Source organism: Bradyrhizobium ferriligni (genome assembly GCF_056837965.1).
Genome location: NZ_JBXEJO010000050.1, coordinates 1 through 55,179 on the forward strand (window position 1 = coordinate 1; position 55,179 = coordinate 55,179).

57 protein-coding genes and 3 tRNA genes (1 of these 60 only partly in view) are annotated in these 55,179 nt (G+C 64.6%); 39 read left to right on the plus strand and 21 right to left on the minus strand.

The genetic code is table 11. The features are described 5' to 3' along the window. Window positions 1-284: type 1 glutamine amidotransferase family protein (locus tag AC1VNY_RS27070; protein WP_482407494.1), on the minus strand; the 284-nt coding region annotated here is incomplete at its 3' end. 152 nt (window positions 285-436) lie between these two features. Between AC1VNY_RS27070 and AC1VNY_RS27075 the strand changes: the two genes are divergently transcribed. Next, complete coding sequence (locus tag AC1VNY_RS27075) at window positions 437-700, plus strand: tautomerase family protein (RefSeq protein ID WP_482407495.1); 264 nt, start codon at window positions 437-439, stop codon at window positions 698-700. Between the two features lie 177 nt (window positions 701-877). Here AC1VNY_RS27075 and glnA read toward each other — a convergent pair whose 3' ends face one another. Continuing rightward, complete coding sequence (gene glnA, locus AC1VNY_RS27080) at window positions 878-2,287, minus strand: type I glutamate--ammonia ligase (protein WP_028333940.1); 1,410 nt, start codon at window positions 2,285-2,287, stop codon at window positions 878-880. Window positions 2,288-2,438: 151 nt separating this feature from the next. Continuing rightward, on the minus strand, window positions 2,439-2,777 hold the full coding sequence (locus tag AC1VNY_RS27085) for a P-II family nitrogen regulator (RefSeq protein ID WP_011441447.1): 339 nt from the start codon (window positions 2,775-2,777) through the stop codon (window positions 2,439-2,441). Window positions 2,778-3,131: 354 nt separating this feature from the next. Between AC1VNY_RS27085 and AC1VNY_RS27090 the strand changes: the two genes are divergently transcribed. The 4 genes from AC1VNY_RS27090 (at window position 3,132) to AC1VNY_RS27105 (ending at window position 7,519) form a co-directional block, all read left to right on the plus strand. After that, window positions 3,132-4,631 carry an NAD(P)H-hydrate dehydratase gene (locus AC1VNY_RS27090; protein WP_482407496.1) on the plus strand — a complete coding sequence of 500 codons (1,500 nt, stop codon included), beginning with the start codon at window positions 3,132-3,134 and terminating at the stop codon, window positions 4,629-4,631. After that, on the plus strand, window positions 4,609-5,073 hold the full coding sequence (locus AC1VNY_RS27095) for a GNAT family N-acetyltransferase (protein ID WP_482407497.1): 465 nt from the start codon (window positions 4,609-4,611) through the stop codon (window positions 5,071-5,073). Before AC1VNY_RS27090 ends, AC1VNY_RS27095 begins: the two co-directional genes overlap by 23 nt. A 165-nt stretch (window positions 5,074-5,238) precedes the next feature. Beyond that, complete coding sequence (locus AC1VNY_RS27100; protein WP_482407498.1) at window positions 5,239-6,834, plus strand: B12-binding domain-containing radical SAM protein; 1,596 nt, start codon at window positions 5,239-5,241, stop codon at window positions 6,832-6,834. A 130-nt stretch (window positions 6,835-6,964) separates the two neighbouring features. Next, a complete protein-coding gene (locus AC1VNY_RS27105; RefSeq protein WP_482407499.1) occupies window positions 6,965-7,519 on the plus strand; it encodes a flavin reductase family protein in 555 nt (184 codons plus the stop codon). Here the strand turns inward: AC1VNY_RS27105 and AC1VNY_RS27110 are convergent. Next, window positions 7,516-8,415: a LysR family transcriptional regulator gene (locus AC1VNY_RS27110; protein WP_482407500.1), complete on the minus strand. Its 900-nt coding sequence runs from the start codon at window positions 8,413-8,415 to the stop codon at window positions 7,516-7,518. The two genes, AC1VNY_RS27105 and AC1VNY_RS27110, sit on opposite strands and share 4 nt — an antisense overlap. Window positions 8,416-8,555: 140 nt before the next feature. Here AC1VNY_RS27110 and AC1VNY_RS27115 point away from each other — a divergent pair, with 140 nt between their 5' ends. The 5 genes from AC1VNY_RS27115 (at window position 8,556) to AC1VNY_RS27135 (ending at window position 14,609) form a co-directional block, all read left to right on the plus strand. Beyond that, window positions 8,556-9,557: an HpcH/HpaI aldolase/citrate lyase family protein gene (locus AC1VNY_RS27115; RefSeq protein ID WP_482407501.1), complete on the plus strand. Its 1,002-nt coding sequence runs from the start codon at window positions 8,556-8,558 to the stop codon at window positions 9,555-9,557. Then, the gene (locus AC1VNY_RS27120; RefSeq protein WP_482407502.1) at window positions 9,547-10,746 is read left to right on the plus strand and encodes a CaiB/BaiF CoA transferase family protein; all 1,200 of its coding nucleotides are present in this window, start codon (window positions 9,547-9,549) and stop codon (window positions 10,744-10,746) included. Before AC1VNY_RS27115 ends, AC1VNY_RS27120 begins: the two co-directional genes overlap by 11 nt. 39 nt (window positions 10,747-10,785) lie before the next feature. Beyond that, entirely contained in the window at window positions 10,786-12,159 is a 1,374-nt protein-coding gene (locus tag AC1VNY_RS27125; protein ID WP_482407503.1) for an LLM class flavin-dependent oxidoreductase, read from the plus strand. Between the two features lie 63 nt (window positions 12,160-12,222). Beyond that, on the plus strand, window positions 12,223-13,641 hold the full coding sequence (locus tag AC1VNY_RS27130) for an MFS transporter (protein ID WP_482407504.1): 1,419 nt from the start codon (window positions 12,223-12,225) through the stop codon (window positions 13,639-13,641). Between the two features lie 191 nt (window positions 13,642-13,832). Beyond that, entirely contained in the window at window positions 13,833-14,609 is a 777-nt protein-coding gene (locus AC1VNY_RS27135; RefSeq protein WP_482407505.1) for a tetratricopeptide repeat protein, read from the plus strand. Window positions 14,610-14,642: 33 nt separating this feature from the next. Here the strand turns inward: AC1VNY_RS27135 and AC1VNY_RS27140 are convergent, their stop codons facing one another. The 3 genes from AC1VNY_RS27140 to AC1VNY_RS27150 all read right to left on the minus strand — a co-directional run bounded on the left by AC1VNY_RS27140 (window position 14,643) and on the right by AC1VNY_RS27150 (window position 17,901). Beyond that, entirely contained in the window at window positions 14,643-15,353 is a 711-nt protein-coding gene (locus tag AC1VNY_RS27140) for a hypothetical protein (protein WP_016847725.1), read from the minus strand. 76 nt (window positions 15,354-15,429) lie between these two features. After that, complete coding sequence (locus tag AC1VNY_RS27145) at window positions 15,430-16,515, minus strand: enolase C-terminal domain-like protein (protein ID WP_482407506.1); 1,086 nt, start codon at window positions 16,513-16,515, stop codon at window positions 15,430-15,432. 18 nt (window positions 16,516-16,533) lie between these two features. Further along, the gene (locus AC1VNY_RS27150; protein WP_482407539.1) at window positions 16,534-17,901 is read right to left on the minus strand and encodes a multicopper oxidase family protein; all 1,368 of its coding nucleotides are present in this window, start codon (window positions 17,899-17,901) and stop codon (window positions 16,534-16,536) included. Between the two features lie 136 nt (window positions 17,902-18,037). Between AC1VNY_RS27150 and AC1VNY_RS27155 the strand changes: the two genes are divergently transcribed. The 5 genes from AC1VNY_RS27155 (at window position 18,038) to lon (ending at window position 24,989) form a co-directional block, all read left to right on the plus strand. Beyond that, window positions 18,038-18,122, plus strand: a tRNA-Leu gene (locus AC1VNY_RS27155). 164 nt (window positions 18,123-18,286) lie between these two features. Next, the gene (tig, locus tag AC1VNY_RS27160) at window positions 18,287-19,645 is read left to right on the plus strand and encodes a trigger factor (RefSeq protein ID WP_482407507.1); all 1,359 of its coding nucleotides are present in this window, start codon (window positions 18,287-18,289) and stop codon (window positions 19,643-19,645) included. Window positions 19,646-19,885: 240 nt separating this feature from the next. Continuing rightward, window positions 19,886-20,521, plus strand: a complete 636-nt coding sequence (locus AC1VNY_RS27165; protein ID WP_016847729.1) for an ATP-dependent Clp protease proteolytic subunit — start codon at window positions 19,886-19,888, stop codon at window positions 20,519-20,521. A gap of 441 nt (window positions 20,522-20,962) precedes the next feature. Further along, entirely contained in the window at window positions 20,963-22,237 is a 1,275-nt protein-coding gene (clpX, locus tag AC1VNY_RS27170; RefSeq protein ID WP_024583449.1) for an ATP-dependent Clp protease ATP-binding subunit ClpX, read from the plus strand. 322 nt (window positions 22,238-22,559) lie between these two features. Further along, a complete protein-coding gene (gene lon, locus AC1VNY_RS27175; protein ID WP_038385055.1) occupies window positions 22,560-24,989 on the plus strand; it encodes an endopeptidase La in 2,430 nt (809 codons plus the stop codon). 66 nt (window positions 24,990-25,055) lie between these two features. Here the strand turns inward: lon and AC1VNY_RS27180 are convergent, their stop codons facing one another. The 3 genes from AC1VNY_RS27180 to AC1VNY_RS27190 form a co-directional block, all read right to left on the minus strand. After that, on the minus strand, window positions 25,056-25,715 hold the full coding sequence (locus AC1VNY_RS27180; RefSeq protein ID WP_482407508.1) for a glutathione S-transferase family protein: 660 nt from the start codon (window positions 25,713-25,715) through the stop codon (window positions 25,056-25,058). A 133-nt stretch (window positions 25,716-25,848) separates the two neighbouring features. Next, entirely contained in the window at window positions 25,849-27,060 is a 1,212-nt protein-coding gene (locus AC1VNY_RS27185) for an MFS transporter (RefSeq protein WP_482407509.1), read from the minus strand. Window position 27,061: 1 nt separating this feature from the next. After that, the gene (locus tag AC1VNY_RS27190; protein ID WP_028340149.1) at window positions 27,062-27,730 is read right to left on the minus strand and encodes a GntR family transcriptional regulator; all 669 of its coding nucleotides are present in this window, start codon (window positions 27,728-27,730) and stop codon (window positions 27,062-27,064) included. 204 nt (window positions 27,731-27,934) lie between these two features. Between AC1VNY_RS27190 and AC1VNY_RS27195 the strand changes: the two genes are divergently transcribed. Both AC1VNY_RS27195 and AC1VNY_RS27200 read left to right on the plus strand, forming a co-directional pair. Continuing rightward, window positions 27,935-28,345: a GFA family protein gene (locus tag AC1VNY_RS27195; RefSeq protein ID WP_482407510.1), complete on the plus strand. Its 411-nt coding sequence runs from the start codon at window positions 27,935-27,937 to the stop codon at window positions 28,343-28,345. Window positions 28,346-28,409: 64 nt separating this feature from the next. Next, window positions 28,410-28,484 (plus strand) — tRNA-Val (locus AC1VNY_RS27200). A 123-nt stretch (window positions 28,485-28,607) separates the two neighbouring features. On the opposite strand, the gene AC1VNY_RS27205 is transcribed toward AC1VNY_RS27200, so the two are convergent. Continuing rightward, complete coding sequence (locus AC1VNY_RS27205; protein WP_016847733.1) at window positions 28,608-28,817, minus strand: hypothetical protein; 210 nt, start codon at window positions 28,815-28,817, stop codon at window positions 28,608-28,610. 243 nt (window positions 28,818-29,060) lie between these two features. On the opposite strand from AC1VNY_RS27205, the gene AC1VNY_RS27210 reads away from it, so the two are divergent. From AC1VNY_RS27210 to AC1VNY_RS27220, 3 genes are all read left to right on the plus strand, one after another. Beyond that, entirely contained in the window at window positions 29,061-29,342 is a 282-nt protein-coding gene (locus AC1VNY_RS27210; RefSeq protein WP_038385060.1) for a hypothetical protein, read from the plus strand. 22 nt (window positions 29,343-29,364) lie between these two features. Then, window positions 29,365-29,670 (plus strand): YciI family protein, encoded by a 306-nt coding sequence (locus AC1VNY_RS27215; RefSeq protein WP_482407511.1) that lies wholly within the window; start codon window positions 29,365-29,367, stop codon window positions 29,668-29,670. Between the two features lie 77 nt (window positions 29,671-29,747). Next, window positions 29,748-30,599 (plus strand): class I SAM-dependent methyltransferase, encoded by an 852-nt coding sequence (locus tag AC1VNY_RS27220; protein ID WP_482407512.1) that lies wholly within the window; start codon window positions 29,748-29,750, stop codon window positions 30,597-30,599. Here AC1VNY_RS27220 and pepT read toward each other — a convergent pair whose 3' ends face one another. Next, window positions 30,600-31,856 (minus strand): peptidase T, encoded by a 1,257-nt coding sequence (gene pepT, locus AC1VNY_RS27225; protein WP_482407513.1) that lies wholly within the window; start codon window positions 31,854-31,856, stop codon window positions 30,600-30,602. 166 nt (window positions 31,857-32,022) lie between these two features. Continuing rightward, window positions 32,023-32,346, minus strand: coding sequence for an HU family DNA-binding protein (locus tag AC1VNY_RS27230; RefSeq protein WP_259171327.1), 324 nt, complete (start codon window positions 32,344-32,346; stop codon window positions 32,023-32,025). 307 nt (window positions 32,347-32,653) lie between these two features. Here AC1VNY_RS27230 and AC1VNY_RS27235 point away from each other — a divergent pair. After that, window positions 32,654-32,730, plus strand: a tRNA-Asp gene (locus AC1VNY_RS27235). 116 nt (window positions 32,731-32,846) lie between these two features. On the opposite strand, the gene AC1VNY_RS27240 is transcribed toward AC1VNY_RS27235, so the two are convergent. The 6 genes from AC1VNY_RS27240 to AC1VNY_RS27265 all read right to left on the minus strand — a co-directional run bounded on the left by AC1VNY_RS27240 (window position 32,847) and on the right by AC1VNY_RS27265 (window position 35,854). After that, the gene (locus tag AC1VNY_RS27240) at window positions 32,847-34,151 is read right to left on the minus strand and encodes a hypothetical protein (RefSeq protein ID WP_482407514.1); all 1,305 of its coding nucleotides are present in this window, start codon (window positions 34,149-34,151) and stop codon (window positions 32,847-32,849) included. 157 nt (window positions 34,152-34,308) lie between these two features. Further along, window positions 34,309-34,500 (minus strand): hypothetical protein, encoded by a 192-nt coding sequence (locus AC1VNY_RS27245; protein ID WP_028340141.1) that lies wholly within the window; start codon window positions 34,498-34,500, stop codon window positions 34,309-34,311. Window positions 34,501-34,514: 14 nt separating this feature from the next. Beyond that, window positions 34,515-34,715 carry a hypothetical protein gene (locus tag AC1VNY_RS27250; RefSeq protein ID WP_209945024.1) on the minus strand — a complete coding sequence of 67 codons (201 nt, stop codon included), beginning with the start codon at window positions 34,713-34,715 and terminating at the stop codon, window positions 34,515-34,517. 98 nt (window positions 34,716-34,813) lie between these two features. Beyond that, window positions 34,814-35,458 carry a haloacid dehalogenase-like hydrolase gene (locus AC1VNY_RS27255; protein WP_482407515.1) on the minus strand — a complete coding sequence of 215 codons (645 nt, stop codon included), beginning with the start codon at window positions 35,456-35,458 and terminating at the stop codon, window positions 34,814-34,816. Then, window positions 35,451-35,597, minus strand: a complete 147-nt coding sequence (locus tag AC1VNY_RS27260) for a hypothetical protein (RefSeq protein WP_482407516.1) — start codon at window positions 35,595-35,597, stop codon at window positions 35,451-35,453. Before AC1VNY_RS27260 ends, AC1VNY_RS27255 begins: the two co-directional genes overlap by 8 nt. Before the next feature lie 53 nt (window positions 35,598-35,650). Then, window positions 35,651-35,854: a hypothetical protein gene (locus tag AC1VNY_RS27265; RefSeq protein ID WP_482407517.1), complete on the minus strand. Its 204-nt coding sequence runs from the start codon at window positions 35,852-35,854 to the stop codon at window positions 35,651-35,653. Between the two features lie 200 nt (window positions 35,855-36,054). Here AC1VNY_RS27265 and AC1VNY_RS27270 point away from each other — a divergent pair, with 200 nt between their 5' ends. Then, complete coding sequence (locus tag AC1VNY_RS27270; protein WP_482407540.1) at window positions 36,055-37,068, plus strand: TRAP transporter substrate-binding protein; 1,014 nt, start codon at window positions 36,055-36,057, stop codon at window positions 37,066-37,068. 41 nt (window positions 37,069-37,109) lie between these two features. Here the strand turns inward: AC1VNY_RS27270 and AC1VNY_RS27275 are convergent, their stop codons facing one another. Both AC1VNY_RS27275 and AC1VNY_RS27280 read right to left on the minus strand, forming a co-directional pair. After that, complete coding sequence (locus AC1VNY_RS27275) at window positions 37,110-38,402, minus strand: spinster family MFS transporter (RefSeq protein WP_482407518.1); 1,293 nt, start codon at window positions 38,400-38,402, stop codon at window positions 37,110-37,112. Window positions 38,403-38,450: 48 nt separating this feature from the next. Beyond that, a complete protein-coding gene (locus AC1VNY_RS27280) occupies window positions 38,451-39,641 on the minus strand; it encodes a Rieske 2Fe-2S domain-containing protein (protein ID WP_482407519.1) in 1,191 nt (396 codons plus the stop codon). Window positions 39,642-39,771: 130 nt separating this feature from the next. Here AC1VNY_RS27280 and AC1VNY_RS27285 point away from each other — a divergent pair, with 130 nt between their 5' ends. The 17 genes from AC1VNY_RS27285 to nuoN all read left to right on the plus strand — a co-directional run. Beyond that, the gene (locus AC1VNY_RS27285; RefSeq protein ID WP_482407520.1) at window positions 39,772-40,287 is read left to right on the plus strand and encodes a MarR family winged helix-turn-helix transcriptional regulator; all 516 of its coding nucleotides are present in this window, start codon (window positions 39,772-39,774) and stop codon (window positions 40,285-40,287) included. A gap of 214 nt (window positions 40,288-40,501) precedes the next feature. After that, window positions 40,502-40,867, plus strand: coding sequence for an NADH-quinone oxidoreductase subunit A (locus tag AC1VNY_RS27290; RefSeq protein WP_018271860.1), 366 nt, complete (start codon window positions 40,502-40,504; stop codon window positions 40,865-40,867). Then, entirely contained in the window at window positions 40,858-41,448 is a 591-nt protein-coding gene (locus tag AC1VNY_RS27295; protein ID WP_050423879.1) for a NuoB/complex I 20 kDa subunit family protein, read from the plus strand. The genes AC1VNY_RS27290 and AC1VNY_RS27295 overlap by 10 nt, the downstream gene beginning before the upstream one ends. A gap of 10 nt (window positions 41,449-41,458) precedes the next feature. Further along, window positions 41,459-42,076, plus strand: a complete 618-nt coding sequence (locus tag AC1VNY_RS27300) for an NADH-quinone oxidoreductase subunit C (protein WP_482407521.1) — start codon at window positions 41,459-41,461, stop codon at window positions 42,074-42,076. Next, entirely contained in the window at window positions 42,073-43,269 is a 1,197-nt protein-coding gene (locus AC1VNY_RS27305; RefSeq protein WP_016847751.1) for an NADH-quinone oxidoreductase subunit D, read from the plus strand. The genes AC1VNY_RS27300 and AC1VNY_RS27305 overlap by 4 nt, the downstream gene beginning before the upstream one ends. A 41-nt stretch (window positions 43,270-43,310) precedes the next feature. After that, window positions 43,311-43,922, plus strand: coding sequence for an NADH-quinone oxidoreductase subunit NuoE (gene nuoE / locus AC1VNY_RS27310; protein ID WP_016847752.1), 612 nt, complete (start codon window positions 43,311-43,313; stop codon window positions 43,920-43,922). Then, window positions 43,922-44,146 carry a hypothetical protein gene (locus tag AC1VNY_RS27315; protein ID WP_482407522.1) on the plus strand — a complete coding sequence of 75 codons (225 nt, stop codon included), beginning with the start codon at window positions 43,922-43,924 and terminating at the stop codon, window positions 44,144-44,146. The genes nuoE and AC1VNY_RS27315 overlap by 1 nt, the downstream gene beginning before the upstream one ends. 19 nt (window positions 44,147-44,165) lie before the next feature. Beyond that, window positions 44,166-45,491: an NADH-quinone oxidoreductase subunit NuoF gene (gene nuoF, locus AC1VNY_RS27320; protein ID WP_212059977.1), complete on the plus strand. Its 1,326-nt coding sequence runs from the start codon at window positions 44,166-44,168 to the stop codon at window positions 45,489-45,491. A gap of 8 nt (window positions 45,492-45,499) precedes the next feature. Next, window positions 45,500-45,988: a hypothetical protein gene (locus tag AC1VNY_RS27325; protein WP_157787992.1), complete on the plus strand. Its 489-nt coding sequence runs from the start codon at window positions 45,500-45,502 to the stop codon at window positions 45,986-45,988. A 7-nt stretch (window positions 45,989-45,995) separates the two neighbouring features. Next, window positions 45,996-48,071, plus strand: a complete 2,076-nt coding sequence (gene nuoG / locus AC1VNY_RS27330; protein WP_482407523.1) for an NADH-quinone oxidoreductase subunit NuoG — start codon at window positions 45,996-45,998, stop codon at window positions 48,069-48,071. Between the two features lie 10 nt (window positions 48,072-48,081). Beyond that, on the plus strand, window positions 48,082-49,152 hold the full coding sequence (gene nuoH, locus AC1VNY_RS27335; protein ID WP_028340126.1) for an NADH-quinone oxidoreductase subunit NuoH: 1,071 nt from the start codon (window positions 48,082-48,084) through the stop codon (window positions 49,150-49,152). Between the two features lie 7 nt (window positions 49,153-49,159). Beyond that, window positions 49,160-49,654: an NADH-quinone oxidoreductase subunit NuoI gene (gene nuoI / locus AC1VNY_RS27340; RefSeq protein WP_018271854.1), complete on the plus strand. Its 495-nt coding sequence runs from the start codon at window positions 49,160-49,162 to the stop codon at window positions 49,652-49,654. Window positions 49,655-49,663: 9 nt separating this feature from the next. Further along, entirely contained in the window at window positions 49,664-50,302 is a 639-nt protein-coding gene (locus AC1VNY_RS27345) for an NADH-quinone oxidoreductase subunit J (RefSeq protein ID WP_253591963.1), read from the plus strand. Beyond that, window positions 50,299-50,607 (plus strand): NADH-quinone oxidoreductase subunit NuoK, encoded by a 309-nt coding sequence (gene nuoK / locus AC1VNY_RS27350; RefSeq protein ID WP_016841823.1) that lies wholly within the window; start codon window positions 50,299-50,301, stop codon window positions 50,605-50,607. Before AC1VNY_RS27345 ends, nuoK begins: the two co-directional genes overlap by 4 nt. Window positions 50,608-50,615: 8 nt before the next feature. Continuing rightward, complete coding sequence (gene nuoL / locus AC1VNY_RS27355) at window positions 50,616-52,688, plus strand: NADH-quinone oxidoreductase subunit L (RefSeq protein WP_482407524.1); 2,073 nt, start codon at window positions 50,616-50,618, stop codon at window positions 52,686-52,688. Beyond that, window positions 52,689-54,203 carry an NADH-quinone oxidoreductase subunit M gene (locus tag AC1VNY_RS27360; protein WP_482407525.1) on the plus strand — a complete coding sequence of 505 codons (1,515 nt, stop codon included), beginning with the start codon at window positions 52,689-52,691 and terminating at the stop codon, window positions 54,201-54,203. It abuts the gene before it with no gap. A 10-nt stretch (window positions 54,204-54,213) separates the two neighbouring features. Further along, window positions 54,214-55,179: the 5' portion of an NADH-quinone oxidoreductase subunit NuoN gene (gene nuoN / locus AC1VNY_RS27365; protein WP_482407526.1), read on the plus strand. It continues 471 nt past the right edge of the window; the window shows 966 of its 1,437 coding nt (coding positions 1-966); it begins with the start codon at window positions 54,214-54,216; the stop codon falls past the right edge of the window.

The following is a 55,179-nucleotide window of genomic DNA, read 5'->3' on the forward strand; positions in this document are numbered from 1 at the left end:
CGGTCATATTGCGGCTGCAGGCGCTCGGCGGTGAGATGATCGACCAGGCTGCCCGGCACGATGATCGCGTCGCACGCCGTCCGCCCGCCCACGGCGCCATCGACGGCGAGCAACTTGCCGCCGCCGGCGCGCACCGCCTTGCCGTCGAGCGATAGCGTCTGCCAGCTGAAGCGCGCCTTGCCGCCGCGCAGCTGCATCACGTGGTTGGCGAGGGTGAGGATGTCGGCGATGCCGGCGACCGCCGATTGCATGCAGCCTTCCAGCGCGAGGATCGCGAGCTTCATGGAACCTCCGGAACTTGCCGTCATGCTAGCCGATCAGCGCGATCAGGCGGTGGCAGATATTGCCCGATCTCTGTCCGATCGGACACTGCCTGATTGTGCCGTGCCGGTCCATCTTCGCTGCGTTGTCACACCCTCAGCAATGGAGAGAGACCATGCCTTACGTCACGATTTCCACCGTCCGCGGCATCTTCGATGTCGCGCAGAAGCAGGCGCTGCTGGAGCGCGTCACCGATCTCATGGTCGAGATCGAGGGGCAGGGCAACCCGGACTTCCGCCGCAACGTCTGGGTCAAGATCGAGGAGGGCGAGCCGGCGAGCTGGTCGCTCGGCGGGATGATCCCGACGCCGGACATGATCGCGAGCAAATTCGGCGCGCTCGACGCCGGCGGCCGGCGGCTCGCCAAGGCGAAGGTGTAACCACCCTTCGTCGGATGGGTAGAGCGCAGCGAAACCCATCGCGCCGGTGCAAGCCTCGAGATGATGGGTTTCGCTTCGCTCTACCCATCCTACGGATCGCGCGCGACGGCGACACCCCGCAAAACAAAAGGCGCTTCCGGTGGAAGCGCCTTTCGCATTTCGTCGGTGCCGTAAAACTTACAGCGAGTAGTACATCTCGAATTCGACCGGGTGCGGGGTCATTTCGAAACGCGCGACCTCGGTCATCTTCAGCTCGATATAGGCGTCGATGAAGTCGTCGTCGAACACGCCGCCGTTCTTGAGGAATGCGCGATCCTTGTCGAGGCTCTCGAGCGCCTCGCGGAGCGAGCCGCACACGGTCGGGATCTGCTTCAGCTCTTCCTTCGGCAGATCGTAGAGGTCCTTGTCCATCGCCGGACCCGGATCGATCTTATTCTTGATGCCGTCGAGGCCGGCCATCAGCATCGCGGCGAAGCCGAGATAGGGGTTGGCCATCGGGTCGGGGAAACGCACCTCGACGCGCTTGGCCTTCGGGTTCGCGGTGTAGGGGATGCGGCAGGCCGCCGAGCGGTTGCGCGCGGAATAGGCGAGCAGCACCGGGGCTTCATAGCCCGGGACCAGACGCTTGTAGGAGTTGGTCGACGGGTTGGTGAAGGCGTTGATCGCCTTGGCGTGCTTGATGACGCCACCGATGTAGTGCAGGCAGGTCTCCGACAGGTCGGCGTATTTGTTGCCGGCGAAGGTCGGCTTGCCGTCCTTCCAGATCGACTGGTGGACGTGCATGCCCGAGCCGTTGTCGCCATAGACCGGCTTCGGCATGAAGGTGGCGGTCTTGCCGTAGATGTGGGCGACCTGGTGGATGCAGTACTTGTAGATCTGCATATGGTCGGCCATCAGCGTCAGGGTGTCGAACTTCATGCCGAGTTCGTGCTGGGCCGAGGCCACCTCGTGGTGGTGCTTCTCGACCTTGACGCCCATCTTGGCCATCGCGCCGAGCATCTCCGAGCGCATGTCCTGCACCGAGTCCTGCGGCGGCACCGGGAAGTAGCCGGCCTTGGTGCGGATGCGGTGGCCGAGATTGCCGCCCTCATATTCGGTCGCCGAGTTGATCGGCAGCTCGGAGGAGTCGAGGCGGAAGCCGGTGTTGTAGGGCTCGGCCGAATAGCGCACGTCGTCGAACACGAAGAACTCGGCCTCGGGACCGACGAACACGGTGTCGCCCACGCCCATCGACTTCACCATCGCCTCGGCCTTCTTGGCGATGCCGCGGGGGTCGCGGTTGTAGGGCTCGCCGGTGGTGGGCTCGAGCACGTCGCAGGTGATGACCATGGTGGTCTCGGCGAAGAACGGGTCGATCGTCGCGGTGACCGGGTCGGGCATCAGGCACATGTCGGATTCATTGATCGCCTTCCAGCCGGCGATCGACGAGCCGTCGAACATCGTTCCTTCGGCGAAGATGTCATCGTCGATCATGCTGACGTCGAAGGTGACGTGCTGCCACTTGCCGCGCGGATCGGTGAAGCGCAGGTCGACGTATTTGACGTCGTTGTCCTTGATCGATTTCAGGACGTCTTTGGCGGTCTTCATGAATACCCCTTATGGATGTGCGGGTCGGTTTCCAGCGGAGAGCGACGTTATTCCCGCTTTTGGCGAGTTCGTGTGACTGCACAAACGAAATCAGGCTGCCGAAGCAGCCTTTTTTCTCTTTAGCCGTCAGAAAATCCGGATAGCACCGCCCTTAAATAGCGTCCAGCCCGGATTCGCCGGTCCGGATGCGGATGGCTTCCTCGATGTTGGAGACGAAGATCTTGCCGTCACCGATCCGGCCGGTCTGCGCCGCGCGGCGGATCGCGTCGATCGCCTTCTCGACCAGATCGTCGCCGATCACGATCTCGATCTTCACCTTGGGCAGGAAGTCGACGATGTATTCCGCACCGCGATAGAGTTCGGCATGGCCCTTCTGGCGGCCAAATCCCTTGGCCTCGGTGACAGTGATGCCTTGCAGTCCGACTTCCTGGAGCGCTTCTTTCACCTCGTCGAGCTTGAAGGGCTTGATGATGGCTTCAATCTTCTTCACTGAGCGCCTCCCGGGCATTGCAGATTGCAGGGTCGAGTTCGATGCGCGTGGGGCGCAGTCTGGTTGGTCTTAAGGCTTCCGGCCGGTGGCCGGAAACACGCGCAATGGTCGTATGGAGCGGCCTTGCGCGCGGCTTCCTCAAAAGCAGGGTCTATGCCAAGTTGTTAAGGTCCCCGATTTCGGAATGTTATCAGCCTTTTAACAGGCAATCGGCTGATATCGAACCACATGGGCTATGATATCCAAGCCTAACAAATAGGCAAATAGATCAATCCGTATGCAGTCGGCCAGTAGAAACCCCGCGAACGTCACAGGAATTGCCTCTCGAAAAGGCGAAGCGATTGAGGATTCGGCATGGACGTTCTGACCACCACCGAGATGGAACGCGCCGACCGGCTGACCATCGCAGCCGGAACGCCGGGCTTCGCGCTGATGATGAGCGCCGGCCAGGCCGTCGCGGAAGCCGCGATGGACCTCGTCGAGGAGGGGCCGATCGTGGTGGTCGCCGGCCGCGGCAACAATGGCGGCGACGGCTTCGTTGCGGCCGCGGAGCTTGCGGCGCGCGGCCGCGAGGTCTCGGTGATCCTGCTCTGCGAGCGCGACAGCCTGCAGGGCGACGCGGCGCTGGCGGCGAAGGGTTGGAAATATCCGGTGCTGCCGTTCAACCCGCAGGCACTCGGCAAGCCGGCGCTGATCATCGATGCGCTGTTCGGTGCCGGCCTCAACCGGCCGGTGAAGGGCGATCCGCTGGAGATGATCGCGGCGATCAATGCCAACGGTACGCCGGTGCTGGCGGTCGACCTGCCGAGCGGCATCAACGGCACATCGGGCGCCGTGATGGGGGCCGCCGTGCAGGCGACCGAGACCGTCACCTTCTTTCGCAAGAAGCCCGCGCATCTGTTGCTGCCGGGCCGGATGTATTGCGGCCGGGTGCGCGTTGCCGACATCGGCATCGCCGCGCAGGTGCTCGACGAGATCAAGCCGCTGACCGCGGAGAACTTGCCGGAGGCCTGGCGCTGGTCGTTTCCGGTGCCGCGGATCGACGGCCACAAATACGCGAGAGGGCATGCCGTCGTGGTCTCGGGCGATCTTGCCTCGACCGGGGCGGCGCGGCTCGCCGCGCGCGCGGCGCTGCGCGCCGGCGCCGGCCTCGTGACGCTGGCCTCGCCGCGCGATGCGCTTGCCGTCAATGCGGCGGCGCTGACCGCGGTGATGGTGCGCGCGGTCGACAACCCGATCCAGTTCGCCGAACTGCTCGGCGACAAGCGCCTCAATGCCTGCGTGATCGGTCCTGGCGCCGGGGTCAGCGCGCGGACCCGTGACTTCGTCGACACCGCGCTGTCGGCGCAGCGGCATCTGGTGCTCGACGCCGACGCGCTCACCAGCTTTGCCGGCGCGCCGGACCGGCTGTTCGAGGCGATCAAGGCAAGCGACGGTCAGCAAGTGGTGCTGACGCCGCATGAGGGCGAGTTTCCGCGGCTGTTCAGCGATATTTCCAACAAGCATCCCGGCCGTTCCAAGCTCGAGCGCGTGCGCGCGGCGGCCGAGCGCTCCGGCGCGGTGGTCTTGCTGAAAGGCGCCGACACGGTGATCGCGTCTCCCGACGGCCGCGCCACCGTCGCCGCCAATGCGCCGCCGTGGCTTGCCACCGCCGGCGCCGGCGACGTGCTGTCAGGCATCATCGCGGGTTTCCTGGCGCAGGGCGTCGCGGCCTTCGAGGCCGCCAGCATCGGCGTCTGGATGCACGGCGAGAGCGCGAGCGAGGCGGGCCCCGGCCTGATCGCGGAAGATCTCACCGAAGTGCTGCCCGCCGTGTTCCGCCGCCTCTATGATGAGTTCGGGGTTGAGTATTAGGCGGCTCGCGCTGGCCGACATGGACGCCGCCGCGCGCGTGCATCGCACCGCGTTCGATCAGGCGCTGCCGTGGCTCGCCGGCCTGCACACGCCCGAAGAGGATCGCTGGTTCTATCGCGAACGGATGTTTGCCATCTGCACGCTGTGGGGCGCGTTCGAGGGCGATGCGATGCGGGGCGTGATTGCGTTTCATGACGACTGGATCGGGCAGCTCTATGTGCTGCCGGACGCTCAGGGCCGCGGCATCGGCAGCGCCCTGCTTGAGATCGCGAAGCGGGGTGCGGACCGGCTGCAACTCTGGACGTTTCAACGCAACGCCCGCGCGCGCCGCTTCTACGAGACGCGCGGTTTTGTCGCGGTTGAGGAGGCCGACGGCAGCGGCAACGAGGAGAGGGAGCCGGGCGTGCGCTATCGCTGGACGCGTGGGCTGGCGGGTGAGTGATATTGACCGGAATAGCTGACCGCAGGCAGGCCCGGGGATAGGACCGGGCTCGCGGTAAGACGAAATATCGTCTGGCTATCCGCCACCTTTTGAGCACTTAATGCCTGTATCGACCAGCGAATGTACCCTTGAGCCTTGAGGTTTTGTGGTACGGACCGGAGCAACATGACGAGTCCCTGCCGCGTCCTCATGATCTATCCGAAGTTCGTTCCGGATTCTTTCTGGAACTATACGGAGGCTTGCGAACTCGTCGGCGCGAAGTATCCGGCGGCGCCACTCGGACTGATCACCGTGGCCGCCATGCTGCCGAAGCACTGGGAGATTCGCCTCATCAACCGCAACACCGAGCCTTCGACCGACGCGGACCTCGACTGGGCCGATCTCGTCATGATCGGCGGTATGCTCAATCAGCAGCCTGATTTTCTCCACCTGATCGATCTCGCCCACCGGCACGGCAAGCCGGTATGTGTCGGCGGGCCCGACGTCTCCTCCAGCCCGCACCTCTACGCGGATGCGGACTTCCAGGTGATCGGCGAGGCCGAGCACATCATCGAGGAATTCATCGCCGCTTGGGAACGCGGTGAGCGCAAGGGCGTGTTCACCGCCGAGAAATTCAAGATCGACGTCACGCTAAGCCCGATGCCCCGCTACGATCTGATCAAGTTCGAGCATTATCTCTTCATTGGCGTGCAGTATTCGCGCGGCTGCCCGTTTACCTGCGAGTTCTGCGACATTATCGAGCTGTATGGGCGCGTGCCGCGTACCAAAACCCCCGATCAGATTCTCGCCGAGCTGCAAGCGCTCTACGATCATGGTTATCGAGGGCATGTCGATTTCGTCGACGACAATTTCATCGGCAACAAGAAAAACCTCCGAGTCTTGCTGCCGCGGCTCAAAGCCTGGCTGGAAGAGCGGGACTATCCGTTCGAATTCTCGACCGAAGCCTCGATCAATATCGCTGACGACAGCGAACTGCTGCAGGCAATGAAGGACGCCAACTTCTTCGGCATTTTCGTCGGCATTGAGAGTCCGGATCCAGAGACCCTCGTGCAGATGAAGAAAAAGCAGAACACCAGGCGCAACATCGCCGAGAGCGTTCACAAGATCTATGACTATGGCATGTTCGTCACCGCAGGTTTCATCGTCGGGTTCGATACCGAGAAAGTCTCGATGGCACAGGCGATGATCGACTTCATCGAGGAGGCGAGCATTCCAGTCTGCATGGTTGGACTGCTCTATGCGCTGCCTGGCACACAGCTGACGCGGCGGCTGGCCCAGGAAGGCCGACTGCACGAGGGCCATGATCTCATGAAAGTCGAGCAGGCGGGCGACCAATGCACGCTGGGCTGCAATTTCGACACCAAGCGTCCGCTTCGTGACATCCTCACGGATTACAAGGCTGTGCTCGGGCACGTGTATAGCCCGGCGGGATATGCAGGACGGCTGTCGCGGCTTGCCGCCATGCTTGACCGGTCGGACCGGCGCCGCGACCTGCCGGATGGCGACATGCGCAAGAGGCTTGGCGGCATCGAAGGCGTACACAAGATCATAAGTGCCCTGCCGGAGGTTCGCGAGCCGTTCTGGAAGACCTTCGTCGAGGTCGCCAAGTCCAATCCAGGCGCGCTGCGCTACATCGTGATGCTGATGGCGCTGTACTTGCACTTCGGGCCGTTCTCGAAATACGTGATCGGTGTGATTGAACGCCGGATTGCCGAGTTGGACGGTACACCTCCGGTGAAGGCCAGGGCGCTTGTGCAATGAGTTCATCTAGTCTGCCGCGCGATTGGCATTGATCGGCTGAACTGAACAACTCGTTAGATATTTGCGTTTCCGCGATCGGTTCGACTGACCTATAGGATCGGCATCCTTGTCACTTGCGCGGAACAGTCAGATGATCGCACCGAGCAGCCAGCTCTCTACCGCCGCACGGACCGCCGGCGCGCTCCACCACGACGCCGACCCCGCGTCCTATCGCGCGGCGATGCGCCATCACGCCGGCGCGGTGACGATCCTGTCGGCGGGCGGGCCGGGCGACAGAACGGGCATGACGGCGACGTCGGTCTGTTCGCTGTCGGACACGCCGCCGCGGCTGATCGCCTGCGTCAACCGTTCGGCGAGCGCGCATGGCCTGATCCGGCGCACCGCCGCGTTCGGCGTCAACATGCTGCACGCCGACCAGGCCGAGCTGGCCAATGTGTTCGCCGGCCGCCGCGGCATTGAGCGGGACGATCGCTTTTCCGACGCCGACGGCTGGCTATCGCTTGCCACCGGCGCGCCGATCCTTAAGGGTGCGCTAATCGGGCTCGATTGCGAGCTGATCGACGAGCATGCGCACGACACGCATTCGATCTTCGTCGGCGCGGTTCGCGCGATGCATCTGCGTGAAGGGGAGACGCCGCTGATCTATTTTGGTGGCGCGTTCTGCGGATTGACCCGGCGGGCCTAAGGCCGCGGCTTGAGGAATTTGTGAATCACTGATGTCAGCGCGCCGGCGGCCGGCGAGAACGATTGTCCGCGCAGCGAGACGATGCAGACCGTGCGCTCCAGCACAGGATTGACGATCGGCAGCGCCTGCATCGTCTTCCTGATCGGCCGCGGCAAGGCGACCTTCGGCAGGATGCCGACACCGAGGCCGGCGCCGGCCAATGCGGCCAGCGTGTAGCTGTGCTCGACCTCGAACTTGATCTTCATCTGCAGATTGCGCGTGGCGAGCGCGCGCTCCAGCATCGAGCGCAGCGCCGCCGATTTTGAGTTGAGCAGGATCGGGTAGGCGGACAGCTCGGTCAGGTCGACCGCGCTGCGCCTGCGAAACGGAAACGCCTTGGTCGCCAGCGCATAGATCGGGTCGTTGAACAGCGGCGCAAACTGAAACTCGGTCGAGCCGTCCATCTCCGGTCCGATGCCGAAATCCGCCTCGCGCCGGCGCAGGCAGTCCAGCATGTCCTCGGCCGCAAGCTCGCGCAGATTGATGTTGATGCCGGGATAGCTCGCCTGGAAGGCATGCAGCGCCTGCGGCAGGATGGTCGCGGCAATGGTCGGAACGCAGGCCAGCGACAGCGTGCCGCGCTGAATGTCGATGACCTCGCGGATCTCGCGCAGGCCGTTCTCCCATTCGCCGAGCGCGCGCCGCGCATGTGTCAGCAGTTGCAGTCCCTCCGCGGTCAGCTCGACGCGCCGCGTGGTGCGATGAAACAGGGCGGCGCCGACCTGGTCCTCCAGCAGCTTGATCTGCATGCTGACCGCGGATTGCGAACGGTTGAGCTGCTCGGAGGCCTGGCGAAAGCTCTTGTTCTCGGCGACCGCGATGAACATGTGCAGCAGCTTGAAATTGATCTGCGACATCGTTTGCCCTGCAAGGGATTGTTCCGAACAACTGAACAGTTCTTAAGATAATCTCGTTAGAAAGATCAGTGTCGGACATCTAGCATGATTGTGTTGGCCGCGGGAGACGATCCTGCGGCGCGATGCAGAAAAGATGCTTCATGTCCTTCACCGTCACCAAACCGCGCACCCGCCGCGTCCAGCGTTCCGAACTCGCGGTTCCCGCGACCTCGACCCATTTCTTCGAACGCGCCGCGAGTAGCGCCGCCGATTTCATCTTCCTCGATCTGGAGGACGCGGTTGCGCCGCCGCGAAAACCCGAGGCGCGCGAGATCGCGATCGAGGCGCTGAACCGGATCGACTGGGGCAACAAGACGCTGGCGGTGCGGATCAACGGCCTCGACACCGAATGGGCGCATCGCGACATCATCGAGATCGTCAGCCGCGCGCCGCGCCTCGACCTCGTCATGGTGCCGAAGGTCGGCACCGCATTCGACGTCCGTTTCGTCGATGCGCTGCTGACGGGGCTCGAGCGCGAGTTCCCGCGCGCAAGGCCGCTGGGCATCGAGATCCTGATCGAGACCACGCTTGGACTCGCCAATGTCGAGGACATCGTGCTGGCGTCGGAGCGGTTGGAGGCTGTGATCTTCGGCATCGGCGATTACTCGATCGACCTGCGCACCTGCGGCGAGATTATCGGCGCCTCCGATCCGCGCTATGCCGTGCTCACCGATGCGGACGAGGGCGGCGCGCGCCGCGTGCACTGGAACGACCAGTGGCACTTCGCGCTCGCCCGGATTGCCAATGCCTGCCGCGCCCACGGCCTGCGTGCGATCGACGGCCCCTATGCCAATTTCGGCGATGCCGCAGGCTTTCGCGCCAGTGCGGCGCGGGCGGCCGCGCTCGGTTTCGAGGGCAAATGGGCGATCCATCCCTCGCAGCTCGAGAGCGCCAACGAGGTGTTCTCGCCGACCGCGCGTGAGATCGGCTGGGCGCGCGAGATCACGGCCAAGATTCAATCCGCCAGCGCCGGCGGCGACGGTGCCTTCGGGCAGGACGGCGTGCTGATCGATCTTGCGGTGCTCAAGCGCGCGCAGGCTATCATCGACCGCCACGACGCAATTCAGGCGGCGGGCAGGGAGGCAGCGCGCGATGTCGCATGAGCCACCGCTGGCCGGAATTCGCGTGCTCGACATCGCGACCTTCGTGGCGGCGCCGTTCTGCGGGACGGTGCTGTCGGATTTCGGCGCGGAGGTGATCAAGATCGAGCAGCCTGATGTCGGCGATCCCCTGCGCCGGTTCGGTACGCCGAGCGAATGCGGCGACACTTATGTCTGGCTCAGCGAAGCCCGCAACAAGAAGTCGGTTACGCTCGATCTGCGCAGCGAGCGGGGCGCCGCGCTGTTTCGCGAGTTGGTCCGGCAATCCGACGTGGTGCTGGAGAACTTCCGGCCGGGCACGCTGGAGAAATGGGGGCTCGGCTTCGAGGCGCTACGCGAGATCAACCCAAAACTCGTGATGCTGCGCATCAGCGCCTATGGGCAGGACGGCCCGCTGCGCGACAAGCCCGGCTTTGCCCGGATCGCGCACGGCTTCAGCGGGCTCGCCTATCTTGCCGGCGAGGCGGGGCGAGCGCCGGTGATGCCGGGATCGACCTCGCTCGCCGATTATATTTCCGGGCTATGGGGCGCGCTCGGCGTGCTGCTGGCGCTGCGCCATGCCGAAGCCACCGGACACGGGCAGGTGGTCGATATCGGGCTCTATGAATCGGTGTTTCGGCTGCTTGACGAAATGGCGACCGTGTTCGCCAAGACCGGCTTCGTCCGCGAACGCCTCGGCGCCGACACGGTCAATGTCGTGCCGCACAGCCATTACCAGACTGCCGACGGCAAATGGGTGGCACTGGCCTGTTCGAGCGACAAGATGTTCGAGCGGCTGGCGCAGGCGATGCGGCGGCCGGATCTCGCGACCGACCCGCGCTATGCGGCCATGGCCGGCCGCCTGGTGCGGCGCGAGGAGGTCAACGGGATGGTCGCCGACTGGATCGGCTCCATGCCGCTGGAGACGGCGCTTGCTGAATGCGAGTGCTACGACGTGCCCTGCGGGCCGATCTACAGCATTGCGGACATCTTCGCCGACCCGCAATACCGCGCCCGCGGCAACATCGCCGAGGTGTCCTCCCGCGCCGGGCCGATAGCAGTGCCGAGCGCGATCCCCAAGATGTCGCGCACGCCGCCGCAGTTCCGGCATGCCGGCGTCGCGCTCGGCGCGCACACCGACGAAGTCTTGACCTCGCTTGCCGGCGCAACCGCTGCGGCGCTCGCCGCGCTGCGCAGCGACAGGGTGATCTGACATGCCCCAATTCTCCCGCGGCCACGAAGGAACCACGCCATGACCAGGCAGATGAAATTGATCGGCTTCCTGCAGGCCCAGAATTGCTCGAACTATCCCGCCTCCTGGCGCCATCCGGACTCGAAGCCGAACTGGTTCTCGCGCGACTATTATCAGGAGATCGGGCGCACGCTGGAGCACGGCAAGTTCCATCTCGCCTTCTTCGATGACCGGCTCGCAATCCCCGATCGCTTCGGCGACGATTTCCGCGAGACCATCCGCCACGGCGTGCGCGCGGCGAAGCTCGATCCGGTCTCGGTCGCGCTCACGATGGGCTTGGCGACCGAGCGGCTCGGCATCGGCGTGACCTATTCGACCACCTATTACGAGCCGTTCCACGTCGCGCGGGTGTTCGCAACGATGGACCTGCTGCTGAACGGCCGCGCGGCCTGGAACGTGGTGACCTCGCTGAACGACTCCGAGGCGGCGAATTTCGGCGCCTCGCAGCATCTCAGCCACGATCTGCGCTATGACCGCGCCGACGAGTTCATGGAGGTCGTGCTCGGCCACTGGAACAGCTGGGAGGACGGCGCCGTCAGTTTCGACCGCGAGAGCGGCATGTTCGCCGACCCGGCCAAGGTGCACCGGCTCGACCATCACGGGCAGTTCTTCCGCTCGCGCGGCCCGTTCACGGTGCCGCGCTCGCCGCAGGGCCATCCGGTGATCATTCAGGCCGGGCAGAGCGGCCGCGGCAAGACCTTCGCGGCGCGCTGGGGCGAATTGATCTTCGTGATCTATCCCAATCTCGACCTTGCGAAGAAGCAATATGCCGACCTCAAGGGAACGCTGGCCAAGACGGGCAGGGACATCAGCATCGCGCCGGCGGTCTATCCTGTCGTCGCCGAGACCCAGGCCGAGGCCGAGGATAAGTTCGCGGCGATCAGCCGGCTCGCCAAGCCGATTGATGCGCTGACGCTGTTGTCGGAGGTGCTGAACTACGATTTCGCGGCCAAGCCGATGGACGAGCCATTCACGTCGGATGAGCTGGCTTCGATCAGCGGATTGCAGGCAATCCGCGACCGCGTGGTGAATCTCAGCGGCAAGCCCAATCCGACGCCGCGCGATTTCGTGCAGTTCAGCGGCAGGGGAACGCTCGCCGAACTGCCGACCTTCGTCGGCTCGCCCAAGGCGGTCGCCGATCAGATGGAGCGCTGGTTCTGCGAAGGCGGCTGCGACGGCTTTGTCGTCGCCGCCACCCATGTGCCCGGCACCTACCAGGACTTCGTGCGCCTCGTGGTGCCCGAGCTGCAACGCCGCGGCCTGTTCCAGCGCGAGTATCAGGGTGACACGTTGCGCGAGAATCTCGGCCTGCCGCGGCCGCAAGCCGCGCATGCCGGCGCGGCCGACGAGGAGGCGCGCGTCTCGACCGGATGACGCCGGGGACAGAACGCCGGCGCAGACAACGATCAAAACAAAATCAAAATCAGGGAGGCTGAAGTGACCAAGGGCGTTAACGCGGGGGGCCGGCTCGACAGATTGCCGATCGCCAGATTTCACTACCGGATATTCGCGCTGATCGGAGCCGGACTGTTCGTCGATGGCTTCGAGATCTTCCTCGCCGGCAGCATTCTCGGCGCACTGGTTCAGTCCGGCTATTCGGACCTCGCCCAGAATGCGCGCTTCATCTCGGCGACCTTTGTCGGGATGCTGATCGGCGCCTGGCTGGCGGGCGTCGCCGGCGACCGCTTCGGCCGCAAGTTCGCCTACCAGGCCAACCTCCTGATCTTCGGCCTCAGCGCGCTGGCGGCAACGCTCGCGCCGTCGATGAACTGGCTGATCGGGGCCCGCTTCGTGATGGGCCTCGGGCTCGGCGCCGAGATCGTCGTCGGCTACGTCGTGCTCAGCGAATTCATCCCGCCGCAGCAGCGCGGCCGCTGGGGCGCGGCGCTCGCGACTTGCACCAATGGCGCGCTGTTCGTCGCGACGCTGGTCGGCTGGGTCGTCATTCCGCATCTCGGCTGGCGCTGGATGTTCGCGCTGTGCGGCGTCGGCGCGATGATCGTCTGGTTCCTGCGGCGCTCGCTGCCGGAATCGCCACGCTGGCTCGAGACGCAGGGCAAGCGCGCCGAGGCGGAGGCGGTGCTGGCGGCGATCGAGCAAGAGGTCGGCAAGGGCAGGACCCTGCCGACCCCGGCCTATCAGCCAGCCCCGGTGCAGCCGGACGTTCGTGTCACGCGCCTGTTCTCGCGCGCATTGATCGCGCGCACCATCGTCGGCTGCCTGATCCTGATCGGGCTCAACACCGCAGTCTACGGCTTCATCGCCTGGATCCCGACCTTCTTCGTCAAGCAGGGCATCAACCTGTCGTCATCGCTCGGCTACACCATGCTGATGACGCTCGGCAGCCCGCTCGGCACGCTGTCGGGCATGTGGATCGGTGAGAAGATCGACCGCAAGCCGTCGCTGATCGTGCTGTCGCTCGCGGCGGCCGGGCTGGGGCTGATCTATCCGATGTTCATCAACCCCGTCGCCTTCGTCGTGATCGGCTTCCTCCTGGTCTTCACGGTGGCGGTGATGCTGGCGCTGGCCTGGGGGCTCTACATCCCCGAACTGTTCCCGACCGAGCTCAGGATGCGCGGATCCGGCATCTGCAACACCGCCGGTCGCCTGATGTCGATCGTGACGCCGTTCATCGTGGTCGAGCTGTTCACGAGGTTCGGCGTCACCGGCGTCGTCTCTGTGGTGGCCGGGCTCCTCGTGGTGCAGGCGATCGCGGTTGCGGTGCTCGGCATCGAGACCCGCAAGCGTCCGCTGGAGGCGTTGCGGCCGGAGGCGATGGACGGCGAAGCGTCATCCGCGGAGGTGCGCGGCAAGCTGCAACCAAGCCCCGGCGGGATCGCCGCCGGCGGGGAATAGCGGGACGAAGCGCACGATGTCCGCGTGATCAACGCATGCGGACATCTGGGCCTCGTCCGTCTTAGGATACTTTTGGTGGACGCGTCGAAAGATGCGGGCTAAACGCGCAGGGTATTCCCTCGGCACCGTGAATCTCGCTCGTGAGTGGCAGGCAGAACAATTTCCTCGCTCAGGCGCTGCAACAAGGCGCCTTGGCGTTGCGGGCGCAGCAGTTTGCTCAGGCCGAGCAGATTGCGACGAACATCCTCAAATCAAACCGCACGGACAGACACGCCGCGCTTCTTCTGGCGCATGCCCTGATGGGGCAGAACCGGGGAGGCGAGGCGATCGCAGCGCTCGAGCGGGTTGCGCGCCGCGGCGACGATGGAGAGGTCGAGACTTTGCTCGGCGCGCTGCTGTGCGGCGCGGGCCGCGTCACCGACGGCATCGCGCAGCTTCGGCGCACGGCGGCGCGCCGCCCGCCATATTTTCCGTCCTTTCAGGAACTCGCCGGGCAGCTTGCCAAGGCCGGTCAACTTGACGAAGCGATCAGCACGATCGAGGCCGGTCTGGCGCTGGCTCCTGAGAGCGTCGACCTGAAGCTCGATCTCGGGCGCCTGTTGCAAGAGACCAATGACATCGCGCGGGCTGCAAGCGTTCTGACGGCGGCACGTGATGCTGCGCCGGGACGCCCCGACGTTCTCAACCAGCTCGGGCGGGTCCTGATCCTCCGTGGCGACTACGCCGCAGCCGCGGATGCGTTCCGCCGCGTGCTCGCGCAGTTCCCTGACGATCGCTCGACCCGCGCCCACCTTGCCACTTGCCTTTTCGAGCAGGGTGAGCGCGATGCTGCCGAGGCAGCGCTGCGCTCGGTGATGCGCGGTCAGCCCCAGCTATTTGGACGCGCGGCATTCGTCATGGCCTCGGGATCTCACGGCCGCTTCTTCTTCTCCCAGAGCGCCGCTGCGAAGTTCCTCGGCGGGGACTGAGATTGAGCGCGGCGGACGACATTCCGCCTTGCCTTACGCCCTGAAGTTTCTCCGGTAGAGGTTCGGCTGCCGTTTCAGCTCGGTGCGGAGTTCGCCGACCCGCTTGGCGTCTTCCGCGGTGAACGGCGATGCCTGCGCAGTCCAGTCGTCTCGCTTGACCGGAATGCATTGCGCGATCGGGGTCCCCTTGGGCAGGACGCCTCTGAAATTCCTGTCGTGCCAGTACGCCGGAAAGTGCACCCAATTGTCGGCATAGAGGTCGGAATTGACCAGGCCGCTGAGTGTGGTGAATGGCAGATCGAAGCGGTTGACGGGGTGGGTGAAGTAGATCGCGTAGCCTTCCGGGGCTTCGACAGTCCACAAATTGTGGAATTTGAGAAAGAAGCGGCCCTCTTCAAACAGCGGGGTGCCGGTGACCTGACCCGGGTCGTGGAAGCCGATCGGTGAACGTGGAAATTCCGGCGTGCCTCCCGGCGGCAAATCCTGGTCCCAGGTGATTTCGCCGTCCTCGACCTTGAGATCGCAAACCAGCGGCAGCAAGAACCCGCAGGTCATCGCATCCACGAACGGCGGGCAGCGCTTGATGGTGTCCTCGTCGTGCAGGTTGATCGAAGAGAAGGCCGTCGCCGGCATGGCCTTGAGCCAGTCGGGAACGCCCTGCGCCGCCGGTATGGGGGCCGGTATCAGTCCGTCGAGCTCCGTCGGGCAACGGAACTTGAGCGTCAGCTTGCTATTGGTCGACATTGGGCGCTCCGATTTCGGATCGACCTACATGAATGCGTCGCAAAGGTGAAGCGCGCGCTCACCAGCCAGGTCGCCGCTAGGTCACGAGATACTTCGCGACCGCCGGCTCGTTCCATTCGATCCCGAGCCCGGGGCCGCGGGCAGTCACCGCGCCCTCGACGATTTCGGCGGGCCTTGTGAGGATGGAGCCGGCGAAGTCGAGGAATTCGAGCCAGTGCGCGGTCGGCGTCACCGCGAGCAGATGCGCGCTGACTTCCGCGAACAGATGGCTCGACATCGGGATCGAGGCGGCGTCGGCTTGTCCCGCGACTTGCATCCAGCCGGTGACGCCGCCGACCTTCATCACGTCGGGCATGATGAAGTCGGATGCGCCGGCCGCGATCGCTTCGGCAAAGCCGCGCGGAAACCACCAGTTCTCACCGGCCTGGATCGGCGTCGGCGAGGTCTCGCGGACTTTGGCGTGGCCGGACAGGCTCTCCTGCGGCACCGGCTCCTCGATCCAGTGCAAATCGTAGGGCGCAAGGCGGGCGATTCGGCGGGTCGCCTCTGCAGGATCGAGCGACTGGTTGAAGTCGATCATCAACGCGATGTCGGGGCCGAGCAGGGTGCGCACGCCCTTCACGACGCGCTCGTCATTGGCGGCATCACCGTCGCCACCCTTGATCTTGATGCCGCGAAAACCCTGGTCGAGCGAACGGCGCAGCACGCGCTCATCGGCGACGGGATCGACCACGCCGTAGCTGTCATAGGCCTTGATCGGCTTCGCCGAGCCGCCAAGCAGTTCGACCAGCGGCCGGCCGGCGAGCTGGCCGAGCACATCCCAATAGGCCATGTCGAGTCCGGATACCGCCATGCCGACCAGGCCCTGCCAGCCGAGCAGCCGAAACTTGGCGTCCATCGCCTTCATCAGGTCGAATGGCGCGACCGGCTTGCCGATGAGCTCGCGGCCGATCTCCTCGATCAGATAGGCAAGTGGTTTAAGCGTGAGCTTGCTGTAGGCGAAGATGTAGGTGCGACCGGTAACGCCTTGATCGGTCTCGACATCGATCAGCACCAGCGGGCCGGAATCGATCACGCCGAAGGCGTTCTTCACAGGGCGCTTCAGCGGCACCACGACGCTTCGCGCCCGAACTCCGCGGATCGCTGCAACTGTCTGGCTCATGGACGTTTCCTCTTCTTGTTATTGGACACTGTACCATCGGACCAGCCGCGGCGCGGCCCAGTCGGTCGCGACCTGCTCGATCAAATAGCGGCCGGGATATTCAGCGAGGAAGGCGATGCGCTGGGTCTGGCCCGGCTCAATCGCGAGCGTGTCGAGCCAGAACGGCTTCCAGCCGTCGTCGAGCCGGTCGAGCAGACGGAAGTGATGGCCGTGCAGATGAAAGACGCTGGCGATCGGGCCGCGGTTGGTCAGCGCCAGCACGACCGGCCGTCCGGCTTTGGCCTGAAACGCCGGCGCGGCTGACGGCTTGAAGTCCGCCGGGCGGAACCATTCGGTCGGCGTGCCGAGCGCCAGCTCGAATCTTGCGGCGTTCTTGAGATCGAGCTGGGCGGGCATGTCGTTGCCGGGCAGCGGCGGTGCCGGCGGGAACGGCGCCGGGCGGACCGGCGGGTCGTTCGAGACGGCCAGCCTGCCGACCGGGCGGGCCTGCTTGCCGTCGTGCAGCAGGATCGGAAAGCTGGTTCCGGCCGGTCCGGCCGCATCGACGAAGACATCGGTGCGGCTGCCGGGAGCGAGGACCAGCGCACCGTTGCGGGCCGGAAACGGTTCGGCCGGCTGGCCGTCGATGGCCATCACCCGGACGTCGAGGTTCTCCAGCTTGATCGCCAACACGCTGCGTTGGCTGCCGTTGATAAAGCGGAGTCTGAGGCGGGCATTGGCCGGTGCCGAGATGTCGTATGAGGTTTTGCCGTTAATTGTATGAATTTGCGTCGAATCTTTTGGATCGTTGCCGGCCGGGATTGCGCTTCCGTCCGGCCGCAGGCGCCACTCCTCGATCAGCAGGACCTCGTCGCGATCGACTGCGACCGGCGAAGTGCCGGTCACGATCAGCGGCCGCGGCCGTGCCGGTGCCGTGCCGCCATCACCGAATAGCGGCTCGCACAGGAAGGTGCCGGCATGCCGAAGCGGCAACTGGAAGCTATCCTTGGCCCCGGCGGCGAGTAGCGCCCGGGAGGCCAGTGGCTCCGCGGCCGCGACGCCGTCGAGCCCGCGGCAATCCAGCGCGGCCGCGACCGGCAGTTCATTGCCAAAGGTCACGTCGAGAACCTCGCCGCGCTTGAAGCGGAGGTCGCCGCTGCCGAGTGACCAGACCGGTGTCTCCGGTCCGCCAGGACCCGGTCCGCTAGCACCCGGTCCGTCGCCCGGACGAAGCGAGATGCGGTCGGGTTTGGCCTGGAGCGCGACCGCGGTCCGGCCCTGTGCTGCGCCGGTGGCCGGCAGAGCGGGGCAAAGCGCCGCGGCGCCGAGGGCGGCGATCAGGTTGCGCCGGGTGAGTGAAAATTCGGGACTTGCGGGAGGACTTGCCATCCGGCCGATGCGGACCATTTTCAAGAGTACCTGTCCAGTCGCGATCGGTCGCAGGGCGGGCTCAACAGCGGCCATTTTTTTGCTGCGAACCGGTGGGCGCATGTTATAAGCCCGGCCGCCCGCGGCATCGCGGCCGGACTGGGATGCTTTTCGCGCGGGCGTGGCGGAACTGGTAGACGCGCTGGATTTAGGTTCCAGTGACGAAAGTTGTGGGGGTTCGAGTCCCTCCGCCCGCACCAAGCGCTTACAGCGTTTGCATGACGAATTCTTGGAGAACCTTTGGCCCCGATGGGGTGAGGGTTCGCCGAACCCACAGACGTTAGGCCGCAAGGCCCATCGTCGAACAGATTGAACACTGCCACGGCCGCTCGGGCCGCGGCAAAAGCGGAAGAAGATTGATACCATGCAGGTCACCGAGACCCTCAACGAGGGATTGAAGCACGAGTTCACGATCAGCGTCCCGGCATCCGATCTCGATGCCAAGGCTGACGCCAAGCTGGTCGACCTCAAGGACAAGGTCCGTCTCAACGGCTTCCGTCCCGGCAAGGTGCCGGTGGCGCATCTGAAGAAGATCTACGGCCGCTCGGTGATGGCCGAGACCATCGACCAGACCATCAGCGATACCAACCGGCAGATCTTCGAAGATCGCGGCTTCCGCCTCGCCGGCGAGCCGAAGATCACGATGCCGACCGAGAAGGACCAGGTCGAGGAATTGCTGTCTGGTAAGACCGACCTGACCTACACCGTCGCGATCGAGGTCGTGCCGCCGATCCAGCTCGCCGATTTCAAGTCGTTCTCGGTCGAGAAGCCGGTGGTCGACGTCTCCGACGCCGATGTCGACGATGCCATCAAGCGGATCGCCGAAGGCAGCCGCCCGTACAATGCCAAGGCCGAGGGGGCGGCGGAGAAGGGCGACCGCGTCACCATCAGCTTCAAGGGCACCATCAACGGTGAAGCCTTCGAGGGCGGCACCGGCGAGGGCATTCAGGTCGTGATCGGCGCCGGCCAGTTCATCCCGGGCTTCGAGGAGCAGCTGATCGGCATCGGCACCAATGAGACCCGCACGCTGAAGGTCTCGTTCCCGAAGAACTATCTGAACGAGAAACTCGCCGGCCAGCCGGCCGAGTTTGAGACCACCGCAACGCTGATCGAGGCGCCCGGTGAGACCACTATCGATGACGAGTTCGCCAAGACGCTGGGCCTGGAGTCGCTCGACAAGCTGAAGGAAGCCGCCCGCGAGCGCCTGACGGCCGAGTTCGCCGGCGCCACCCGCCAGAAGGTCAAGCGCGCGCTACTCGACCGGCTCGACGAGAGCCACAAATTCGAGGCGCCGCCGTCGCTTGTCGCCGAAGAGTTCAACCTGATGTGGAACTCGATCAAGGCCGAGATGGACTCGTCCGGCAAGACTTTCGCCGACGAGAACACCACCGAGGAAGCGGCAAAGGAGGAGTACCACAAGATCGCCGACCGCCGCGTCCGCCTCGGCCTCGTGCTGTCGGAGATCGGCGAGAAGAACAAGATCACCGTGACCGACGACGAGGTGTCGCGCGCCGTGATCGAGCGTGCGCGCCAGATGCCCGGCCGTGAGAAGGAGGTCTGGGACTACTACCGCAGCAACGCCCAGGCGCTGGCCCAGCTCCGCGCCCCGATCTACGAGGACAAGGTCGTCGACTTCGTCCTGGAGCTCGCCAACGTGGCCGAGAAGAAGGTCACCAAGGAAGAGCTGTTCAAGGATGAAGACGCCGAGAAAACTGCCGCCTAATTCCGGCACCTCGCGTTAATGATGAACCGCGAAAGCGCGCCTCGCGACGGGTCCCGTCGCTAGGCGCACCGACGCGAATCAGCTTGAACTTCTGCGACCTGCCCAGGTGGCTAGTGCGGCGAGTTGACGGTCTTGTCGGCCGGAAATTGGCCCATATCTGGGTTAAGCCTTGAGGCAGTAGTCTTGAGCCAAGTAGTCTTGAGCAAAGTTCTGCATCACCCCTAACCCTTGGGTTCTTTCATGCGCGATCCCGTTGAAACCTACATGAACCTCGTGCCGATGGTCGTCGAGCAGACCAATCGCGGCGAACGCGCCTACGACATTTTCTCGCGCCTTTTGAAGGAGCGCATCATCTTCGTCACCGGTCCGGTGGAAGACGGCATGTCGACGCTGATCGTCGCGCAGCTGCTGTTCCTCGAGGCCGAGAATCCGAAGAAGGAAATCTCGATGTACATCAACTCGCCGGGTGGCGTGGTGACGTCGGGCCTTGCGATCTACGACACGATGCAGTTCATCCGCCCGCCGGTATCGACACTGTGCACGGGGCAGGCGGCCTCGATGGGTTCGCTGCTGCTGGCCGCCGGCGAGAAGGACATGCGCTTCACGCTGCCGAATTCCCGCATCATGGTGCACCAGCCCTCCGGCGGCTTCCAGGGCCAGGCCACCGACATCATGCTGCACGCGCAGGAGATCCTGAATCTCAAGAAGCGCCTCAACGAGATCTACGTGAAGCATACCGGCCAGACCTACAAGGCGATCGAGGACGCGCTCGAGCGCGATAAGTTCCTCACCGCCGAGGACGCCAAGGCGTTCGGTCTCGTCGACAAGGTCATCGACAAGCGCCCGGACGATCCGGCCGCCGCGAAGGCGGCCTGATCTGGGCAGGCATCTCGAGGCGTCGGTGTGATCTCCACATTGACGCCTCACATAACCGGCAAAAGCAGGGCGGTGGACCCGTGGGCGGTGCATGCGCACAGGCGGAAAGTTCCGGTTTCGTGCTCATATACCGACGTGGTAATCCCGCAACGTTCCGTGGATTTCGACGCGTATTCCACGTGCGATCGTTGAAAATCACGGTATTGTCACGGTCTTGAGCCGGCCATCCGATTAGCGAATTCTTGATAGTCGGGTGCCAGCATGGTTGGCTGTGATGCATCGGCTATGATCGCGGAGATTCGAATAAACCGTGATCCACACGGTCAGTATTGCGTAGGGTCTTTTTTGGTACGGAATTTGCTCTATCTACCCAAGACCCCGGTTTTGTGCCGGATTGGGTCGATCTGGCAAACAAGATCGAACGGCGGACGGAGATAATGAATGAGTAAGGTCGGCACGAGCGACGCCAAGAACACGCTATATTGCTCGTTCTGCGGCAAGAGCCAGCATGAAGTTCGCAAGCTGATTGCCGGACCGACTGTCTTCATTTGCGACGAGTGTGTCGAACTGTGCATGGACATCATTCGCGAGGAGAACAAGTCCTCGCTGGTGAAGTCGCGCGACGGCATCCCGACGCCGAAGGAAATCTGTAAGGTCCTGGACGACTACGTGATCGGCCAGAGCCATGCCAAGAAGGTGCTGTCGGTCGCCGTCCACAACCACTACAAGCGGCTCAACCATCAGACCAAGCACAACGACGTCGAACTGGCGAAGTCGAACATCCTGCTGATCGGTCCGACCGGTTCGGGCAAGACGCTGCTCGCGCAGACGCTGGCCCGCATCCTCGACGTGCCCTTCACCATGGCTGACGCGACGACGCTGACCGAAGCCGGCTATGTCGGCGAGGACGTCGAGAACATCATCCTGAAGCTGCTGCAGGCCGCCGATTACAACGTCGAGCGTGCGCAGCGCGGCATCGTCTATATCGACGAAATCGACAAGATCAGCCGCAAGTCGGACAATCCCTCGATCACCCGCGATGTGTCGGGCGAGGGCGTCCAGCAGGCGCTGCTGAAGATCATGGAAGGCACCGTGGCCTCGGTCCCGCCGCAGGGCGGCCGCAAGCATCCGCAGCAGGAATTCCTGCAGGTGGATACCACCAACATCCTGTTCATCTGCGGCGGTGCGTTCTCGGGTCTCGAGAAGATCATCTCCGCGCGCGGCCGCTCGACCTCGATCGGCTTCGCGGCGCAGGTGCTCGCGCCGGAGGACCGCCGCACCGGCGAGATCTTCCGTCACGTCGAGCCGGAAGACCTGCTGAAGTACGGCCTGATCCCGGAATTCGTCGGCCGTCTGCCCGTCGTTGCGACGCTGGAGGACCTCGACGAGGCCTCGCTGAAGAAGATCCTGACCGATCCGAAGAACGCGCTGGTGAAGCAGTACCAGCGGCTGTTCGAGATGGAGAACATCGAGCTGACCTTCGCCGATGAGGCGCTTGGCGCGGTCGCCCGCAAGGCGATCGAGCGCAAGACCGGCGCGCGCGGCCTTCGGTCGATCCTGGAGAGCATCCTGCTCGAAACCATGTTCGATCTCCCGGGCCTGGAAGGCGTCGAGGAAGTCGTCATCTCGCGCGAGGTCGTCGAGGGAACGGCGCGTCCGCTCTACATCTACGCGGATCGTTCCGACCGCGCCGTCGAGAGCAGCGCGAGCGCCTAAACGGCGCTCGTCTCGACCCGCCAAAAATGCACGGCTGCCGGACGCTCCGGCGGCCGCTGTGGCGCAGCAGCGGCGCCCTTGCGGCGTAGCAGCAGATGCCTGTTTAGCCTATATTTCCCGACACTTCTGAGACTTGACACCCCCCCGCCTGATAGCCACCTAATGCTATCGGTGAGGGATCTCATGCGTTGAGATTCGTCGCTTCACGATGCGGAATAAGCGGCTGCTGACGGCACTCTCATTCCGGATCACCAAGGCACCTTGTGGCGGTTGCGCAAGCAAGCGGACTGCGTGCAAGGGGGCACAACAAAAGGATTAGGCCATGACGACCTCAAAACCCCGGCCAACGATCGTCCACGGCGAAAGCCACTCCTATCCGGTGCTGCCGCTCCGCGACATCGTCGTCTTCCCGCACATGATCGTGCCGCTGTTCGTCGGCCGCGAGAAATCGATCCGCGCGCTCGAAGAGGTGATGAAGAACGACGCGCTGATCATGCTCGCGACGCAGAAGAACGCGTCCGATGACGATCCGGCACCCGATTCAATTTACGAGACCGGTACGCTCGCCAGCGTCCTGCAGCTCCTGAAACTGCCCGACGGCACCGTGAAGGTGCTGGTCGAGGGCCTCGAGCGCGCGCGCGTCGAGAAGTATTCCGACCGCAGCGAATATTACGAGGCGACCGCGGTCGCGCTCGCCGACACGGACGCCAACTCGGTCGAAGCTGAGGCGCTGGCGCGGTCGGTCGTGTCCGATTTCGAAAGCTACGTGAAGCTGAACAAGAAGATCTCCGCCGAAGTCGTCGGCGTGGTTCAGGCGATCACCGATTTCGCCAAGCTCGGCGATACCGTTGCCTCGCATCTCGCGGTCAAGATTGCCGATCGGCAAGCGATCCTGGAGACGTTGTCCGTCACGCAGCGCCTGGAGAAGGTGCTGGGCCTGATGGAAAGCGAGATCTCGGTGTTGCAGGTCGAGAAGCGCATCCGCTCGCGCGTCAAGCGCCAGATGGAGAAGACCCAGCGCGAGTATTACCTGAACGAGCAGATGAAGGCGATCCAGAAGGAGCTCGGCGACGACGAAGGTCGCGACGAGTTGGCCGATCTGGAGGAGAAGATCTCCAAGACCAAGCTGTCCAAGGAAGCACGCGAGAAGGCCCAGCACGAGCTGAAGAAGCTGCGCCAGATGTCGCCGATGTCCGCGGAAGCGACCGTCGTGCGCAACTATCTGGATTGGCTGCTGTCGATCCCGTGGGGCAAGAAGTCCAAGGTCAAGAAGGACCTCGAGGCGGCGCAGGCGGTGCTGGACTCCGATCACTACGGGCTCGAGAAGGTCAAGGACCGCATCGTCGAGTATCTCGCGGTGCAGTCGCGCGCCAACAAGCTGACCGGACCGATCCTGTGCCTGGTCGGGCCTCCCGGCGTCGGCAAGACCTCGCTCGGCAAGTCGATCGCGAAGGCCACGGGGCGCGAATTCGTGCGCGTGTCGCTCGGCGGCGTGCGTGACGAGGCCGAGATCCGCGGTCACCGCCGCACCTATATCGGCTCGATGCCCGGCAAGATCATCCAGTCGATGCGCAAGGCGAAGACCTCGAACCCGCTGTTCCTGCTGGACGAGATCGACAAGATGGGCGCCGATTTCCGCGGCGATCCGTCGTCGGCGCTGCTTGAGGTTTTGGACCCCGAGCAGAACTCGACCTTCAACGACCACTACCTGGAGGTCGACTACGACCTGTCCAACGTGATGTTCATCACGACCGCGAATACGCTGAATATTCCCGGCCCGCTGATGGACCGCATGGAGATCATCCGGATCGCCGGCTACACGGAGAACGAGAAGGTCGAGATCGCGCGCAAGCATCTGATCCCGAGCGCGCTCTCCAAGCACGGTCTGGACTCCAAGGAATGGTCGATCGACGACGCGGCCTTGCTCTTGATGATCCGCCGCTACACCCGCGAAGCGGGCGTGCGTAACCTGGAGCGTGAGCTCTCCACACTCGCCCGCAAGGCGGTGAAGGAGCTGATGATCTCCAAGAAGAAGTCGGTGAAGGTCACCGAGGCGAACATCGAAGAGTTCCTCGGCGTTCCGAAGTATCGCTTCGGCGAGATCGACGACGAGGATCAGGTCGGTATCGTCACCGGTCTGGCGTGGACCGATGTCGGCGGCGAGCTGTTGACCATTGAAGGCGTCATGATGCCCGGCAAGGGCAAGATGACTGTCACGGGCAATCTGCGCGACGTGATGAAGGAGTCGATCTCGGCGGCGGCGTCTTACGTCCGCTCGCGTGCGATCGTCTACGGCATCGAACCGCCGATGTTCGACCGCCGCGACATCCACGTTCACGTGCCGGAGGGCGCGACGCCGAAGGACGGTCCGTCCGCCGGTGTGGCGATGGCCACCGCGATCATCTCGGTCATGACCGGCATTCCGGTCCGCCACGATGTCGCGATGACCGGCGAGATCACGCTGCGTGGTCGCGTGCTGCCGATCGGCGGTCTGAAGGAGAAGCTCCTGGCTGCCGCGCGCGGTGGCATCAAGACGGTGCTGATCCCGGAAGACAACGCCAAGGATCTCACGGAGATTTCCGATGCGATCAAGGGCGGCATGGAGATCATTCCGGTCTCGCGGCTGGATGAGGTCGTTGCCAAGGCGCTGACCCGCGTGCCGGCGCCGATCGTCTGGGAAGAGGAGACCAGCAAGGTCGACGTCAAGCCCGATGCTTCCGATGAAGCGTCCGGCGGCCTGACGGCGCACTGAAGCGAGCTCAGATCGACATAAGAAAACGGCGCCTTCGGGCGCCGTTTTTGTTTTCGCTGTTCGCGATCAGGTCGGGAAGGCTGCGGCTCTGTCCGCGGCGGCAAAGTGCGCCATCTGATCGGCATGCGCTTTTGCGAAAGCCGGCCGGGCCGTGGCGCGCGCGACGTAGGCGCGACACGCGGGATATTCCGCCAGTCCGTCGAAGCGGTCGACCAGGCGCAGCACATCCGCCATGAGAACGTCGGCGACGGAGAACGGCCCGGCCAACCATTTGCGGCCCGTCAGCACCGGCTCCATGTGCCTGAGCCGGGATTGCAGGAAGCCGTCGAAGCGTGTCCATGCCGACGTGCCGCCGCTCTCGCCCGAGAATACCAAGAGCGACCAGGGCAGGCTCGCCATCTCGACCGAGTTGAGCGCTGCGAACAGCCATTTCAAAGCCTCGTTGCGCTGGCGCGGATCGGTCGGCAGCAGCGCGTCGCTGCGCTCGCCGAGATGCAGCAGGATCGCGCCGCTCTCGAAGATCGAGATGTCGCCGTCGGTCAGCCACGGCACCTGGCCGAACGGCTGGTGCGCGAAGTGCTCGGCGCTCCGATCGCGAAATGGCACGCTCGCAACGCGATACGGCAAGCGCGCCTCTTCCAATGCCCAGCGCACCCGGAGGTCGCGCACAAATCCCCGCGGCATCTCCGGAACCCAATCGAAGGTGGTCAGCGTCAGGTCGGCCATTGGGTATCTCCATTTGCTGGCTTCACAGGCAAAAGGACGAACGAATGGCGCGCGTTCCGACACCCCGACGGGCTTTTTCGTCGTTGCGGTACGGAACGATCGAGTTGCCGACGTGGGTACGCCGGCGCCGGAACTAGTCTTTCCTCTCGACGACGAAATTGCCGATCGCGCCGAGTGCCATCAGCACGCTGGTGCCGAGGAACACCGCGGGCATGCCGATATGGCCGCCGATGAAGCCGCCGGCGAGCGGGCCGATCACCTGGCCGGTATATTGCGCCGAGATCGAATAGCCGAGCATGCTGCCGGTGACCGCATCAGGCACGTTGTGCCGGATCACGCTCGCGATGCAGGGCAGGAGGCCGCCGAGCGCGAGCCCCATCAGGAAGCGCAGCAGGATCAACTGCCAGCCGCTGACCACGAAGGCCTGCGGGATCAACAGCAGCGCTGAGACCGCAAGGCAGATGGTGATGATCCGCCAGTGGCCGACCCGATCGGCCAGCTTGCCGAGATGCGAGGACGACAACAGGCTGCCGAAGGCCGCCGCCGACATCACGAGGCCGGCGACGAAAGTCACCTGCGGTGCCTTGACCAGTTGCGCGACATAGACCGTGATGATCGGCTCGATCGACATATTGGCGACCATCAGCAGCAGGCCCGTTCCCCACATCGCGACGACAGGGCGCTTGTCCGGGACAAGCGACCAGCCGCCGCGCGCCTTGCCGCCTTTCGCGGTCTTCGGGCGTGCTTCCTCGCGGATCAGGAACGTCGTGCCGAGGAAGGTGAAGAAGATGACGCCGCCGATCAGGAAGAAGGTCGCGCGGATGCCAATCAGCCCCGGCAGCACGCCGCCGATCAAGGGACCGACCAGGCTGCCGGCCATGATGCCGGCCGACAGCACGCCGATCGCCCAGCCGGACCGCGCTTTCGGCGTCTGCGCCGCGACCAGCACGGTCGAACCCGAGGCGTAGCCGCCGAGCAGGCCGGTCAGCAGCCGCAGGCCAACCAGCTCGTAGACATTGTGCGCCATGCCGATCAGCGACATGGCGATCGCCATGCCGAGGCTGGCGCGGATCAGCATCAGCTTGCGGCCGTAGCGATCGGCGAGCCGTCCCCACAGCGGCGCCGTCAGCGCCGCGCTGAAGAAAGCTGCGCCATAGGCGACGCCCGACCATTGCACGATCGCGGCGTGATCGGTCACGCCGAGCTGCTCGACATAGAGCGGCAGGAACGGCAGCAGCAGCGTCATCCCCACGATTGTCGTGAAGGAGCCGAACACGCAGACGATCAAATTGCGTTTCCAGGGGCCCGCGTCGAGCAGGGCTTCGCGATCGACTTCGATGTTCATGTCAGCGCAGCCCGATGACGGCGAAGCCGCGCGCCCGCAGGCCGCGGCGATCCTCGTTGAGCGAACGCAGCAGGCGATCGCGGGTATCGGTGATGTGGTCGGCGGCCTCGCGCGCGGCGGCCTCCGGATCGTTGGCCTTGATGAAGCCGAGGATGCGCCGGTGCTCGCGCCAGGCCTGCTCGCGCGACGGTTCTGTCCACACTTCCAGCCAGCGCGCCCGCGACAGCCGGGTCATGGCGCCGGCGATTGCCTTGACGATGAAGGGATTGCCGGAGAGCCGCGCGATCTCGACATGGAAATCGGTGCCGACCCGGTGCCATTCCTCGCGCGGTGCGCCGGACTGGCAGGCGTCTAGCATTTCTTCGACGCCGGCGATATCGGCCGCGCTTGCCCGCGCGCAGGCAAGGCGCACCGCCGTCGTCTCCAGGGGAATCCGGAACTCGGCCAGCGCCTCCAGCTCACCGAGGTCGATCGGTGCGACGATCCAGTTGCGGCCGTCGCGACGCACCAGCTCTTCGCCTTCGAGCCGGACCAGCGCGGCACGGATCGGCGTGCGCGATCCCTCGAACCGGCTCTCCAGCCAACGCTCGGTCAGCCGCTCGCCGGGGCCCAGGTCGAGGGACAGGATCATCTCCCGGAGCTGGTCATGGATCTGAAGCATCTGCGACATGGCGCCGTCCTTTGGCCGCCCCTTGGCGGGCACAGAATCTCGGTCTGGCGGGTTTCGTATCCCGGTATGGTATCCCAAACAAGGCGGGTACGGGATACCGGCGTTGCTCCGCCAAAAGAGGCGGCGGGCCGAGGGCCGGAGCCGTGGACGATGGAACCGCGCCCACGGCGGCTGCTTTGTTTTGACGGAATTGGAGCGCGCCACATGCGTATCGACGGGCAATGCCATTGCGGGGCTATCACCTATCAGGCCGAGATCGACCCCGAACGGGTCTCGATCTGCCATTGCACGGACTGCCAGGCGCTGACCGGTTCGCCCTATCGCGTCACGGTGATCTGTGCCGCCGAACAGGTCCGGCTGACCGCAGGTGTGCCGAAGATCTACAGCAAGCGGGGCGACAACGGCCGGATCCGCTTCCAGCATTTTTGCGGCGACTGCGGTTCGCCGCTGTTCACGAGTGGCGAGGACGGCGGGCCCGACGACTGGGGCATCCGCTGGGGCAGCATTCGCCAGCGCGGCCAGTTGCCCCCGCGACGTCAGGTCTGGTGCCGCTCCGCCGCGCCATGGATCAATGATCTCGAGGAATTGCCAGCGCGCCCCAAGGATTGGAGCTGACAGATTGAGGCGTTTGCGACCTTGCGCCCTGAGGGCTGGCGAGGCTAAAGAGGCGCGCTGGCAAGGGCGGTTAGCTCAGCGGTAGAGCACTGGTTTTACACACCATTGGTCGGGAGTTCGATCCTCTCACCGCCCACCATTCGCGACCCTCAGGCGCAGCCTATCGAGCGGCCCAGCCGTCCGCCGAGCGGGCATGCTTCTCCCGATGCTTGGGAAATTGCATCGGCGCTTGCCCGTTGAGGTAAAGGCGCTGGATCCAGCCCTATGGCTGAAGCATTCTGATGGTCGCGATCGGCCACTTCCCGATGTGGCCCTTGATCGAGATGCGCAACCCATGAGATTCGTCCAGAAACACGCCCTCGACGGTGCCCGCGGTTCCATCGGTGAGAACCGCGGCTCGTCCGACCAGCTCGGCCTCCGCTTGCACATGCTCGCGCAGGATGACCGTGGCGCGGTGTTTCACGAGCTGCAAAGCGGCCTCTGGTTGATGAGCCCTACGGAGCAAGGCGATTGCACGGCTCTCGGTGAACGCGTGGAGAGGGCGCGGTCCCGACCGTGGGGTGGATGGGGTGGCCGGGACCGCGCTTGCTCCGCGCTGGCGTGGCAAGTGTCGTTCGATGGCCGATCGCGCGAAAGGTGCCGAAAGTCACGCGCTCAGGTTTGATGCCGACGCTGCAGCGATGCTATTCTCTCCGCCTAACCGGGAACTCGATGCATGCGCAAACTCGCCGCGATTTTTCTTCTCACCATGATTGCCGGACCCGCATTCGCACAGTCGGATCACGTTCAGCGCTACCGCGAAGAGGTCGAGAAGTCGCCGGCCGATGCGGCCAACGAGGCGCGCCAGCAGCGCGCCTATCAGCGTGCGCTCAGCGGTGTGCCGGATCAGAAGCCGACCGATCCCTGGGGCATTGCGCGCAGCGACGGGCAGGGCGCGCCCAAGGCGAATGCCGCGAAGCCGAAGCCGGCCAAGCCCACGAGCGCAGCCGCCAAATAATCTCCGAGCGCGGATCGGGTCGATGAAATACTACGTCTGCAAATTGACCGGACCGCGCCCGACCTTTCCGCAGGACATGACGCCGCAGGAAGCCGCCATCATGCAGGCGCACGTCGCCTATTGCGGCGCACTGCTGCAAGCCGGCAAGGCGCTGGTGTTCGGGCCGGTCGCCGATCCGGCAGGGATCTGGGGCCTCGGCGTGCTTCAACTCTCCGACGATGCCGATCCGCAGGAGATCGTCGCCAACGATCCCGTCACCAAGGCCAATGCCGGATTCACCTATCAGGTGATGCCGATGCTGCGCGCCGCGACGCGCGAGAGCTGCTAGGGCATGATCCGGAAAAGTGCGAAGCGGTTCTCCCCAAACATGAGACGACGGAAGCTTCCTGAGAAGGTTTGGATCGCATGAACGCAGGCCACCCGCAAAACGCCGATCAGATCGCATACTGGAACGGGCCGGGCGGTCAGCGCTGGGCCACCCGGCAGGCCGCGCAGGACATCGTGCTGCAACCGGTGCTCGACCTCCTGATCGATCGCGCCGCGCCGAAAGCCGGCGAACGCGTCGTTGATGTCGGCTGTGGCAGCGGCGCCTCGAGCTTCGCGCTGGGGGTCAAGGTCGCGCCGGCTGGCCACGTGCTCGGCGTCGATGTCTCGGAGCCGATGTTGACGCGGGCGCGGCAGAGCGCGCCGCAGGGTTTGCCGGTCGAGTTCGCGCTGGCCGATGCGACCGTCTATCCGTTTGTCAGCGAGAGCTTCGATCTGTTGGCCTCGCGCTTTGGCGTGATGTTCTTTGCCGATCCCGTGGTGTCGTTCGCCAATCTGCACAAGGCGATGAAGCCGACGGGCCGTCTCGCCTTTGCCTGCTGGCAGGAGCCGCGCGAAAATCCGTTCTTCATGACGCCGCTTGCTGCGGTCTACAAGCACGTGCCGAAACTGCCGCCGCTCGGGCCCGAGGATCCCGGCCCGTTCGCGTTCGCCTCCGAGGCGCGGGTGAAGCGGATCCTGGGCGAAGCCGGCTTCTCCGGCATTGCCATGGAGCCGTGCCGGGTTGAGCTCGATGTCGCGACCGGGCGCGGCATCGATGCCGCTATCCAGGGCGCGCTCGAGATCGGGCCGGCCAGCCGCGCGCTGGAAGGGCACCCCGATGAGGTGCGCGCTGCTGCGATCGCCTCGATGCGCGAGGCGCTGGCGCCGTTCGTCAAGGGCGATGCGGTGCTGCTGCCCGGCGCGATCTGGATCGTGACGGCGCGGGCCTGATCAGGCCTTCTCTTCCCAGATCATCGCCAGGTGCACGATGGTCTGCACGGCCTTCTCCATGTCCTGCCGGCTGACCCATTCGAGCCGCGAATGGAACGCGTGCTCGCCGGCGAAGATGTTCGGGCAGGGCAGTCCCATGAAGGACAGCCGCGAGCCATCGGTGCCGCCGCGGATCGAGGTCTTCACCGGCGTGAGGCCGGCGCGCTCGATCGCCTCGATCGCATAAGCCACGATCTGCGGGTGGCGATCGATCACATCCTTCATGTTACGGTACTGCTGCTTGACCTCCATGCGGTAGGTCGAGCGCGGATAGGCCTTCATGACATCGTTCACGATGTCTTCCAGCAGCGCTTCCTTCTGCTTCAGGCCGGCCTCGGTGAAATCGCGCACGATGAAGTCGATCCGCGCGTTCTCCAGCGCGCCCGAGATCGCGACCGGATGCAGGAAGCCTTCCTTGCCCTCGGTAGTCTCGGGCGAGCAGGTGTCCTTCGGCAGGCGATCGACGATCGCGGCGGCGATCTTGATCGCGTGCTCCATCTTGCCCTTGGCGAACCCGGGATGGGTCGCGACGCCTTCGATGATGATGCTGGCGCCGTCGGCCGAGAAGGTCTCGTCCTCGATATGGCCGGCGGTCTCGCCATCCATGGTGTAGCCGAAATCGGCCCCCAGCTTCTTGATGTCGACCTTGTCGACGCCGCGGCCGATCTCCTCGTCCGGCGTGAACAGGATCTTGATGGTGCCGTGCTTGACCTGCGGATTGGTGACCAGGAAATGCGCGGCGTCCATGATCTCGGCAAGGCCCGCCTTGTTGTCGGCGCCGAGCAGGGTGGTGCCATCGGTGGTGATGATGTCGTTGCCGATCTGGTCGGCCAGCGCTTCGTGCTCGGCGGGGCGGATCACCTGCGAGGCATCGGCGGGAAGCACGATGTCGCCGCCGCGGTAGTTCTTCACGACCTGCGGCCTGACGTTCTTGCCGGTGCAGTCGGGGGAGGTGTCCATGTGCGAGCAGAAGCAGATCACCGGCACCGTCTTGTCGGTGTTGGCCGGGATCGTCGCATAGACGTATCCGTGCGGATCAAGATGTGCGTCGGATATTCCCATCGCCTGCAACTCGGCGACCAGCAGGCGCCCGAGATTCTTCTGCTTCTCGGTGGAGGGGCAGGTCGGTGAATCCGGGTCGGACTGGGTATCGATCACGACATAGCGCAGGAAGCGCTCGGTGACGGTGTGCTTGAAGTCGAGAGCCGGTGCCAGCATGAAAACCGCGCAAAAACAGGGAAAAGGAACAATGCGCTTTGGCGAAGTTGGTTCGCGCGAGCAAACCGCGTCAAGGCGAGCTTCGAAGGACAATAACAGAAAAGCGCCACTCCGGGGCCGCGTCACGAGCCGGAATGGCGCTTTGCCTTAACGGAGAGAGAAGGCGCTAGACGGCTTCCTTCAGCTCCTTGGCGGCGCGGAAGGCGACCTTCTTGCTTGCCTTGATGTGGATCTGTTCGCCGGTCGCCGGGTTGCGGCCCATGCGGGCGGCGCGCTTGCGGACCTGCAGGATGCCGAGGCCGACGATCCTGATGCGCTCGCCCTTCTTGAGGTGCTTGGTGATCCTTGTGACCATGTCGGTCAGGATCGCCTCGGCCTGCTTCTTGGACAGCTCCTGCTCCTCGGCGATGGCCGCCGCCAAATGCTTCAGCGTGATCGTCGCCGGTGTCGCTGCTTTCTTCGCCATGTCTGGCCCTCCTCGTTGCTGAATGGCTGGATTGCTGCTTTCACGCGAATGGCGCGCCGTTCGCGTCGGGAAAGTGCGTCCGGACAAGTCCTGAAAACCGCCGGTTCCGGGAACGGGCAGCGCCGGGCCGGCCACAGGAAACCCAGACGTATCAGGCCTTATTTGATTCGGGGCTTCGCTGACTACGCCGTTTCCCCTGAAAACAGGCGACAACCCGCGCCCGCGCCGCGAAAATGCCGACGCTGTGCAGGGATCCGCAACGTCCTTGACTAACCGGATGCGGGCCTTTATGCCCTCGGTCCTGCGCGGATCAATCCGATGATCGGCATCCGCGGGAGTAGCTCAGTTGGTTAGAGCGCCGCCCTGTCACGGCGGAGGCCGCGGGTTCGAGTCCCGTCTCTCGCGCCATTCATTTCAATGACTTAGCAGCGTGTTTGACCCGGAACCATCGGGCCCTCTGAGCCGGTGCCGTTACCAGTTGCTTGCTCTCCCCGTTCACTGCACCTGGCGAGTGTCGCGACAGCTCAGGACGCCGCGAGGCCGACGGCGCCGACCGGTTGAGCGGCCTGCTCGGGCCTGACGGATAATGCCATCCGCTGTTCGGGCGTCAGCCACCACAGCAGGAACAGCAGCGCTATGCCGTTCGACAGCAGGCCTGTCGTGAGCGGCACGTTCATGATCGCCTGGACTGCGATGCCGGACGAAACCGCAATGAAGCGCGGCGACAGGTGCTTTGAGACCATCGATCCCACCGACAGGATCAGGCCGCAGACAAGCGCCGACAGTGGGGCGAGCGCAAGACCGACCGACGCGATGCCCTCGGTGGCGAGGAAGGACGCGTTGAAATTGCCGTCCTGATAGATCGCTCCGAGCGTCGGGCCGAGTTCGCCGTACGGGCAGGCGGTCATGTATCGCACGACGGTGATCTGGCAGAACCGGGTGAGCTCGCGGTGCGCGAAGAAGTCGGCGTATTGATCGAGCGCGAGCGACGGGATCGCGACGAAGCGCAGATTGATGGCGCTGAACACGAAGTAGTTCTTGTCGGCGACGAGGATGACGAAAGCCAAAAGGCCGATGACCATCGGGATCAGAAATGCGAGCACCGTGGCCAGCCGCGGGTCGAACCGGCCGTACAGCCAGAACAGAAACGGCAACCAGATCGGCAGCAGCAGCACGGTCTTGTTGTTGACGACGGGATAGAAGCAAAGCGCAAGCAGCAGCACGCCGGCTGCCGGAATCCATCGCCTGCGGGCTGCGAAATGCGCGAACAGGTAGGGCAGGACCGCGCCGATCATGATCCCGGTGAGATAGTTCATTAGCGCCGGCCGCACGACGGCGGTGCGGGCTGCGCCATAGGGATTGCCAAGATTGGCCCCGTAGGAGATGTCGCCGACCAACACGGCGAAACACGACGCCAGCAGCAGAACCGCGATGCGCTTGATGGCCGCATCAGACAAATCGGGCCGCCAAACCGGGATATTCTGCAGCATCAGGGGGATCATCGCGGCGGCCAGCGCGGCGATCATGGCCCAGCGGGCGATGGCGTGCGGATAGTCGAACGCGCTGAAGAAGCTGAGCCACACGAAGCCGAACACGGCTGACAGCAGCGAGAAGCCCACCAGATAACCGAAGCTGAACCGTGCCGCGACGAACGCCGGGACGAACGCGACCATGATGGCGGTGCCGAGGACGGCCTGCGCGGTGATGCCGGATCGCCAGACATGCATCGCCGGGAATGCGTGCCCGCAGGCGATCATCGAGACGACGCTGAGGACGAAGAACCCGGGGATCGTGACCCCGACAGCCAGGTCATCGCGCGTCAATGTCATCAGTCCGTCCGAATTCGAAAGCTGCCGAGCAGCTAGCCGGTCGGCCCTGGACGAAGCAAGTAAAGCAATATCTCGGTCTGTGTTGTTATGTTTCCGCCCGGCGATTCGTCACCGCGACGCCTTATTGAATTCGCAGAACGGCAACACGTTGCCTTGATCAGGCAAAGAATGCGGCGACCGCGTTGAGGTCGGATTGTCCCGGCGCGTCGCCGCGCAAATTGGCGTCGATCACGCGGCGGCAGGCGTCAACCGTGTGGGTATCGCCCAATTCGTTGGCGGCCTCGAGGATCGACCAGACCGTATCCAAGGGAACGTCGCTCTGCACGGTTGCCTTCGGGTCTGACAGCATCGACGGGGCCGCGGTTAGAATTCGAACAGGTCGCGGCCGTGCCGCGCCAGGTTGTGCAGGTCCGCCACCGTGCCGCGCACCGCGTTGCAGCGGCGGCATTCAATTATGGTGTCGCCGGATGCGTGCGCCGGATCGGCGACCTTGATCGCCAGGCTGCCGCAATCCGTGCAGATGATCTTGAAGCCGGTTGAAATTACTTGCTGCTGCAAATTCATTGTGGCCTGCGCATCTGTTGACGCCGACCTTAACCGAACAACTTTTAAGACTGGGGTCGCGGAGCGGATTGCAATCGAGCGACCACGTTAGGACGCGATTAAGATTTCGCCGCGGCCGCGCGGCCCTGCAGATGCAGCGTCGGCCTGCCGAGCCCGGCCGCGGCGGCGCGCACGGCATCGCGGGCATTGACGGTGATGATGCCGGCAGCGTGGGCCCAGACCGCGAGGTCGGAGGCGCTGTCGCCGGCGTAGATGAAGCCCCCGGGAAATGTCTTCCGCAACAGGTCGGCCTTGTTGGCGCCCTTGAGATTATGTTCGCCGTCGGAGGCGAGCACCTGGTCGATCCAGGGCAGACGCGACGCCAGCTTCTGTGCGAGCAGCCCGTCGGCCGCGGTTGCCAGCACGATGGGGCGGCCGGCCGCGTTCTCGCGCTCGGCCAATGCGACGACGTCCTCGTGCAGTTCGATCCGGCTCCAGTCGATGTGCTGGCGCTGTGCGAGCCGGCGCTTCAGTGCCGCGCGGCCGCGCGTCAGCCAAGCGGCGCATGACAGGGCGATCAGCGGATTGCGGCGCAGGATCGAGAAGAAGCTCAGATAGAGCAGGTCGCCCGCGATCAGCGTGCCGTCGAGGTCGAGCACCAGCGGCAGCGATGCCGGGAGGCCGAGCAAAGGGCGCGTCCCGTCGGTACGGGAAGCATCCTGTGGGTTCGCAATGTTGTCGCCGGCGAGGCGAGGCTCAGTCATTCGCGGCGCTCAGCCGGGTTGCGACCTTGCACACGTCGATCGCGCGCGCCCCGGTCTCGGTGGTCCGGCAATCGCCGTAGCCGAACTTGCTCGCAAAGGCCACACCATCCTGGTCCGAGCTTGCGACGATCAGGACCAACAAAAAAGGCCGCCCGAGGGCGGCCGTTTTGTCTGCCGAAGCCTGAACGTGTCTTAGCGAACCGTCGAGGTGCCCGAGGAGGTGATCGCCACCGGTTTGCCGGCCTTGACGACCTGCGTGGACTGGGCGGTCTGGGTGAAATCCGCGTTGTTCCGGGCCGAAATGCCGAGCGCCGCAATCCCGATCCCCGCAACAAGGGCAACCACCACAATCTTGAGATGGGTCGCGCGGTCAGCTGAATGGATCGAGTGGTTCATGGTCGCCTCCGGGCGTCTGTGCGCCGTCTATGGCAGGTACTGGTAAGCCCCATCTGTTTCCGGATCGTTTCGTGAGTTCCGGGAAATGGTTTCGTGCCACGGGCGGATTGGTTTCACCGTGCCTTGCGTCACATTGCCGGCCGGCTAAAACTGGCCTTGAGCGCGGACATGCGCTTGGGAGAAAAACAATAATGAAAACAATGAGAATGACCCGCCGCCGGGTACTGGGAACCGGTTCTGCTGCAGTTGCCGCCACGATGTTTGGTAAGCCGGTCCTTGCAGCCGCCGAGTTCGATCTCAAGCTCGGCGTCAACACTCCGGAAACCCACCCGCTAACAATGCGCCTGACTGAGGCCGCCAAGGCGGTCGGCGCGCAGTCGTCCGGCCGGGTCAACATCACGGTGTTCGCCAACAGCCAGCTCGGCGGCGATCCGGAGATGCTGTCGCAGGTCCGGGCCGGCGGGATCGAGCTGTTGGCGGCGCCCAGCATGACGCTGTCGACGCTGGTGCCGCTGTCGGGGCTGCCCAGCATCGGCTTCGCCTTCCAGTCCTACGACCAGGTCTGGGCGGCGATGGACGGCGGCGTCGGCGACTTCGTGCGCGAGGCGATCACGAAGACCGGCGTCGTGCCGCTGAAGAAGGTCTGGGACAACGGCTTCCGCCAGATCACCTCGTCGTCGAGCCGGCAGCTCAACAGCGTCGACGATCTCAAGGGCTTCAAGATCCGCGTGCCGGTGACGGCATTGCTGACGTCGCTGTTCTCAGGGCTCGGCGCATTGCCGTCGAGCATCTCCTACAGCGAGCTCTATTCGGCGCTGCAGACCCACATCGTCGAAGGGCAGGAGAATCCGCTGGCGCAGGTCTCCACCGGAAAGCTCTACGAGGTGCAGAAATTCTGCGCGCTCTCGAACCATTGCTGGAGCGGCTACTGGATCCTCGGCAACCGCCGCGCGATGGCGGGCCTGCCGCTCGATCTGCTCGAGCTCATCAATGCCGCGTTCGACGCCGCGGCGGTGAAGGAGCGCGCCGATCTGGTTGAGATGGACCGCTCGCTGCAGGCCGAGCTGACCGAGAAGGGCATGACGTTCAACAAGCCTGATCCCGTGCAGTTCAGGGCCGCGTTGGTGAAGGCCGGCTTCTACACGCAGTGGCAGAAGACCTATGGCGCGGACGCCTGGGCGGCGCTGGAGAAGTATACCGGGAAGTTGACGTGAGCGCCGCCTGACATCGCGCGCAGGCTCAGCTGAGACGGGTGCTAGCTCGCGCGCGCGATGTCGGCGCGGATCCAGCGTGCCGCCCAGACGAACAGCAGCGCGCCAGCCGTCGTCGTGAGCGCGGCCGACAGCAGCGAGTAGCGAACCGCATCGACGTCGTAGGTGCCTTTCAGCGCGTCGTTGATCATGCCGACGGCGAGGGGGCCGACGCCCTGGCCGAAGCAGGTCGCGGTCAGCAGTACGATCGCCGAGGCCAGCGCGCGCATGCTGGATTTTGCCACGGTCTGGGCGATCGCGAAGATCGGGCCGAGATGAAAGCCGACCAGGAACGAGGTCAGCGCCAGCGTCGCGACCATCAGCGTGAAGCTTTGCGTCAGCATGCACAGCGCGAACACCGGGCCGGCGAGACCGGACATGATCGCAGGTGCCCACAGCTTCCAGCGGTCGTCGCGGCGGCCGATCTGCGCCACCACGAGGCCGCCGATCAGCGTACCCGCCATGCCGGCGAGACCCTTGAAGGTGCCGGCATAGGTGCCGATCTCGGCGCTGGTGAGGTGATGGATGCGCGCCAGGAACGGCGGGATCCACACCGCGGTGGCGTAGTTGGTGTAGGTCGTCAGACAAAAGCCGACCAGCACGATGACGAAGCTCGGCTGCGATACCAGGAAACGCAGCGTCGGCCCGATCGGCTCGGCCTTGAAGGTCTCGGCCATCGCGCCGCGCTTCGGTTCGGCGATCGTCAGCCACAAGACCGCGGCGAGCGCGATGCCGGGCAGGCCGGCGGCGAAGAAGGCCATCCGCCAGCCGTAGTGCTGGTTGACATAGCCGCCGATGAAATAGCCGAGGAAGACGCCGAGATAGGTGCCGATCGCGTAGATGCCAAGCGCGCGCGGTCGTTCGTTCTTGTCGAACAGATCGGCGATCATCGATTGCGAGGCCGGCGTTCCCGCTGACTCCCCGATTCCGACGCCGACCCGCGCCAGCGCCAGCGTCGTGACGCTGGAGGCGAGGCCGCAGAGATAGGTCATCGCGCTCCAGAACGCGAAGGCGACCGCGACGATGTTGCGGCGGCTAAGGCGATCGGCCATCCGCGCGATCGGAATGCCGAGCAGCGAATAGAACAGCACGAAGCCGAACCCGGCGAGCAGGCCCATCGTGGTGTCGCTGAGCGTGAACTCCTTCTTGATCGGTTCGATCAGCACGTTGAAGATGGTGCGGTCGAGGAAGTTGAGGGCGTAGATGATCGTGAGCAAGGCGAGGACGTAGTAGCGGCGCGCCGAGGGCGCGGCCGCAGCTTGTATTGGCGCGGCCGCTTGCGGTGCGACATCGACCATGACTTCCTCCCCCGGATCTTCTTTGTTGTTGTTGCTTGTGCGCGGGCCTTACGCCTCGCGGATGTAATTCCCTGCCTCGAATTCGACCGGCCTCGTGTCGGCGTCGAACGACACCCCGATCGGGTCGCGGCCGCTGGCCATGGCCTCGAGCTGGTCAGAGAGCATCCGGCGGATCATCAGGATCCCGCGGTCGCTCTGGCCAAAATGCTCTTCGGAATGGATCGTCACCGCTCCCTGGCCGACCTGGGCCTCGTAGTCGCCGGGGAATTGCTGGTGCTCGGCCTCGGTCATGTCCCACCAGAACTTGTCGTTGAACTTCGAGCGCATCCGCCCGATATCGCCGGCGTTCTTGACCCGGCCGGCGACGTAGATGCGAAACGAGGTGTCGTCGATCGGCAAGGTCCAGCCGATCGATTCGACGCGCGCGAACTGCGCGACGCGCGGATTGGGCACGACGCGGAGTGTCGGGAGGGCGGCCTCGGTGACGCGGTAGAACACCTTGCCGTCGTCCTGCCTGCGGATCGAACGCACCGCGACCCCGCGCGGCGACATCTCGAACTTCACCTCGGGCATCGAGGCCATCATGTTGGTGAACTGCGGCCCTGAGAACGAGCCGTGCAGCACCGGCACATGATAGGGGTCGGCGACGTTTTCGAAATGCTGCAGCCAGTTGCAGGGGATCACGGCAGGGCCGCCGCCGCCGATCGAGGAATCATCGGCCTCGACGAACTCGCGGTCGTCCATGTTCTCCAGGCACTCGTAGCGCGGCAGCACCGGCCGTTTCTCGGCCGGCCCCATGTAGGCGAAGATCAGGCCGTAGCGTTCCTGCACCGGATACCAGGGCTGGCGCACCTTGTCCTTGAACAGGCCGCCGTCGGGCTCGCAGGGTTGTTCGAGGCAGCGGCCCTCGGTGTCGAACTTCCAGCCGTGATAGCAGCAGCGGATGCCGTCTTCCTCGACCTTGCCGTAATAGAGTGTGGTGCCGCGGTGGCAGCAGCGCGCATGCAGCAGGCCGACCCGGCCATGCCGGTCGCGGAACAGGATCAGGCCTTCGCCAAGCGCGCGGACTTTTCTGGGGATATCGGTGGCGTCACCGGTGAGGCCGACCGGGTGCCAATACCGGCGCAGCAGCTCGCCCATCGGCGTGCCGCGGCCGACCGAGGTGAGCTCGGTCCGGGTGCTGGACGGCTTCATCGCATAGGCCGTGCCGAGATCGCGGTCCCGCTGGGTGATCGTCATGTTGTCCTCCCCGCCGCTGGTCTGGCGCCGGCGGCTGATCTATCGTTGACCAAGTCAACGATAGATCGATGACAATGTCAACGATCTCGTTGAGCTTGGCAGCGCGCGGCTTTGTTGGCAGAGGTTGGTGATGACCGAGAAGCTCAGGACTGAGAGGGCCTTGCCGCCGGAGGCCGTTGTCGATTCCGAACTGGCGCCGATCACCGCGATGATGTCGTCGCGGCTGATGGTGCTGGCGAACCTGCTCAGGCGCGGCGCGATGCTGCGCTACAAGCGCCTGACCGGCCTGTCCTCGGTCGAGTTCGGCCTGGTTGCCTCGCTCGGCCGGCGGCCGCCGATGAGTGTGGTGCGGCTCGCCGAGGCCGTCGGCATGGACAAGGGGCAGATCAGCCGGGCACTCGCCGAGCTCGTGGCGCGCAAGCTGGTGGCGAAGTCGGCCAATCCGCGCGACAACCGGGAGACTTTGGTCTCTCTTACCAAGGCCGGCCTGGCCGCCCATGATGCCATCGTGGCCGGCGCGCAGGAGCGAAACCGGCGCCTGCTGGAACAGCTTGCGCCGGGGGATCTCGAGCTGCTGCTCGGACACATCGATCGGCTTACCTTGACCGCGGCCGAGATGCTCGCTGCCGAACGGGGGCTGGGCTGATATGGGGAGAGCGCAGGGCACAGGATGGCCGTCGCGGCGTTACCCATGGAGGCAAGCGCATCCGCCTGATGAGGCCAAGAGCCCGCGGGAAGGACGGTAAAAGCGTCAAAATAGCTTGTCTTGCGCCCCCTGTTGCGCTGCGCTAAAGCCTCAAGAACAATTCCAATCAACGAATCTGCGGCACGTCCGAAACCGCAGCAAGAAGGCCTCGCCGATGACCGGCATCCTGCAGAATTATCTCCCACTTGTGGTCTTTATCGGAGTTGCGAGCCTGATCGGTCTGGCGCTCCTGATCGCACCGTTCCTGGTCGCGTTCCAATCGCCGGACCCGGAAAAGCTGTCCGCCTATGAATGCGGATTCAACGCTTTTGACGACGCCCGCATGAAGTTCGACGTCCGCTTCTATCTGGTGGCGATCCTCTTCATCATCTTCGACCTTGAAGTGGCGTTCCTGTTCCCCTGGGCCGTGGCGTTCGGAAAGCTCGGCGCCACCGGGTTCTGGTCGATGATGGTGTTCCTGGCCGTGCTGACGGTCGGGTTTGCGTATGAATGGAAGAAAGGCGCGCTCGAATGGGATTGAGCCCCACCGCCGCATCCTCGCAGCCGGCGATCGCGCAGGCCCCGAAGGGTATTCTCGATCCGTCGACCGGCAAGCCGGTCGGCGCAAATGATCCGTTTTTCCTCGAGGTCAATCACGAGCTGTCCGACAAGGGCTTCTTCGTCGCCGCGGCCGATGACCTCATCACCTGGGCGCGCACCGGCTCCCTGATGTGGATGACCTTCGGTCTCGCCTGCTGTGCGGTCGAGATGATGCAGGTCTCGATGCCGCGCTATGACGTCGAACGCTTCGGCTTCGCGCCGCGCGCCTCGCCGCGGCAGTCCGACGTGATGATCGTTGCGGGCACCCTGACCAACAAGATGGCGCCCGCGCTGCGCAAGGTCTACGACCAGATGCCGGAGCCGCGCTACGTCATCTCGATGGGCTCCTGCGCCAATGGCGGCGGCTACTATCACTACTCATACTCGGTGGTGCGTGGCTGCGATCGCATCGTGCCGATCGACATCTACGTGCCGGGCTGCCCGCCCACGGCGGAAGCGCTGCTTTACGGTGTGCTGCTGCTGCAGAAGAAGATCCGCCGTATCGGCACGATCGAACGCTAAGGTTTCAGGTATGGACGACGGCAAGCTCGACGCCCTTGGGCAGACGATCGTGAGCGCGCTTCCGGGCGCGGCCACGGCGCACTCGGTCGCGTTCAATCAGCTCACTATCGACGTCGAGATTGGCAGAATCGTGGAGGTCGCCCGTTTTCTGCGTGACGATCCCGGCTGCCGTTTCGTCAACGTCACCGACGTGACCGCAGTCGACTATCCGAGCCGCGAGAAGCGCTTCGACGTCGTCTACCATCTGCTGTCGCCGACGCTGAACGCGCGCATCCGTTTGCGCGGCCAGGCCGACGAGACCACGCAGGTGCCGTCGATCATTGGCGTCTTCCCCGGCGCCGACTGGTTCGAGCGCGAGGCCTACGACCTCTATGGCGTGATCTTCACCGGTCATCCGGACATGCGCCGCCTGCTGACGGATTACGGCTTCGACGGCCATCCGCTGCGCAAGGATTTCCCGCTAACCGGCTTCGTCGAGGTCCGCTACGACGACCAGGAGAAGCGGGTGCTGTACGAGCCGGTCCGGCTCAACCAGGAATTCCGCAAGTTCGATTTCCTTTCGCCCTGGGAAGGCGCGGACTATCCGCTGCCCGGCGACGAAAAGGCCAAGGCGGAGCCGAAGCCATGAATGAGCAGCCGCAAAACCTTCGTAACTTCACCATCAATTTTGGGCCGCAGCATCCGGCGGCGCACGGCGTGCTTCGTCTTGTGCTCGAATTGGATGGCGAGGTTGTCGAACGCGTCGATCCGCATATCGGCCTGCTTCACCGCGGCACCGAGAAGCTGATCGAGCACAAGACCTATCTGCAGGCGATTCCCTATTTCGACCGGCTCGACTACGTCGCGCCGATGAACCAGGAACACGCGTTCTGCCTCGCGGCGGAAAAGCTGCTCGGCATCACGGTGCCGCGCCGCGGCCAGCTGATCCGCGTGCTCTATTGCGAGATTGGCCGCATTCTCTCCCATCTGCTCAACGTCACCACGCAGGCGATGGACGTCGGCGCGCTGACCCCGCCGCTGTGGGGCTTCGAAGAGCGCGAGAAGCTGATGGTGTTCTATGAGCGCGCCTCGGGCTCGCGCATGCACGCGGCGTTCTTCCGCGTCGGCGGCGTGCATCAGGACCTGCCGCCGAAGCTGATCGACGACATCGAGGCGTGGTGCGATCCGTTCCTCAAGGTGGTCGACGACCTCGATCGGCTGCTCACCGGCAACCGCATCTTCAAGCAGCGCAACGTCGATATCGGCGTGGTGCCGCTGAAGGAAGCCTGGGAGTGGGGCTTCTCAGGCGTGATGGTGCGCGGCTCGGGCGCCGCCTGGGACCTGCGCAAGTCGCAGCCCTATGAGTGCTACGCCGAGATGGATTTCGACATTCCGATCGGCAAGAACGGCGACTGCTACGACCGCTATCTGATCCGCATGGAAGAGATGCGCCAGTCGGTGCGTATCATGAAGCAGTGCATCCAGAAGCTCAAGGCACCCGACGGGCAGGGCCCGGTGGTGGTCGAGGACAACAAGATCGCGCCGCCGCGCCGTGGTGAGATGAAGCGCTCGATGGAAGCGCTGATCCATCACTTCAAGCTGTACACCGAAGGCGTGCACGTGCCGGCCGGCGAAGTCTATGCCGCGGTCGAGGCGCCGAAGGGCGAGTTCGGCGTCTACCTCGTCGCCGACGGCACCAACAAGCCCTACAAGTGCAAGATCCGCGCGCCGGGCTTCGCCCATCTGCAGGCGATGGATCACATCTGCAGGGGCCATCTGCTGGCCGACGTTTCCGCCATCCTGGGCTCGCTGGACATCGTGTTCGGCGAGGTCGACCGGTGACGATGTCCGCATCCGCACCGCGCGCAATGAGAGTTTGATCGATGTCCGTCCGCCGCCTTGCCCCGAAGGAATTGCAGCCCGCGAGCTTCACGTTCACGGACGAGAATCTCGCTTGGGCCAAGAAGCAGATCGAGAAATATCCGCCGGGCCGGCAGGCTTCGGCCGCGATCGCGATCCTGTGGCGCGTGCAGGAGCAGCACGACGGCTGGGTCTCGGAAGCGGCGATCCGCGCCGTCGCCGACCTGCTCGAGATGCCGCATATCCGCATGCTGGAGATCGCGACCTTCTACACCATGTTCCAGCTCTCGCCGGTCGGAAAGAAGGCCCATGTGCAAGTGTGCGGCACCACGCCGTGCCGGCTGCGCGGCGCCGCCGACCTGATCGAGGTCTGCCAGCATCGCATCCATCACGATCCCTTCCAGCTGTCGAAGGACGGCAACTTCTCATGGGAAGAAGTGGAGTGCTTAGGGGCCTGCGTGAACGCGCCGATGGTGCTGATCTGGAAGGACACCTATGAGGACCTGACCAAGGAAAGCTTCGGCAAGGTGCTCGACGGCTTTGCCGCCGGCAATCCGCCGAAGCCGGGCCCGCAGATCGACCGTCAGTTCTCGGCCCCCGCCGGCGGGCCGACGACGTTGAAGGAAACCACCTGATGGCGGGCTTTCAGGTGCTGGCAAACGGGCAGGAAAACAAGGCAGGGAGGGGCGCTGCAATGAAGGCCTGGCGCACGATTGCCCTGCATACCGTTGTCGCGGCGGGCTTCATGTTCCTGCTGCAACGCTACGGCCTGAGCGCCACGCTGGAATCCAGCCTGTTGTGGGCCATCGTGTTCGGCGGCTGCGCCGCCGGGCTCGCTTATTCGCAAGCCAATCGGTGATGTTCGGAAAGTTTTGAGCATGCTCGACGACAAGGACCGCATCTTCAAGAACCTCTACGGCCTGCATGATTGGGGCCTCGAGGGCGCGCGCCGCAGAGGCGCCTGGGATGGCACCAAGGGGATCATCGACAAGGGTCGCGACTGGATCATCAACGAGATGAAGGCGTCGGGCCTGCGCGGCCGCGGCGGCGCCGGCTTCCCGACCGGCATGAAGTGGTCCTTCATGCCGAAGGAATCCAAGGACGGCCGTCCGAGCTACCTCGTCGTCAACGCCGACGAGTCGGAGCCCGGCACCTGCAAGGACCGCGAGATCATGCGGCACGATCCGCACCTTTTGGTCGAAGGCTGCCTGCTCGCGAGCTTCGCGATGGGCGCGCATGCCTGCTACATCTATATCCGCGGCGAGTTCATCCGCGAGCGCGAGCGGCTGCAGGCGGCGATCGACCAGGCCTATGAGGCCAAGCTGGTCGGCAAGGACAACATCAATGGCTGGCCGTTCGACATCTATGTCGCGCACGGCGCCGGCGCCTATATCTGCGGCGAGGAGACCGCGCTGCTCGAGAGCCTCGAGGGCAAGAAGGGCCAGCCGCGGCTGAAGCCGCCGTTCCCGGCCAATGTCGGCCTCTATGGCTGCCCGACCACCGTCAACAACGTCGAGTCGATCGCGGTCGCACCCGACATCCTGCGCCGCGGCGCCGCCTGGTTCGCCGGCATCGGCCGGCCGAACAATGTCGGCACCAAGCTGTTCTGCATCTCCGGCCACGTCGAGCGGCCCTGCAACGTCGAAGAGGCGATGGGGATTCCGTTCCGCGAACTGATCGAGAAGCATTGCGGCGGCATTCGCGGCGGCTGGGGCAATCTGAAGGCCGTGATCCCCGGCGGCTCGTCGGTGCGCATGGTGCCGGCCGAGCAGATCATCGACACGCCGATGGATTTCGACAGCTTGAGCAAGTTGCGCTCCGGCCTCGGCACCGCGGCTGTGATCGTGATGGACAAGTCGACCGACCTGATCCGGGCGATCGCGCGCATCTCCTATTTCTATAAGCATGAGAGCTGCGGCCAGTGCACGCCGTGCCGCGAGGGCACCGGCTGGATGTGGCGCGTCCTGACCCGCATGGCCGAGGGCCGCGCCCACAAGCGCGAGATCGACATGCTGCTCGAGGTCACCAAGCAGGTCGAGGGCCACACCATCTGCGCGCTCGGCGACGCCGCTGCCTGGCCGATCCAGGGCCTGATCGCGCATTTCCGTCACGAGATCGAAGAGCGCATCGACCAGTATTCGCACAAGGCCGATCTCGACGATCAGGGCGTGCGCGATCCCATGCACATGGTTGCTGCGGAGTAATGCTGGCGATGACGCAACAGGCCGCATGGTGGCAGAAATACGGAACGCTTGCGCAGATGGCGCAGGCGACCGTGGCGCTGCTCGGCTTTGGTGCAATCCTGCTGCAGATCAACGAAATCCGCACCTCGAACCGCGCCTCCAGCGCGCGTTCGGCGTTTCTCGGCTACACCGATCTCGCATTCCAGAATCCGAAATTCGCTCAGCCCGATTACGAGGCCATCAAGGCCGGCGGCCGCGAAGAGCGGTCCCAGTATGAAAGTTTTGTCTCGTACTTCCTCTATGCCTGCGAGGAGACCTTTGCCGCATTCGCAGACAAGCGCGAATGGCAGGCATCGTGTGACTACGACCTGAAACCGCATCTGCCGTTCCTCTGCGAGAAGAACCAGGCGCAGCCTGCCTATCTCGCGACCTACGGCGCCGACACCCAGCAATGGGTGAAGACCTCATTGAAAACCGCGAGCGTCGCACCGCCCGACTGCAAGCTCGGAAAGACTTGAGACAGACATGAGCAAGATCATCGTCGATGGCAAAGAGATCGATGTGCCGCCGGAGTACACGCTGCTGCAGGCGTGCGAGGCGGCCGGCGCAGAGATTCCGCGCTTCTGCTATCACGAGCGGCTGTCGATCGCCGGCAATTGCCGGATGTGCCTGGTCGAGGTGAAGGGCGGCCCGAAGCCGGTGGCGAGCTGCGCCTGGGCCGTGCGCGACTGCCGGCCGGGCCCGAAAGGCGAGCCGCCGGAGATTTCGACCCGTTCGCCGATGGTGAAGAAGGCACGCGAAGGCGTGATGGAGTTCCTGCTGATCAACCATCCGCTGGACTGCCCGATCTGCGACCAGGGCGGCGAGTGCGACCTGCAGGACCAGGCGATGGGCTACGGCGTCGACACCAGCCGTTTCGCCGAGAACAAGCGCGCGGTCGAGGACAAGTATCTCGGCGCGCTGGTCAAGACCTCGATGAACCGCTGCATCCAGTGCACGCGCTGCGTCCGCTTCTCCGCCGAAGTCTGCGGCGCGCCGGAAATGGGCGCGACGGGTCGCGGCGAGGACATGGAGATCACCACCTATCTGGAGCAGGCGCTGAGCTCGGAGCTGCAGGGCAACCTCGTCGACATCTGCCCGGTCGGCGCGCTGACCTCGAAGCCTTACGCCTTCGCGGCGCGGCCCTGGGAGCTCGGCAAGACCCAGTCGGTCGACGTCATGGACGGCGTGGGATCTGCGATCCGCGTCGACACCCGCGGCCGCGAGGTGATGCGCATCCTGCCGCGCATCAACGAGGCGGTGAACGAGGAGTGGATCTCCGACAAGACCCGCCACGTCGTCGACGGCCTGCGCACGCAGCGCCTCGACCGTCCCTATGTGCGCGAGAACGGCCAGCTCCGGCCGGCGACCTGGCAGGAAGCCTTCGCCGCGATCGCCGCCAGGGCCGGCCGCAGCGACGGCAAGCGGATCGGCGCGATCGCCGGCGATCTCGCCGCGGTCGACGAAATGTATGCGCTGAAGGAACTGCTCGCGAAGTTCGGCTCGGTCAATCTCGCCGTGCAGGGCGGCGATGCGTTCGACGCGAAGGCCGGCCGCGGCTCCTACATCTTCAATCCGACCATTGCCGGCATCGACCGGGCCGACGCGATCCTGATCATCGGCTCGCACCCGCGCAAGGAAGCCGCGGTGCTGAACGCGCGGATCCGCAAGCGCTGGCGCACCGGCGGGCTCAAGGTCGGCATGATCGGCGCCAAGGCCGATTTCACCTATGATCACGACTATCTCGGCGCGGGCACCGATACGCTGGCCGATCTCGTGGCGGGCAAGCACTCCTTTGCCGACGTCTTGAAGAAGGCCCAGCACCCGATCATCCTGGTCGGCGCCGGCGCCTATACCAGGCATGACGGCGCAGCCGTGCTGGCGCAGGCTGCCAAGCTCGCGGTCGACGTCGGCGCGCTGAAGGACGGCTGGAACGGCTTTGCTGTGCTGCAAGATACCGCCTCCCGCGCCGGCGCGCTCGATATCGGCTTCTCGCCGGCGGCGGGCGGGCTGACCTCGGCGCAGATGACGACCTTCGGCACGCTCGACGTGCTGTTCCTGCTCGGCGCCGACGAGATCAAGGCGCCGGACGGCACCTTCGTGGTCTATATCGGCACCCATGGCGACCAGGGCGCGCATCGCGCCGACGTCATCCTGCCGGGCGCGGCCTATACCGAGAAGTCCGGCATCTACGTCAATACCGAGGGCCGGGCGCAGATCGCCAACCGCGCCGCGTTCCCGCCGGGCGAGGCCCGCGAGGACTGGGCGATCATCCGCGCGCTGTCCGACGTGCTCGGCAAGAAGCTGCCGTTCGACTCGCTGCAGGCGCTGCGGCAAGCGATGTTCAAGGCCCATCCGCATCTGATGCGGCTCGACCAGATCGAGGCCGGCAAGCCCGACGACGTCAAGGCGCTGGCAGGCAAGGGCGGCAGCGTCGACAAGGCGGCATTCAAGCCGACCGTCGAGGACTTCTATCTGACCAACCCGATCGCGCGGGCCTCTGCCGTGATGGCGGAATGCTCGCGGCTGGCGTCGGGCCGAATGCTGACGGCAGCGGAGTGAGCGTGACCTGATGGCTGAATTCTTCGCAAGCTCGTTCTGGACCGGCTTCCTCTGGCCGCTGATCATCATGGTCGCGGAGAGCCTGTTGCTGCTGGTCGTGCTCCTGATCGCGATTGCCTACATCCTGCTCGCCGACCGCAAGATCTGGGCGGCGGTGCAGATCCGCCGCGGCCCCAACGTGGTCGGGCCGTTCGGATTGCTGCAATCCTTCGCCGACCTCCTGAAATTCGTGCTGAAGGAGCCGGTGATTCCGTCCGGCTCCAACAAGGGCGTGTTCCTGCTCGCGCCGCTGGTGTCGTGCGTGCTGGCGCTGGCCGCCTGGGCGGTGATCCCGTTCGATCTCGGCTGGGTGATCTCCGACATCAATGTCGGCGTTCTCTACATCTTCGCGATCTCGTCGCTGTCGATCTACGGCATCATCATGGCCGGCTGGTCGTCGAACTCGAAGTACCCGTTCCTGGCCGCGCTGCGCTCGGCGGCGCAGATGGTGTCCTACGAGGTCTCGATCGGCTTCGTCATCATCACCGTGCTGCTCTGCGTCGGCTCGCTGAACCTGTCGGCGGTGGTCGAGGCGCAGAATACCCGCGGGCTTGCGCACCTGATCGGCCTGCCGCAGCTCACCATCCTGAACTGGTATGTGTGGCCGCTGTTCCCGATGTTCGTCGTGTTCTACGTCTCGGCGCTCGCGGAAACCAACCGTCCGCCGTTCGACCTGGTGGAAGCCGAATCCGAACTGGTCGCCGGCTTCATGACCGAATACGGCTCGACCCCGTATCTTTTGTTCATGCTCGGCGAGTATGTCGCGATCACCACGATGTGCGCGCTGGCGTCGATCCTGTTCCTGGGCGGCTGGCTGCCGCCGGTCAACCTGCCGCCGTTCACCTGGATTCCGGGCATCGTCTGGTTCGCCCTGAAGGTGTTCTTCATGTTCTTCATGTTCGCGATGGCGAAGGCGATCGTGCCGCGCTACCGCTACGATCAACTGATGCGGCTCGGCTGGAAGGTGTTCCTGCCGCTGTCGCTGGCGATGGTGGTGATCGTGGCCGGCGTGCTGCAGTTCGCCGGCATCGCGCCGAAGTGAGGCCGTCATGAGTGTCAATGTCAACGCAACAGCCCGCTCGCTTCTGCTGTCGGAATTCGTCTCGGCGTTCTTCCTTGCGATGCGTTATTTCTTCCAGCCGAAGCCGACGCTGAATTATCCCTTCGAGAAGGGCCCGATCTCGCCGCGCTTCCGCGGCGAGCACGCGCTGCGCCGCTATCCGAACGGCGAGGAGCGTTGCATCGCCTGCAAGCTGTGCGAGGCGATCTGCCCGGCGCAGGCGATCACGATCGAGGCCGGCCCGCGCCGCAACGACGGCACCCGCCGCACGGTGCGTTACGACATCGACATGGTGAAGTGCATCTATTGCGGCCTGTGCCAGGAGGCATGCCCGGTGGACGCCATCGTCGAGGGACCGAATTTCGAATTCGCGACCGAGACCCGCGAGGAACTGTACTATGACAAGGCCAAGCTGCTCGCCAACGGCGACCGCTGGGAGCGCGAGATTGCGAAGTCGATCGCGCTCGACGCGCCGTACCGGTGAGGTGAGGGCATGATCCTTTCGGCGCTGTTCTTCTATCTGTTTGCCGCGGTCTGCGTGGCCTCGGCGGTCATGGTGATTGTCTCGCGCAATCCCGTGCACTCCGTGCTGTTCCTGATCCTGGCCTTCGTCAACGCGGCCGGGCTGTTCATCCTGATGGGCGCCGAGTTCCTCGGGATGATGCTGATCGTGGTCTATGTCGGCGCGGTCGCGGTGCTGTTCCTGTTCGTGATCATGATGCTCGACGTCGACTTCGTCGAGCTGCGCGAGGGCTTCATCCAGTATCTGCCGATCGGCATCGTGATCGGCGGCATCTTCATGTTCGAGCTGCTGCTCGTCGTCGGCGCCTGGGTGATCAACCCGGCCGTGACCAAGACGATCACCGCGGCGATCCCGACCAATGTCAGCAACACCGAGGCGCTCGGCCTCGTGCTCTATACGAAGTACATCCATTACTTCCAGCTCGCCGGCATGGTGCTGCTGGTCGCGATGATCGGCGCCATCGTGCTGACGCTGCGCCACAAGGCCAAGGTCAAGCGGCAGAACATCAACGTGCAGAACGCGCGCACGCCCGAGATGGCGATGGCGATGCGCAAGGTGGCGTCGGGGCAGGGCCTGCAGGATGCCGACGCGGCGGAGTGGGTGAAATGACGATCGGGCTCGGACACTATCTCGCGGTCGCCGCGATCCTGTTCACGCTCGGGATCCTCGGCATCTTCCTCAACCGCAAGAACATCATCGTCATCCTGATGTCGATCGAGCTGATCCTGCTGTCGGTCAACATCAACCTGGTGGCGTTCTCGACCTTCCTCGGCGACATCGTCGGCCAGGTGTTCGCGCTCTTGGTGCTGACAGTGGCCGCCGCCGAGGCTGCGATCGGTCTCGCCGTGCTGGTGGTGTATTTCCGCAACCGCGGTTCGATCGCGGTTGAAGACGTCAATCTGATGAAGGGCTAGGCGCAGTTATGGTTCAGGCAATCGTATTCCTGCCTCTGCTGGGCGCCATCCTCGCAGGCATTATCTCGCTGGTCGGTGCCCATGCGCGCTGCCCGAGCGGCGACACTGTCGACCATCACGACGATGCGCATGGGGATGCCCATGCCTCCGCGGCCCATGACGATCACGGCCATGATGACCAAGGCCATGACGACCACCACGTCTCCGAACCGCCGGCGGCGGGCTCGCGCCTCGCCGAGCTGATCACCACCGGCCTGCTGTTCGTGTCGGCGGCGCTGTCCTGGTTCACGCTGGTCGATGTCGGCTTCATGCACCATGACGCGCGCGTCGTGCTGCTGCCCTGGATCACCTCGGGCGACCTGCAGGTGGCCTGGACACTGCGGGTCGACACCCTGACCGCCGTGATGCTGGTCGTGGTCAACACGGTATCGGCGCTCGTCCACCTCTACTCCATCGGCTACATGGACGAGGATCCTAACCGGCCGCGCTTCTTCGGCTATCTCAGCTTGTTCACCTTCGCGATGCTGATGCTGGTGACGTCAGACAACCTCGTGCAGCTGTTCTTCGGCTGGGAGGGCGTCGGCCTCGCAAGCTACCTCCTGATCGGCTTCTGGTACCAGAAACCGTCGGCCAATGCCGCGGCGATCAAGGCCTTCGTGGTCAACCGCGTCGGCGACTTCGGCTTCGCGCTCGGTATCTTCGCGATCTTCGCGCTGGTCGGCTCGACCGATTTCGAGACCATCTTCCATGCCGCGCCCGGGCTGACCGGCAAGGCCATCAACTTCTTCGGCTGGCAGGTCGACGCGCTGACCTTGACCTGCCTATTGCTGTTCATGGGCGCGATGGGCAAGTCGGCCCAGTTCCTGCTGCACACCTGGTTGCCGGACGCGATGGAAGGTCCGACCCCGGTGTCGGCGCTGATCCACGCGGCGACCATGGTCACCGCCGGGGTCTTCATGGTGGCGCGGCTGTCGCCGCTGTTCGAGCTGTCGCCGACCGCGCAGGCGGTGGTAATGTTCTTCGGCGCGACCACGGCTTTCTTCGCCGCCACGATCGGCCTCGTGCAGAACGACATCAAGCGCATCGTCGCGTATTCGACCTGTTCGCAGCTCGGCTACATGTTCGTGGCGATGGGAGCGGGGGCCTATTCGGTCGGCATGTTCCATCTGTTCACGCACGCCTTCTTCAAGGCGCTGCTGTTCCTGGGCTCCGGTTCGGTGATCTACGCGATGCACCACGAGCAGGACATCCGCAACATGGGCGGCCTGTGGCGCAAGATCCCGTACACCTTCGCGGTGATGTGCATCGGCACCCTGGCGCTGACCGGCTTCCCGCTGTTCGCCGGCTACTTCTCCAAGGACGCGATCATCGAGGCGGCCTATGCGGCGCATAACCCGTTCGCGACCTACGCCTATCTCTTGACCATCGTCGCCGCCGGCCTGACCTCGTTCTACTCCTGGCGTCTGATCTTCAAGACGTTCTTCGGCGAGCCGCACGACCAGAAGCACTACGAGGCGGCGCATGAGAGCCCGGTGTGGATGCTGGTGCCGATCGGCGTGCTCGCCGCCGGCTCGATCCTGGCCGGCCTGCCGTTCAAGGAGCTGTTCGTCAACCCGCACGGCGTCGAGGAGTTCTTCCGCGAGTCCGTGAAGATGAACCCGCACATCCTCGAGGACATGGAGCACATGCCGGGCTGGCTTGCGCCGCTGCCCACCGTGATGATGGCGCTCGGCCTGTTCATCTCGTATCTGTTCTACATCCGCAGGCCGTATCTGCCGGTCGAGCTCGCGCAGCAGCAGCCGATGCTGTACCAGTTCCTGCTCAACAAATGGTACTTCGACGAGCTGTACGACTGGATCTTCGTGCGCCCGGCGAAGTGGCTCGGCTACACGCTGTGGAAGAAGGGCGACGGCTTCATCATCGACGGCTTCGGTCCCGATGGCGTCTCCGCCCGCGTGCTCGACGTCACCCGCAACGTCGTGAAATTGCAGACCGGCTATCTCTATCACTACGCATTCGCGATGCTGATCGGGGCGGCCGGATTGATCACCTGGTTCATGTTCGGCTTGGGAGGCCAGTAAATGACAACCTGGCCCATCCTTTCGGTCACGACTTTCCTGCCGGCGGTCGGTGCGATCCTGGTCTATCTGCTGGCGCGGGGCGGTGACGAGGCCGCGAGCCGCACGGCGCGCTGGATCGCGCTGTGGACCACGCTGATCACCTTCGCGATCTCGCTGATCCTCGTGGCGCGCTTCGATTCGGCCTCGACCGACTTCCAGTTCGTCGAGAAGGCGTCCTGGCTCGCCACCGGCATCACCTATCACATGGGCGTCGACGGCATCTCGCTGCCGCTGATCATCCTGACCACCGCGATCATGCCGCTCTGCATCATCGCGAGCTGGAAGTCGGTGACGCAGCGCGTCGGCGAATACATGATGGCGTTCCTGATCCTGGAAACGCTGATGGTCGGCACCTTCTCGGCGCTCGACCTCGTGCTGTTCTACCTGTTCTTCGAGGGCGGCCTGATCCCGATGTTCCTGATCATCGGCGTCTGGGGCGGCCCGCGCCGGGTCTATGCGTCGTTCAAGTTCTTCCTCTACACCTTCCTTGGCTCGGTCCTGATGCTGCTCGCCATCATGGCGCTGTACTGGAACGCCGGCACCACCGACATCCCGACCCTGATGCACACCGCGGTGCCGCGGTCGTTGCAGACCTGGGCGTGGCTGGCCTTCTTCGCCTCGTTCGCGGTGAAGATGCCGATGTGGCCGGTGCACACCTGGCTGCCCGATGCGCACGTCGAGGCACCGACGGCGGGCTCGGTGATCCTGGCCGCGATCCTGCTGAAGATGGGCGGCTACGGCTTCCTGCGCTTCTCGCTGCCGATGTTCCCGCTGGCCTCGCACGACTTCGCGCCGTTCGTGTTCGTGCTGTCGGTCATCGCCATCATCTACACCTCGCTGGTGGCGATGATGCAGGAGGACATGAAGAAGCTGATCGCATATTCGTCCGTCGCGCATATGGGCTTCGTCACCATGGGCATCTTCGCGGTGACGACGCAGGGCGTCGCCGGCGGCATGTTCCAGATGGTCTCGCACGGCATCGTTTCCGGCGCGCTGTTCCTCTGCGTCGGCGTGGTCTACGACCGCATGCACACCCGCGAGATCGCGGCCTATGGCGGCCTCGTCAACCGGATGCCGCTCTATGCGCTGACCTTCATGGTCTTCACCATGGCCAATGTCGGTCTGCCGGGCACGAGCGGATTCGTCGGCGAGTTCATGACGCTGCTCGGCACCTTCAAGATCTCGCTGCCGACCGCGTTCTTCGCCACCACGGGCGTGATCCTGTCGGCCTGCTACGCGCTCTGGCTCTACCGCAAGGTGGTGTTCGGCGCGCTGGTCAAGCCGTCGCTGATGTCGATCAAGGATCTCACCTTCCGCGAATGCGTGACGCTGTTCCCGCTGATCGCGCTGACCATCCTGTTCGGCGTCTACCCGAAGCCGGTGCTCGACATGTCCGCCGCCTCGGTGCAGCAGCTCGTCAACAATTACCAAACCGCCGTGACTGCCGTGAAGGCAGCCGCGCTGACCGTCCAGTAAGGCCCTCGTCATGAGCTTTTCCAGTGCAGGTTATCAGTTGCAGCCGGTGCTGCCGGAGCTGGTGCTCGCGGTCGGCGCCATGGTGCTGTTGATGATCGGAGCCTATCGCGGGCAGGGGACGACGCGGCTCGTCACGGCGCTCGCGATCTGTCTCCTGGTGCTGACCGGCGTGCTGGAGCTCTGGCTGCCGGCGGGCAAGCTCGTGACCTTCGGCGGCAGCTTCATCGTCGACGACTTCGCCCGCTTCCTGAAGGTCCTCGCGCTGATCGCCTCGGCGGCGACCCTGGTCCTGTCGACCGAGTACCTGTCCCAGCCGTCGAGCCGCAACTTCGAGTTCTCGATCCTGGTGCTGCTGTCGACGCTCGGCATGATGGTGCTGATCTCGGCCGGCGATTTGATCTCGCTCTATCTCGGCCTCGAGCTGATGAGCCTTGCGCTCTACGTCGTCGCCGCCAGCCAGCGCGACAACGCCAAGTCGAGCGAGGCGGGCCTGAAGTATTTCGTGCTTGGCGCGCTGTCGTCAGGCATGCTGCTCTACGGCGCCTCGCTGATCTACGGCTTCACCGGCACGGTCAGCTTCGCCGGCATCGCCGCGGCGGCAACCACCGGCAGCACCGGCATCGTGTTCGGCCTGGTGTTCCTGCTCGCCGGCCTCTGCTTCAAGGTCTCGGCGGTGCCGTTCCACATGTGGACGCCGGACGTCTATGAGGGCGCGCCGACGCCGGTGACCGCGTTCTTCGCGTCCGCCCCGAAGGTCGCGGCGCTCGCGGTGTTCACCCGCGCGACGCTGACCGCGTTCCCGGGCATCGTCACCCAGTGGCAGCAGATCCTGGTGTTCGTGGCGATCGCCTCGATGGCGCTGGGCTCGTTCGCCGCGATCGGCCAGACCAACATCAAGCGCCTGATGGCCTATTCCTCGATCGGCCATATGGGCTTTGCGCTGGTCGGCCTCGCCTCCGGCACGGTCGAGGGCGCC

Bases quoted from the DNA above. Each gene is read 5' to 3' on its own strand.
- AC1VNY_RS27360 (WP_482407525.1), top strand. From the start codon at position 52,689: ATGACAACCTGGCCCATCCTTTCGGTCACGACTTTCCTGCCGGCGGTC.
- nuoF (WP_212059977.1), top strand. From the start codon at position 44,166: ATGCTCGACGACAAGGACCGCATCTTCAAGAACCTCTACGGCCTGCAT.
- AC1VNY_RS27305 (WP_016847751.1), top strand. From the start codon at position 42,073: ATGAATGAGCAGCCGCAAAACCTTCGTAACTTCACCATCAATTTTGGG.
- AC1VNY_RS27145 (WP_482407506.1), bottom strand. From the start codon at position 16,515: ATGAGCCAGACAGTTGCAGCGATCCGCGGAGTTCGGGCGCGAAGCGTC.
- nuoK (WP_016841823.1), top strand. From the start codon at position 50,299: ATGACGATCGGGCTCGGACACTATCTCGCGGTCGCCGCGATCCTGTTC.
- AC1VNY_RS27115 (WP_482407501.1), top strand. From the start codon at position 8,556: ATGTCCTTCACCGTCACCAAACCGCGCACCCGCCGCGTCCAGCGTTCC.
- pepT (WP_482407513.1), bottom strand. From the start codon at position 31,856: ATGCTGGCACCGGCTCTCGACTTCAAGCACACCGTCACCGAGCGCTTC.
- AC1VNY_RS27075 (WP_482407495.1), top strand. From the start codon at position 437: ATGCCTTACGTCACGATTTCCACCGTCCGCGGCATCTTCGATGTCGCG.
- AC1VNY_RS27095 (WP_482407497.1), top strand. From the start codon at position 4,609: ATGAGTTCGGGGTTGAGTATTAGGCGGCTCGCGCTGGCCGACATGGAC.
- AC1VNY_RS27110 (WP_482407500.1), bottom strand. From the start codon at position 8,415: ATGTCGCAGATCAATTTCAAGCTGCTGCACATGTTCATCGCGGTCGCC.
- AC1VNY_RS27290 (WP_018271860.1), top strand. From the start codon at position 40,502: ATGACCGGCATCCTGCAGAATTATCTCCCACTTGTGGTCTTTATCGGA.
- nuoG (WP_482407523.1), top strand. From the start codon at position 45,996: ATGAGCAAGATCATCGTCGATGGCAAAGAGATCGATGTGCCGCCGGAG.
- nuoL (WP_482407524.1), top strand. From the start codon at position 50,616: ATGGTTCAGGCAATCGTATTCCTGCCTCTGCTGGGCGCCATCCTCGCA.
- AC1VNY_RS27300 (WP_482407521.1), top strand. From the start codon at position 41,459: ATGGACGACGGCAAGCTCGACGCCCTTGGGCAGACGATCGTGAGCGCG.
- AC1VNY_RS27315 (WP_482407522.1), top strand. From the start codon at position 43,922: ATGGCGGGCTTTCAGGTGCTGGCAAACGGGCAGGAAAACAAGGCAGGG.
- AC1VNY_RS27100 (WP_482407498.1), top strand. From the start codon at position 5,239: ATGACGAGTCCCTGCCGCGTCCTCATGATCTATCCGAAGTTCGTTCCG.
- AC1VNY_RS27275 (WP_482407518.1), bottom strand. From the start codon at position 38,402: ATGGTCGATGTCGCACCGCAAGCGGCCGCGCCAATACAAGCTGCGGCC.
- tig (WP_482407507.1), top strand. From the start codon at position 18,287: ATGCAGGTCACCGAGACCCTCAACGAGGGATTGAAGCACGAGTTCACG.
- AC1VNY_RS27270 (WP_482407540.1), top strand. From the start codon at position 36,055: ATGAGAATGACCCGCCGCCGGGTACTGGGAACCGGTTCTGCTGCAGTT.
- nuoI (WP_018271854.1), top strand. From the start codon at position 49,160: ATGAGTGTCAATGTCAACGCAACAGCCCGCTCGCTTCTGCTGTCGGAA.
- AC1VNY_RS27325 (WP_157787992.1), top strand. From the start codon at position 45,500: ATGACGCAACAGGCCGCATGGTGGCAGAAATACGGAACGCTTGCGCAG.
- glnA (WP_028333940.1), bottom strand. From the start codon at position 2,287: ATGAAGACCGCCAAAGACGTCCTGAAATCGATCAAGGACAACGACGTC.
- AC1VNY_RS27150 (WP_482407539.1), bottom strand. From the start codon at position 17,901: ATGGTCCGCATCGGCCGGATGGCAAGTCCTCCCGCAAGTCCCGAATTT.
- AC1VNY_RS27215 (WP_482407511.1), top strand. From the start codon at position 29,365: ATGAAATACTACGTCTGCAAATTGACCGGACCGCGCCCGACCTTTCCG.
- lon (WP_038385055.1), top strand. From the start codon at position 22,560: ATGACGACCTCAAAACCCCGGCCAACGATCGTCCACGGCGAAAGCCAC.
- AC1VNY_RS27185 (WP_482407509.1), bottom strand. From the start codon at position 27,060: ATGAACATCGAAGTCGATCGCGAAGCCCTGCTCGACGCGGGCCCCTGG.
- AC1VNY_RS27165 (WP_016847729.1), top strand. From the start codon at position 19,886: ATGCGCGATCCCGTTGAAACCTACATGAACCTCGTGCCGATGGTCGTC.
- AC1VNY_RS27345 (WP_253591963.1), top strand. From the start codon at position 49,664: ATGATCCTTTCGGCGCTGTTCTTCTATCTGTTTGCCGCGGTCTGCGTG.
- nuoH (WP_028340126.1), top strand. From the start codon at position 48,082: ATGGCTGAATTCTTCGCAAGCTCGTTCTGGACCGGCTTCCTCTGGCCG.
- AC1VNY_RS27090 (WP_482407496.1), top strand. From the start codon at position 3,132: ATGGACGTTCTGACCACCACCGAGATGGAACGCGCCGACCGGCTGACC.
- AC1VNY_RS27210 (WP_038385060.1), top strand. From the start codon at position 29,061: ATGCGCAAACTCGCCGCGATTTTTCTTCTCACCATGATTGCCGGACCC.
- AC1VNY_RS27140 (WP_016847725.1), bottom strand. From the start codon at position 15,353: ATGTCGACCAATAGCAAGCTGACGCTCAAGTTCCGTTGCCCGACGGAG.
- AC1VNY_RS27125 (WP_482407503.1), top strand. From the start codon at position 10,786: ATGACCAGGCAGATGAAATTGATCGGCTTCCTGCAGGCCCAGAATTGC.
- clpX (WP_024583449.1), top strand. From the start codon at position 20,963: ATGAGTAAGGTCGGCACGAGCGACGCCAAGAACACGCTATATTGCTCG.
- AC1VNY_RS27220 (WP_482407512.1), top strand. From the start codon at position 29,748: ATGAACGCAGGCCACCCGCAAAACGCCGATCAGATCGCATACTGGAAC.
- AC1VNY_RS27255 (WP_482407515.1), bottom strand. From the start codon at position 35,458: ATGACTGAGCCTCGCCTCGCCGGCGACAACATTGCGAACCCACAGGAT.
- AC1VNY_RS27240 (WP_482407514.1), bottom strand. From the start codon at position 34,151: ATGACATTGACGCGCGATGACCTGGCTGTCGGGGTCACGATCCCCGGG.
- AC1VNY_RS27295 (WP_050423879.1), top strand. From the start codon at position 40,858: ATGGGATTGAGCCCCACCGCCGCATCCTCGCAGCCGGCGATCGCGCAG.
- AC1VNY_RS27120 (WP_482407502.1), top strand. From the start codon at position 9,547: ATGTCGCATGAGCCACCGCTGGCCGGAATTCGCGTGCTCGACATCGCG.
- AC1VNY_RS27265 (WP_482407517.1), bottom strand. From the start codon at position 35,854: ATGAACCACTCGATCCATTCAGCTGACCGCGCGACCCATCTCAAGATT.
- AC1VNY_RS27195 (WP_482407510.1), top strand. From the start codon at position 27,935: ATGCGTATCGACGGGCAATGCCATTGCGGGGCTATCACCTATCAGGCC.
- nuoE (WP_016847752.1), top strand. From the start codon at position 43,311: ATGTCCGTCCGCCGCCTTGCCCCGAAGGAATTGCAGCCCGCGAGCTTC.
- AC1VNY_RS27280 (WP_482407519.1), bottom strand. From the start codon at position 39,641: ATGACGATCACCCAGCGGGACCGCGATCTCGGCACGGCCTATGCGATG.
- AC1VNY_RS27180 (WP_482407508.1), bottom strand. From the start codon at position 25,715: ATGGCCGACCTGACGCTGACCACCTTCGATTGGGTTCCGGAGATGCCG.
- AC1VNY_RS27190 (WP_028340149.1), bottom strand. From the start codon at position 27,730: ATGTCGCAGATGCTTCAGATCCATGACCAGCTCCGGGAGATGATCCTG.
- AC1VNY_RS27285 (WP_482407520.1), top strand. From the start codon at position 39,772: ATGACCGAGAAGCTCAGGACTGAGAGGGCCTTGCCGCCGGAGGCCGTT.
- AC1VNY_RS27250 (WP_209945024.1), bottom strand. From the start codon at position 34,715: ATGAATTTGCAGCAGCAAGTAATTTCAACCGGCTTCAAGATCATCTGC.
- AC1VNY_RS27245 (WP_028340141.1), bottom strand. From the start codon at position 34,500: ATGCTGTCAGACCCGAAGGCAACCGTGCAGAGCGACGTTCCCTTGGAT.
- AC1VNY_RS27105 (WP_482407499.1), top strand. From the start codon at position 6,965: ATGATCGCACCGAGCAGCCAGCTCTCTACCGCCGCACGGACCGCCGGC.